Annotated in this window: 62 protein-coding genes and 1 tRNA gene (2 of these 63 only partly in view); 27 read left to right on the top strand and 36 right to left on the bottom strand. The window is 67.2% G+C overall.

What is annotated here, in order from left to right:
* Positions 1-243, top strand: the 3' end of a protein-coding gene (locus QMX81_RS00610; RefSeq protein ID WP_282257377.1) for a glutathione S-transferase. It extends 378 nt beyond the left edge of the window; only the last 243 of its 621 coding nucleotides appear in the window; the start codon falls outside the window, past its left edge; the stop codon is at positions 241-243.
* A 35-nt stretch (positions 244-278) separates the two neighbouring features.
* Here the strand turns inward: QMX81_RS00610 and QMX81_RS00605 are convergent, their stop codons facing one another.
* The gene (locus QMX81_RS00605) at positions 279-2,459 is read right to left on the bottom strand and encodes a primosomal protein N' (RefSeq protein ID WP_282257425.1); all 2,181 of its coding nucleotides are present in this window, start codon (positions 2,457-2,459) and stop codon (positions 279-281) included.
* 437 nt (positions 2,460-2,896) lie between these two features.
* On the opposite strand from QMX81_RS00605, the gene QMX81_RS00600 reads away from it, so the two are divergent.
* From QMX81_RS00600 to sppA, 4 genes are all read left to right on the top strand, one after another.
* Entirely contained in the window at positions 2,897-3,901 is a 1,005-nt protein-coding gene (locus QMX81_RS00600) for a hypothetical protein (RefSeq protein ID WP_282257375.1), read from the top strand.
* Complete coding sequence (locus tag QMX81_RS00595) at positions 3,894-4,457, top strand: DUF3106 domain-containing protein (RefSeq protein WP_282257373.1); 564 nt, start codon at positions 3,894-3,896, stop codon at positions 4,455-4,457. Before QMX81_RS00600 ends, QMX81_RS00595 begins: the two co-directional genes overlap by 8 nt.
* 119 nt (positions 4,458-4,576) lie before the next feature.
* Entirely contained in the window at positions 4,577-5,941 is a 1,365-nt protein-coding gene (locus tag QMX81_RS00590) for an MATE family efflux transporter (RefSeq protein ID WP_282257371.1), read from the top strand.
* Between the two features lie 75 nt (positions 5,942-6,016).
* Positions 6,017-7,924, top strand: a complete 1,908-nt coding sequence (gene sppA / locus QMX81_RS00585) for a signal peptide peptidase SppA (RefSeq protein WP_282257370.1) — start codon at positions 6,017-6,019, stop codon at positions 7,922-7,924.
* 73 nt (positions 7,925-7,997) lie between these two features.
* Here sppA and QMX81_RS00580 read toward each other — a convergent pair whose 3' ends face one another.
* The gene (locus QMX81_RS00580; RefSeq protein WP_282257368.1) at positions 7,998-8,234 is read right to left on the bottom strand and encodes a hypothetical protein; all 237 of its coding nucleotides are present in this window, start codon (positions 8,232-8,234) and stop codon (positions 7,998-8,000) included.
* Positions 8,235-8,388: 154 nt separating this feature from the next.
* On the opposite strand from QMX81_RS00580, the gene QMX81_RS00575 reads away from it, so the two are divergent.
* Positions 8,389-9,165, top strand: coding sequence for an SDR family oxidoreductase (locus QMX81_RS00575; RefSeq protein ID WP_152151022.1), 777 nt, complete (start codon positions 8,389-8,391; stop codon positions 9,163-9,165).
* A gap of 91 nt (positions 9,166-9,256) precedes the next feature.
* Here QMX81_RS00575 and QMX81_RS00570 read toward each other — a convergent pair whose 3' ends face one another.
* The 9 genes from QMX81_RS00570 to QMX81_RS00530 all read right to left on the bottom strand — a co-directional run bounded on the left by QMX81_RS00570 (position 9,257) and on the right by QMX81_RS00530 (position 18,689).
* Complete coding sequence (locus tag QMX81_RS00570; protein ID WP_152151024.1) at positions 9,257-9,907, bottom strand: DUF4124 domain-containing protein; 651 nt, start codon at positions 9,905-9,907, stop codon at positions 9,257-9,259.
* Positions 9,904-10,707 (bottom strand): DUF4124 domain-containing protein, encoded by an 804-nt coding sequence (locus QMX81_RS00565; RefSeq protein WP_282257364.1) that lies wholly within the window; start codon positions 10,705-10,707, stop codon positions 9,904-9,906. Before QMX81_RS00565 ends, QMX81_RS00570 begins: the two co-directional genes overlap by 4 nt.
* 43 nt (positions 10,708-10,750) lie before the next feature.
* Complete coding sequence (locus QMX81_RS00560; protein ID WP_282257361.1) at positions 10,751-11,311, bottom strand: Sua5/YciO/YrdC/YwlC family protein; 561 nt, start codon at positions 11,309-11,311, stop codon at positions 10,751-10,753.
* Between the two features lie 64 nt (positions 11,312-11,375).
* Positions 11,376-13,883: a DNA topoisomerase I gene (locus QMX81_RS00555; protein ID WP_152151030.1), complete on the bottom strand. Its 2,508-nt coding sequence runs from the start codon at positions 13,881-13,883 to the stop codon at positions 11,376-11,378.
* 194 nt (positions 13,884-14,077) lie between these two features.
* Positions 14,078-14,986, bottom strand: a complete 909-nt coding sequence (locus tag QMX81_RS00550; protein WP_282257357.1) for an RDD family protein — start codon at positions 14,984-14,986, stop codon at positions 14,078-14,080.
* A 45-nt stretch (positions 14,987-15,031) separates the two neighbouring features.
* The gene (locus QMX81_RS00545) at positions 15,032-15,790 is read right to left on the bottom strand and encodes a pilin (RefSeq protein WP_152151034.1); all 759 of its coding nucleotides are present in this window, start codon (positions 15,788-15,790) and stop codon (positions 15,032-15,034) included.
* A 38-nt stretch (positions 15,791-15,828) separates the two neighbouring features.
* Positions 15,829-16,302, bottom strand: coding sequence for a DUF494 family protein (locus QMX81_RS00540; protein ID WP_088433666.1), 474 nt, complete (start codon positions 16,300-16,302; stop codon positions 15,829-15,831).
* 42 nt (positions 16,303-16,344) lie between these two features.
* Positions 16,345-17,484 (bottom strand): DNA-processing protein DprA, encoded by a 1,140-nt coding sequence (dprA, locus tag QMX81_RS00535; protein ID WP_282257351.1) that lies wholly within the window; start codon positions 17,482-17,484, stop codon positions 16,345-16,347.
* A gap of 74 nt (positions 17,485-17,558) precedes the next feature.
* Entirely contained in the window at positions 17,559-18,689 is a 1,131-nt protein-coding gene (locus tag QMX81_RS00530; protein ID WP_152151038.1) for a LysM peptidoglycan-binding domain-containing protein, read from the bottom strand.
* Positions 18,690-18,815: 126 nt separating this feature from the next.
* On the opposite strand from QMX81_RS00530, the gene def reads away from it, so the two are divergent.
* The 5 genes from def to QMX81_RS00505 all read left to right on the top strand — a co-directional run bounded on the left by def (position 18,816) and on the right by QMX81_RS00505 (position 24,857).
* The gene (def, locus tag QMX81_RS00525; RefSeq protein WP_121040274.1) at positions 18,816-19,328 is read left to right on the top strand and encodes a peptide deformylase; all 513 of its coding nucleotides are present in this window, start codon (positions 18,816-18,818) and stop codon (positions 19,326-19,328) included.
* A gap of 99 nt (positions 19,329-19,427) precedes the next feature.
* Positions 19,428-20,351 (top strand): methionyl-tRNA formyltransferase, encoded by a 924-nt coding sequence (gene fmt / locus QMX81_RS00520; RefSeq protein WP_121040272.1) that lies wholly within the window; start codon positions 19,428-19,430, stop codon positions 20,349-20,351.
* A gap of 1 nt (position 20,352) precedes the next feature.
* A complete protein-coding gene (gene rsmB / locus QMX81_RS00515) occupies positions 20,353-21,696 on the top strand; it encodes a 16S rRNA (cytosine(967)-C(5))-methyltransferase RsmB (RefSeq protein ID WP_121041282.1) in 1,344 nt (447 codons plus the stop codon).
* A 26-nt stretch (positions 21,697-21,722) separates the two neighbouring features.
* Entirely contained in the window at positions 21,723-23,444 is a 1,722-nt protein-coding gene (locus tag QMX81_RS00510; RefSeq protein WP_121040270.1) for a glycosyltransferase family 39 protein, read from the top strand.
* 111 nt (positions 23,445-23,555) lie between these two features.
* Positions 23,556-24,857 (top strand): O-antigen ligase, encoded by a 1,302-nt coding sequence (locus QMX81_RS00505; RefSeq protein ID WP_121040268.1) that lies wholly within the window; start codon positions 23,556-23,558, stop codon positions 24,855-24,857.
* On the opposite strand, the gene QMX81_RS00500 is transcribed toward QMX81_RS00505, so the two are convergent.
* Complete coding sequence (locus tag QMX81_RS00500; protein WP_121040266.1) at positions 24,842-25,660, bottom strand: glycosyltransferase family 2 protein; 819 nt, start codon at positions 25,658-25,660, stop codon at positions 24,842-24,844. The two genes, QMX81_RS00505 and QMX81_RS00500, sit on opposite strands and share 16 nt — an antisense overlap.
* Here QMX81_RS00500 and QMX81_RS00495 point away from each other — a divergent pair.
* Complete coding sequence (locus tag QMX81_RS00495) at positions 25,659-26,717, top strand: CDP-glycerol glycerophosphotransferase family protein (RefSeq protein WP_121040264.1); 1,059 nt, start codon at positions 25,659-25,661, stop codon at positions 26,715-26,717. The genes QMX81_RS00500 and QMX81_RS00495 overlap by 2 nt on opposite strands.
* Positions 26,718-26,801: 84 nt before the next feature.
* Here the strand turns inward: QMX81_RS00495 and QMX81_RS00490 are convergent, their stop codons facing one another.
* The 4 genes from QMX81_RS00490 to QMX81_RS00475 form a co-directional block, all read right to left on the bottom strand.
* Positions 26,802-28,319, bottom strand: coding sequence for a PH domain-containing protein (locus QMX81_RS00490; RefSeq protein WP_282257336.1), 1,518 nt, complete (start codon positions 28,317-28,319; stop codon positions 26,802-26,804).
* On the bottom strand, positions 28,316-28,768 hold the full coding sequence (locus QMX81_RS00485; protein WP_121040260.1) for a PH domain-containing protein: 453 nt from the start codon (positions 28,766-28,768) through the stop codon (positions 28,316-28,318). The genes QMX81_RS00490 and QMX81_RS00485 overlap by 4 nt, the downstream gene beginning before the upstream one ends.
* Positions 28,769-28,926: 158 nt before the next feature.
* Complete coding sequence (gene ribA / locus QMX81_RS00480) at positions 28,927-30,060, bottom strand: GTP cyclohydrolase II RibA (RefSeq protein ID WP_183073711.1); 1,134 nt, start codon at positions 30,058-30,060, stop codon at positions 28,927-28,929.
* Between the two features lie 68 nt (positions 30,061-30,128).
* The gene (locus QMX81_RS00475; RefSeq protein ID WP_121040256.1) at positions 30,129-31,046 is read right to left on the bottom strand and encodes a lauroyl acyltransferase; all 918 of its coding nucleotides are present in this window, start codon (positions 31,044-31,046) and stop codon (positions 30,129-30,131) included.
* A gap of 86 nt (positions 31,047-31,132) precedes the next feature.
* Here QMX81_RS00475 and dtd point away from each other — a divergent pair, with 86 nt between their 5' ends.
* From dtd to QMX81_RS00455, 4 genes are all read left to right on the top strand, one after another.
* The gene (gene dtd, locus QMX81_RS00470) at positions 31,133-31,573 is read left to right on the top strand and encodes a D-aminoacyl-tRNA deacylase (RefSeq protein ID WP_121040254.1); all 441 of its coding nucleotides are present in this window, start codon (positions 31,133-31,135) and stop codon (positions 31,571-31,573) included.
* An 89-nt stretch (positions 31,574-31,662) separates the two neighbouring features.
* The gene (rpoD, locus tag QMX81_RS00465) at positions 31,663-33,510 is read left to right on the top strand and encodes an RNA polymerase sigma factor RpoD (RefSeq protein WP_121040252.1); all 1,848 of its coding nucleotides are present in this window, start codon (positions 31,663-31,665) and stop codon (positions 33,508-33,510) included.
* Between the two features lie 314 nt (positions 33,511-33,824).
* Positions 33,825-35,225, top strand: coding sequence for a type II toxin-antitoxin system HipA family toxin YjjJ (gene yjjJ, locus QMX81_RS00460; RefSeq protein ID WP_121040250.1), 1,401 nt, complete (start codon positions 33,825-33,827; stop codon positions 35,223-35,225).
* Between the two features lie 57 nt (positions 35,226-35,282).
* Positions 35,283-35,358, top strand: a tRNA-Ile gene (locus tag QMX81_RS00455).
* A gap of 77 nt (positions 35,359-35,435) precedes the next feature.
* Here QMX81_RS00455 and QMX81_RS00450 read toward each other — a convergent pair.
* The 19 genes from QMX81_RS00450 to QMX81_RS00360 all read right to left on the bottom strand — a co-directional run bounded on the left by QMX81_RS00450 (position 35,436) and on the right by QMX81_RS00360 (position 45,631).
* Positions 35,436-35,690 carry an AlpA family phage regulatory protein gene (locus QMX81_RS00450; protein ID WP_282257331.1) on the bottom strand — a complete coding sequence of 85 codons (255 nt, stop codon included), beginning with the start codon at positions 35,688-35,690 and terminating at the stop codon, positions 35,436-35,438.
* On the bottom strand, positions 35,677-36,081 hold the full coding sequence (locus QMX81_RS00445; RefSeq protein ID WP_282257330.1) for a hypothetical protein: 405 nt from the start codon (positions 36,079-36,081) through the stop codon (positions 35,677-35,679). Before QMX81_RS00445 ends, QMX81_RS00450 begins: the two co-directional genes overlap by 14 nt.
* 55 nt (positions 36,082-36,136) lie before the next feature.
* Positions 36,137-36,460 carry a hypothetical protein gene (locus QMX81_RS00440; protein ID WP_282257328.1) on the bottom strand — a complete coding sequence of 108 codons (324 nt, stop codon included), beginning with the start codon at positions 36,458-36,460 and terminating at the stop codon, positions 36,137-36,139.
* Positions 36,457-37,647, bottom strand: coding sequence for a site-specific DNA-methyltransferase (locus QMX81_RS00435; RefSeq protein ID WP_345782429.1), 1,191 nt, complete (start codon positions 37,645-37,647; stop codon positions 36,457-36,459). The genes QMX81_RS00440 and QMX81_RS00435 overlap by 4 nt, the downstream gene beginning before the upstream one ends.
* The gene (locus QMX81_RS00430) at positions 37,644-39,740 is read right to left on the bottom strand and encodes a DNA cytosine methyltransferase (RefSeq protein ID WP_282257325.1); all 2,097 of its coding nucleotides are present in this window, start codon (positions 39,738-39,740) and stop codon (positions 37,644-37,646) included. The genes QMX81_RS00435 and QMX81_RS00430 overlap by 4 nt, the downstream gene beginning before the upstream one ends.
* Positions 39,733-40,188 (bottom strand): hypothetical protein, encoded by a 456-nt coding sequence (locus QMX81_RS00425; RefSeq protein WP_282257323.1) that lies wholly within the window; start codon positions 40,186-40,188, stop codon positions 39,733-39,735. Before QMX81_RS00425 ends, QMX81_RS00430 begins: the two co-directional genes overlap by 8 nt.
* Positions 40,181-40,399, bottom strand: coding sequence for a hypothetical protein (locus QMX81_RS00420; RefSeq protein WP_282257320.1), 219 nt, complete (start codon positions 40,397-40,399; stop codon positions 40,181-40,183). Before QMX81_RS00420 ends, QMX81_RS00425 begins: the two co-directional genes overlap by 8 nt.
* Complete coding sequence (locus QMX81_RS00415; protein WP_282257318.1) at positions 40,392-40,913, bottom strand: hypothetical protein; 522 nt, start codon at positions 40,911-40,913, stop codon at positions 40,392-40,394. Before QMX81_RS00415 ends, QMX81_RS00420 begins: the two co-directional genes overlap by 8 nt.
* Positions 40,910-41,449: a hypothetical protein gene (locus tag QMX81_RS00410; RefSeq protein ID WP_282257316.1), complete on the bottom strand. Its 540-nt coding sequence runs from the start codon at positions 41,447-41,449 to the stop codon at positions 40,910-40,912. The genes QMX81_RS00415 and QMX81_RS00410 overlap by 4 nt, the downstream gene beginning before the upstream one ends.
* 2 nt (positions 41,450-41,451) lie before the next feature.
* On the bottom strand, positions 41,452-42,360 hold the full coding sequence (locus QMX81_RS00405; RefSeq protein ID WP_282257315.1) for a recombination-associated protein RdgC: 909 nt from the start codon (positions 42,358-42,360) through the stop codon (positions 41,452-41,454).
* Positions 42,361-42,404: 44 nt separating this feature from the next.
* Complete coding sequence (locus QMX81_RS00400; RefSeq protein WP_282257312.1) at positions 42,405-42,665, bottom strand: hypothetical protein; 261 nt, start codon at positions 42,663-42,665, stop codon at positions 42,405-42,407.
* A complete protein-coding gene (locus QMX81_RS00395; protein WP_121040229.1) occupies positions 42,665-42,850 on the bottom strand; it encodes a hypothetical protein in 186 nt (61 codons plus the stop codon). Before QMX81_RS00395 ends, QMX81_RS00400 begins: the two co-directional genes overlap by 1 nt.
* Positions 42,847-43,026, bottom strand: coding sequence for a hypothetical protein (locus tag QMX81_RS00390; protein ID WP_282257310.1), 180 nt, complete (start codon positions 43,024-43,026; stop codon positions 42,847-42,849). Before QMX81_RS00390 ends, QMX81_RS00395 begins: the two co-directional genes overlap by 4 nt.
* Complete coding sequence (locus tag QMX81_RS00385; RefSeq protein WP_282257308.1) at positions 43,023-43,358, bottom strand: hypothetical protein; 336 nt, start codon at positions 43,356-43,358, stop codon at positions 43,023-43,025. The genes QMX81_RS00390 and QMX81_RS00385 overlap by 4 nt, the downstream gene beginning before the upstream one ends.
* Complete coding sequence (locus tag QMX81_RS00380; RefSeq protein WP_121040227.1) at positions 43,355-43,579, bottom strand: hypothetical protein; 225 nt, start codon at positions 43,577-43,579, stop codon at positions 43,355-43,357. Before QMX81_RS00380 ends, QMX81_RS00385 begins: the two co-directional genes overlap by 4 nt.
* Complete coding sequence (locus tag QMX81_RS00375) at positions 43,576-43,860, bottom strand: winged helix-turn-helix domain-containing protein (RefSeq protein ID WP_282257304.1); 285 nt, start codon at positions 43,858-43,860, stop codon at positions 43,576-43,578. Before QMX81_RS00375 ends, QMX81_RS00380 begins: the two co-directional genes overlap by 4 nt.
* The gene (locus QMX81_RS00370) at positions 43,857-44,375 is read right to left on the bottom strand and encodes a hypothetical protein (RefSeq protein WP_282257302.1); all 519 of its coding nucleotides are present in this window, start codon (positions 44,373-44,375) and stop codon (positions 43,857-43,859) included. The genes QMX81_RS00375 and QMX81_RS00370 overlap by 4 nt, the downstream gene beginning before the upstream one ends.
* A 90-nt stretch (positions 44,376-44,465) precedes the next feature.
* Positions 44,466-44,681, bottom strand: coding sequence for a hypothetical protein (locus QMX81_RS00365; RefSeq protein WP_220668898.1), 216 nt, complete (start codon positions 44,679-44,681; stop codon positions 44,466-44,468).
* 200 nt (positions 44,682-44,881) lie between these two features.
* Complete coding sequence (locus QMX81_RS00360) at positions 44,882-45,631, bottom strand: S24 family peptidase (protein ID WP_282257294.1); 750 nt, start codon at positions 45,629-45,631, stop codon at positions 44,882-44,884.
* 30 nt (positions 45,632-45,661) lie between these two features.
* Between QMX81_RS00360 and QMX81_RS00355 the strand changes: the two genes are divergently transcribed.
* Complete coding sequence (locus QMX81_RS00355; RefSeq protein WP_121041265.1) at positions 45,662-45,925, top strand: hypothetical protein; 264 nt, start codon at positions 45,662-45,664, stop codon at positions 45,923-45,925.
* A 252-nt stretch (positions 45,926-46,177) separates the two neighbouring features.
* On the opposite strand, the gene QMX81_RS00350 is transcribed toward QMX81_RS00355, so the two are convergent.
* Entirely contained in the window at positions 46,178-46,411 is a 234-nt protein-coding gene (locus tag QMX81_RS00350) for a hypothetical protein (protein ID WP_102788552.1), read from the bottom strand.
* A 126-nt stretch (positions 46,412-46,537) separates the two neighbouring features.
* Between QMX81_RS00350 and QMX81_RS00345 the strand changes: the two genes are divergently transcribed.
* The 10 genes in view from QMX81_RS00345 to QMX81_RS00300 are tightly spaced (at most 56 nt apart) and all read left to right on the top strand, a layout consistent with a single transcriptional unit that may run on beyond the window.
* Positions 46,538-47,140: a hypothetical protein gene (locus QMX81_RS00345; RefSeq protein WP_259462132.1), complete on the top strand. Its 603-nt coding sequence runs from the start codon at positions 46,538-46,540 to the stop codon at positions 47,138-47,140.
* Positions 47,137-47,463 (top strand): hypothetical protein, encoded by a 327-nt coding sequence (locus QMX81_RS00340; protein ID WP_282257279.1) that lies wholly within the window; start codon positions 47,137-47,139, stop codon positions 47,461-47,463. Before QMX81_RS00345 ends, QMX81_RS00340 begins: the two co-directional genes overlap by 4 nt.
* A complete protein-coding gene (locus QMX81_RS00335) occupies positions 47,460-48,464 on the top strand; it encodes a YdaU family protein (protein ID WP_282257277.1) in 1,005 nt (334 codons plus the stop codon). Before QMX81_RS00340 ends, QMX81_RS00335 begins: the two co-directional genes overlap by 4 nt.
* Positions 48,465-48,510: 46 nt before the next feature.
* Entirely contained in the window at positions 48,511-49,041 is a 531-nt protein-coding gene (locus tag QMX81_RS00330; RefSeq protein WP_282257275.1) for a hypothetical protein, read from the top strand.
* Positions 49,028-49,558 (top strand): hypothetical protein, encoded by a 531-nt coding sequence (locus QMX81_RS00325; RefSeq protein ID WP_282257273.1) that lies wholly within the window; start codon positions 49,028-49,030, stop codon positions 49,556-49,558. Before QMX81_RS00330 ends, QMX81_RS00325 begins: the two co-directional genes overlap by 14 nt.
* Complete coding sequence (locus QMX81_RS00320) at positions 49,558-50,070, top strand: hypothetical protein (protein ID WP_282257271.1); 513 nt, start codon at positions 49,558-49,560, stop codon at positions 50,068-50,070. Before QMX81_RS00325 ends, QMX81_RS00320 begins: the two co-directional genes overlap by 1 nt.
* Before the next feature lie 5 nt (positions 50,071-50,075).
* The gene (locus QMX81_RS00315; RefSeq protein ID WP_282257422.1) at positions 50,076-50,858 is read left to right on the top strand and encodes a phage antirepressor KilAC domain-containing protein; all 783 of its coding nucleotides are present in this window, start codon (positions 50,076-50,078) and stop codon (positions 50,856-50,858) included.
* Positions 50,858-51,286 (top strand): phosphohydrolase, encoded by a 429-nt coding sequence (locus QMX81_RS00310; protein ID WP_282257269.1) that lies wholly within the window; start codon positions 50,858-50,860, stop codon positions 51,284-51,286. The genes QMX81_RS00315 and QMX81_RS00310 overlap by 1 nt, the downstream gene beginning before the upstream one ends.
* Before the next feature lie 56 nt (positions 51,287-51,342).
* The gene (locus QMX81_RS00305; RefSeq protein WP_282257267.1) at positions 51,343-51,717 is read left to right on the top strand and encodes a hypothetical protein; all 375 of its coding nucleotides are present in this window, start codon (positions 51,343-51,345) and stop codon (positions 51,715-51,717) included.
* Positions 51,717-53,181 carry the 5' portion of a DEAD/DEAH box helicase gene (locus QMX81_RS00300; RefSeq protein WP_282257265.1) on the top strand. Its footprint extends 284 nt past the window's final position, so the window shows 1,465 of its 1,749 coding nt (coding positions 1-1,465); the start codon lies at positions 51,717-51,719; the stop codon falls past the right edge of the window. The genes QMX81_RS00305 and QMX81_RS00300 overlap by 1 nt, the downstream gene beginning before the upstream one ends.

Raw genomic sequence — 53,181 nt, 5'->3', positions numbered from 1 at the left:
CGCATCGCAGCGGCACTGGTGCGCTCCGGCGAGTTGCTGGCGATGGCCGATGAGGCTTTGTCGCGGCAGCCGTATCTGTCCGGTGAGCAGTTCGCGATGGGCGATATCCCGCTGGGTGCCTTCATCTATGCCTGGTTCGAGATGCCGATCCAGCGCCCGGACCTGCCGCATCTGGCCGCGTGGTACGAGCGGTTGAAACAGCGGCCGGCGTATCAGCGTGGGGTCATGACCGCGTTGACTTGAGCGGCCGTGCCGACCCACGGTCGGCACCTGCCGGCCTAATACAGATCCATCGGATCCACATCCAGCGACCAGCGCACCTTGCGTGCCTGCGGCAGCGCGGCGATCTGCGGCGTCACCTGATCCAGCACGCCGTGCAGCGGGCGTCGCGCGGGTGAGGACAGCAGCAGCTGGGTGCGCTGGTAGCCGGCGCGGCGGGGCATCGGTGCTGGCATCGGGCCATAGCGTTCCACTGCCGCGTCGTCGGGAATCAGCGCACGCACGGCACTGAGCATCGCGTTGGCATGCTCCACCTGCTGCGCTTCGGCACGCAGCAGCGCCAGATGCGCGAAGGGCGGAAAACCGGCCGCCTCGCGCTGCTGCAGTTCCGCATCGGCAAAGGCGTGGTAGCCGCCGTTGACCAGCGTCTCCAGCAGGGGATGCCCCGGGTGGTGGGTCTGCAACCAGACCTCGCCGGCATCCACCGCACGCCCGGCGCGGCCGGCGACCTGGATCAGCTGCTGCGCGAGTTTTTCACTGGCGCGGAAGTCGGCCGAGAACAGGCCTTCATCAATGCCGACCACCACCACCAGGGTCAGCTTCGGCAGGTCGTGACCTTTGGCGAGGATCTGCGTGCCGACCAGAATCCCCGCGCGATCGCCGAGCGAGGCCAACTGGGTTTCCAACGCATCCCGCTTGCCGGTGGTGCCGCGGTCGATGCGGATCACCGGGAACTCCGGGAAGGCCTCGACCAGGTGTTCTTCCAGCCGCTCGGTCCCGATGCCCTGCGGCTGCAGCGCCAGGCTGCCGCAGTCCGGGCACGCCAGCGGCGCGGACTGGCGTGCGCCACAGTGGTGGCACTGCAGGCGCCGGCCGCCGGCATGCACGGTCATCGGCGCATCGCAGCGCTGGCACGGCGCGGTCCAGCCGCAGTCATGGCAGAGCAGCACGGGCGCATAGCCGCGGCGGTTCTTGAACACCAGCACCTGGTGCCCGGCCTGCAGATGCTGGGTGATGCCGGCCAGTACTTCCGGCGAGAGCCCATCGCGCAGCGGGCGTTTACGCACATCAAGCACGCGCACCACCGGCGGACGCGCGGCGCCCGCGCGCTGCTTCAGGCGCAGGTGGGTGTAACGGCCGGCATGCGCGTTGTGCAGCGATTCCAGCGACGGCGTGGCGCTGCCGAGCACCACCGCCACGTCCAGTGCCTTGGCGCGTACCAGCGCGAAATCGCGTGCGTGATAGCGGATGCCGTCCTGCTGTTTGTAACTGCCGTCGTGCTCTTCGTCGATCACGATCAGGCCCGCATTCGGCAGCGGCGTGAACACCGCCGAGCGCGTGCCGACGATGACCTGTGCTTCGCCTCGCGCGGCGGCGGCCCACACGCGGGCGCGCTCGTTGTCGTTCAAGCCGGAGTGCAGCACATGCACCGGAATGCCCAGGCGGTTGCGGAAGCGCGACAGCGTCTGCGGGGTCAGCCCGATCTCCGGCACCAGCACCAGCGCCTGTTTGCCGCGCGCAAGGCACGCCACGATCGCCTGCAGGTAGACCTCGGTCTTGCCACTGCCGGTCACGCCATCGAGCAGATAGGCGGCAAACCCGTCGGCGGCGGTGATCGCGGCGATCGCCTCGGCCTGTTCGGCATTGGGCGCGGGGCCGCTGCCCGGCGAGGCGATGGCCGGTGCATGCGCCAGCGCGATCCGTTCGACCAGCTCGCGCTTGGCCAGCGACCGGGCAGCGCTGCGCCAGTCGTCCATCAAGGTATCCAGGCGGTCTTCGTTCACCACGCCCTCGGCCAGGCACGCTGCCAGGCGTTGCGGGCGGGTACCGCTGCGCAGTTTGGGCTGCGGGTCGTGGCCGGCCGGCGTCAGCTGCCAGCCCCACTGATGGGTGTCCGGCACGGCCTCACCCCGCCGCAGCGGACCGGGCAGGGCCGTACTGATCACTTCGCCCAGCGGGGCATGGGTGTAGCGCGCCAGCCACTGCAGCGAGCGCCACAGCTCACCGGTCACCAGGGGCGTGGTGTCGATCCACTCGATCGCGGCGCGCAGGCTGCCGGGGTCTTCGACCTGGCCTATCCCGGCCACCACGCCGACCAGCTCCCGGGAGCCGAACGGCACCCGGACCCGCTGCCCGGTCATCGCCGGGTCCGGGGCCGGCCCGTGCGGCGGGGCGTAGTCGAACAGTTGCGGCAGCGGCACCGGCAGGGCGACGCGCAGGGTCGAAGACGAGGAGGTCATCGGGGCAGTGTAGCGGGCAGGGGCGGAGCGGATCACGCCCATTCACCGTCTCAGCCGGGTACGCGCCGAATCATAAATCCCACCTAAATATCCGACTTGATTGGAGATTCAGGCTTATCCACATCTTCTGTGGATAAGTCTGTGTGCCACTGCGTATGTGACCGCCTTGCGTCAGGAACTTCCGACGTTCTGCTCAGGTTGGTCAAAAAATAGCCAAGCAACAATAAGCAATAAAAACAACAAGATAGCTGTGAAACAAAGTTGAAACAGACTTGACGCGGGGCTCACGGGTGGTTCCACCCCGGTTTTACGTGGTGCTGTGCACAACCTTTTGCGCCGGAAGGCTTTGCGCACCGTGGCCGCTCACAGGAAATGAACATCCGCGCGCCGCTGGAGTGACGCAATCGCTATCATTTCCACACAATGATGGAGTTGCTATGACGGCTGCGCCCGCCCCCGTTTCTTCTACCGCAGCCGGCGCGCTGTCGGCGTTTCTTCGTGGCGTTGAACGCCGCGCCCTGGTCGTGGCCGAGCTGCAGTGCGGTGATCCAACCGTCGCCGAACAGGCGCTGGTCGCCGTCATGCGTGCCTTCGCCGGAATCGCCAGCGATCTGCCCATGGCCCAGTGGCCGGAGCGGTTCTGGTCGCTGCTGGTCCACCGCGCGCCGTTGCGCGAGCCGGCCGCAGGCCGTTGGCCTGCCCCGTTGGAGCACCTGGCCGGGCTGACCCCGCCGGCGCGGCTGGCGTTTGTGCTGCGGATCGGTGGCGGGCTGGATGAAGCCGCGGCCGCGCAGATCCTGGATCTGCCCATGGCCGACTACCAGCACGCACTGGCCGATGCCTGCCCGCGCGATGCCCATGGCAACCCCGATGCCGCTGGCTGGCGCGCGCTGGCCGAACAGGTCCAACTGCGCATCCGTGATCTGCCCGCCAGCCGGCTGCAGCGCCTGCAGCAACCGGTGGCCGCCCCGGCCAGCCAGCAACCCGATGCCGCCTCCTGGCGCACGCCGGTCAAGTCCGATGCCCCCGCCCAGCGCCGTCCGGTCAAGCGCCCGCGCGGCCGTCGTTTCCCGTGGAAGGGCGTGCTGATCGTGGCCGTCACTGCCGGCGTGCTGCTCGGCGGCGCGGCGTGGTGGAAACATGCCCGTCAGGGTGGCGAGCCCCTGGCCGATACCCCCGAAGGTGCCGTCGCCGATGCCGGCCCGGTCAAGGTCGAAGCGTTGCCGGCGGCTGACCTGCCGACCGTGGCGCCGACCGCCTCGCCCTACGCGGCCACGGACGCGGCGATGCTGGCCGATCCGGATCTGCCGACCGCCCGCGATGCCGATCTGTACGCCTGGTTTGCTGCTGGCGGTCCGGTACCGGTGGACGAATCGCAGGCCCAGCCGAGCCGCCCTGAACCCGCTACCGCCGGCCTGGAGACGGCTGCCGCCGATGAGTAAACCTGCCTTCCTGCTGATCGCCCTCGGGCTCTCCAGTGCGGCCAGCGCCGCCCCCAACCGGGTGGAGGTGCCGCTGGCGGTGCCGGCCCCGCCCAGCGCCACGGCGCCGGCGATCCCGACCACCCCCGCAGCGCTGGATCCGGCCCAGCTGCGCGCGCTACGCAGCCGCTACGCGGCCTGGCAGGCCATGAGCGAAAGCGAGCGTGCCCGTGTCCGTGCCGCGGCGGCGCGCGTGGCGGCGCTGCCGCCGGCGCAGCAGCAGGCGCTTCGCCAGCGCTTCGCCGAACAGGACCAGCGCTTCCGCGACGGCTGGCTGCTTGGCCCGCAGCTCGGCCACGAGTTCACCAAGCTGCAGGGCCTGTTCGGCTATCTGCCCGCCGAGCAGCGCCCGACCGCGCTGGCGGTGCTGCGCCAGCTCACGCCCTCCCAGCTCACCCAGCTGACCCTGGTTGCCCAGCGCACCCCACCGCAGGACCGCGACCGCGTGCGCGCCGAATTCCTGGGCGTGGCGCCGGCCGCACGGGACAGTTGGCTGCGCGAGAACGTGGGCCACTGACGGCTTCCGCCCGTTTACCTGAAAGCGCGGCTTTTCCCCGGCCGCGCGCGTAAGATGGCGGGCCGCAACCCGGTGCCTGTGCCCTCCGCGCGCGACCGTAGTTGACGTCTGTGACTCCCATGTCTACCGCTTCCTCCACGCCGCGCCTCTCCCGGGAAGTGCGCGCCACCGGTCTGCTCGCGCTGCCGTTGGTTCTGGGCCATGTCTCCACCGGCCTGATCTCCTTCGTCGACAACGTGATTGCCGGTCACCACGGTACCGACACCCTGGCGGCCGTCACCATCGGCACGGCACTGCTGTGGCTGCCGATGCTGATCCCGATCGGCACCCTGATCTCGCTGACCGCCTCGGTTTCGCAGCTGCACGGCGCTGGCCGCGAGCGCGAGATCGGTCCGCTGTTCCGCCAGGCGCTGTGGCTGGCGCTGGGGCTGGGGCTGATCATGTTCACCTTCCTCACGGTGGTGCCGCCGCTGCTGCCGGCGTTCGGCATCGCGCCGGATATCGTGCCCGGCGCGACCGCGTTCCTGCATGCGGTGCGCTGGGGTGGCCCGGCACTGACCCTGTACTTCTGCATGCGCTACCTCAGCGAGGGGATGCACTGGACGCTGCCGACCATGCTGCTCGGCTTTGGCGGCCTGTTGGTGCTGGCGCCGCTGGGCTACGTGCTCTGCTACGGCAAGCTCGGCTTCCCCGAGCTGGGCGCCGAAGGCCTGGGCATGGCCTCGGCGATCATGATGTGGCTGCAGGCGCTGTGCTTTGCCGGTTACCTGTGGAAGACCAAGCGCTTCGCCCACCTGCAGTTGTTCTCGCACTTCGAAGCGCCGCGCTGGAGCGCGATCTGGGAGCTGCTGCGGACCGGCCTGCCGATCGGCATCACCGTGCTGATGGAAGGCGGCTTGTTCATCGTTACCGCGCTGCTGATCGGCCGCCTCGGCGCCACCGAAGCGGCCTCGCACCAGATCGCGATCAATGTGGCCCAGCTGTGCTTCATGATCCCGATGGGCGTGGCCGAAGCCACCACGGTGCGGGTCGGCCATGCGGTCGGCAGCGGCAACGGGCTGGGCGTGCGCCGCGCGGCGATCGCCGGGCTGCTGATCATCCTGGGCACCCAGACGCTGTCGGCGCTGGTGCTGCTGCTTGGCCATGACGCCATCGTCGGGGTCTACACGAACGATCTGGGCGTGGCTGCCCTGGCCTCGACCCTGCTGTTGTATGCGGCCGCGTTCCAGTTCCCGGATGGCGTTCAGGTGCTCTCGGCCGGCGCGCTGCGCGGGCTGAAAGACACCCGCGTGCCGATGTTCATCGCCATGTTCTCGTACTGGGGCCTGGGCATGCCGCTCGGCGCCGGGCTGGGACTGGGGTTGGGCATGGGCCCGCAGGGCATGTGGCTGGGCCTGATCCTGGGTCTGACCGCCGCCGCGATCCTCATGGCCTGGCGCCTGCGTGTGAGCAGCGGCCGCGCCGGCCTCCCATCGACACCCTGACTTGTGTCCGATGCCGGCGCGCCCGGCACCGGCTATTCTGGCACCACGGCAAGAAGCCACTCTGGAGTTACCCCCATGAACCAACCCGCGCGTCGCAATCCCGTCGCCAGCTTCTTCATCGGGCTGTGGGATGTGATGAACTTTACCCGCCGGCTCATCCTCAACCTGGTGTTCTTCGGCCTGCTGTTCCTGATCCTGATCCTGTTCATCGTCGCGATGGGCAAGAGCGCGACCTCGAAGGCGTCGCTGCAGGACCGCACCACCCTGGTCATCGCACCGGAAGGTCGGCTGGTCGAGCAGTTCAGCGCTGATCCGGTCAGCCGCGCGCTTGGCAAGGCCGTCGGTGACAAGGGCGCCGAAGAAATCCAGCTGCGTGATCTGATCCGCGCGCTGGAGGCGGCCAAGACCGACAAGAAGATCGAGCGTGTGGTGCTGGAGCTGGACAAGCTGCAGCCGAGCGGCTTCGCCTCGATGCGCGAAGTGACCGTTGCGCTGCAGGAACTGCGGGCCGCCGGCAAGCAGGTCGTGGCCTTCAGCGAGAACATGAGCCAGTCGCAGTACCTGCTCGCTTCGCAGGCCAACGAGGTCTATCTCGACCCGATGGGCGGCGTGGTGCTCGAGGGCCTGGGCCGCTATCGCCAGTACTTCCGCACCGGCCTGCAGGACAAGCTGGGCGTGGACGTGCACCTGTTCAAGGTGGGTGAGTACAAGTCGGCCGCCGAGCCGTATGTGCTCGATGCCGCTTCGCCGCAGGCCAAGGAGGCCGATCTGTTCTGGATGAACGATGTGTGGCAGCGCTACCTGGCCGATATCGCCAAGGCGCGCAAGCTCGACCCGGCACAGCTGGCCGCCGGCATCGACACCATGCCCGAAGGCATCGCCGCCGCCGGTGGCGACCTGGCCAAGTTCGCCCTGCAGCAGAAGCTGGTGGACGGCCTGAAGACGCGCGAGGAAGTGGACACCCTGCTGACCGAGCGCGGCATCGCCGACGACGACGCTGACGGTGGCTACCGCAACGTCAATCTGGATGCCTACCTGAGCGTGCTCGATGGCCGCCGTTCGCCGGTGGATTCGCGTCCGCAGGTGGCGGTGATCGTGGCATCCGGTGAAATCTCCGGTGGCGATCTGCCGGCCGGCCGCATCGGTGGCGAGTCGACCTCGGCCCTGCTGCGCGAAGCGCGCGACGACAAGGACGTGAAGGCCGTGGTGCTGCGCGTGAGCTCGCCGGGCGGTGAAGTGTTCGCCTCCGAGCAGATCCGCCGTGAAGTGGTCGCGCTGAAGGAAGCCGGCAAGCCGGTGGTGGTCTCGATGGGCGATCTGGCCGCCTCGGGCGGTTACTGGATCAGCATGAATGCTGATCGCATCTATGCTGACCCCTCCACGATCACCGGTTCGATCGGCATCTTCGGGATGATCCCGAACGTGGCCCGCTCGCTGGACAAGATCGGCGTGCATACCGATGGCGTGGGCACCACCCGCTTCGCCGGTGCGTTCGACATCACCCGCCCGATGGACCCGGCCGTGGGCCAGGTCATCCAGTCGGTGATCAACAAGGGCTACGCCGATTTCACCGGCAAGGTCGCCGCCGCGCGCAACAAGCCGGTGGAAGCGGTCGATGAAGTCGCCCGCGGCCGGGTGTGGAGCGGTGCGCAGGCCAAGGAACGTGGGCTGGTCGATGACTTCGGTGGCCTGAAGGCTGCGGTGGCTGACGCCGCCAGCCGCGCCAAGCTTGGTGAGGCCGGCAAGTTCCGCGTGCGTTACATCGAGAAGGCGGCCACGCCGTTCGCACAGTTCCTCAGCGGCTTCGCCGGCAGCCATGCCGGTGCCTGGATGCTGGGCGAATCGGGCATGGCCCGTCTGATGCTGGCCCGTTCGATGCCGGAGCTGGACACCCAGCTGCGCTTCGTTGAAGACGCCGCACGCGACCCGCGCAACAACGCCGCGCCGGTCAAGACGCTGGTGTACTGCTTCTGCGGCCTGTAAGCGGCCTCAGCGGTACTGTGTGACACCCGAACGCCCGGCCTGTGCCGGGCGTTCTGCCATCCGGCCGATGGGGTCAGGGGCTGGGCGGTGGCGTGTCACCGCTGGCGCGGTCGGCTTCGGCGGCGCGGGCATCGGCGGACTGCTGCAGGGTATCGCTGACCGCCTTGGCGCGGTCGATCGGTGTCTGGATCGCATCGCGCAGTTCAGTGGCCTGCGGTTCCGGTGGTGTGTCCGGTGCCGGGGGCACTGGCCGGTTGCAGGCGCTCAGCGCGATCATCGCGAGCAGCGGCAGGGCAGTACGGATCGTCATGGCAACCTCCCTCGGTGAGCCGGTAGCGGAACATCAGTGTCCCACCGCTCCGCGCATCGCGCGTGATGGCGTCCGGTAGGCCGGCCGTCACGCGTTATCCTATCCGCGCCGCACCGTGGGTGCTGCATCCCATGGATCCCCGCAGGAGACGCACGTGAGCGCGCAACGTTGGCGACTGGATGGACAGACCGCATTGATCACCGGTGCGAGCGCCGGCATCGGCTTGGCGATCGCGCGCGAACTGCTGGGCTTCGGTGCGGACCTGCTGATCGTCGGCCGCGATGCCGATGCGCTGGAGATGGCGCGCGATGAACTGGCCGATGCCTTCCCGGATCGTGAGATCCATGGCCTGGCGGCCGACGTCGCCGATGACGAGGACCGCCGCGAAATCCTGGACTGGGTGGAAGACCACAGCGATGGGCTGCACATCCTGGTCAACAACGCCGGTGGCAACATCAGCAAGCCGGCCACCGAATACACCGAAGACGAGTGGCGCGGGATCTTCGAGACCAACCTGTTCTCGGCGTTCGAGCTGTCGCGGTATGCGCACCCGCTACTGGCGCGGCACGCGGCCTCGGCGATCGTCAACGTCGGCAGCGTGTCCGGCCTGACCCACGTGCGCAGCGGCGCGGTGTACGGCATGACCAAGGCCGCGATGCACCAGATGACCCGCAACCTGGCGGTGGAGTGGGCAGAGGACGGCATCCGCGTCAACGCCGTGGCGCCGTGGTACATCCGCACCCGGCGCACGTCTGGCCCGTTGTCTGATCCGGACTACTACGAGCAGGTGATCGACCGCACGCCGATGCGCCGCATCGGCGAGCCGGAAGAAGTCGCTGCCGCCGTGGGCTTCCTGTGTCTGCCGGCCTCCAGCTATGTCACCGGCGAGTGCATCGCGGTGGACGGTGGGTTCCTGCGCTACGGGTTCTGAGCTGGCCAGCGGCCGGCACGACCGATCAGGGCACGCGTCACACGCGGTAATGGCGCTCGGTAACTCCAGTCGCGATCAGGGGAAAACCGGGTCACGGCACCGGGCAATCGCTGTCGGCCAACACCGCTTCCAAGCGCGCGCGCTCGGCGGTCGCCGCAGCCTGGTTCTCCGGCGCAGCGAAGCGCTCACGGCCGCGCGCATCGCGCAAGCGCTGCTGCCAACTGCTGCAGCGCTGTGCCTCCGCTACCGGCTCGCAGGCATCGCGCACCACTTCGCAGCTGGCCGCGTTGCTCGGCGCATGGCTGCCCCCCAGGCCGGTAAGGGCCAGCGATTCGCAGCGTGACGGGGCCGGCTCGCGCTCATGCAGGTAGCGACCGCCATCGGCAGAAACGCACTGGTAGATCTCCGGCAGCGGCGGTTTGGGTGGGCTGGCGTCGTCGGGCTCCTGCGCCGGGGCTGCCGGGCGCAGCGCTGCGCTGTCGAGCAGGCCGCTGTCTTCGTCGCCGTCCTGCGGCAGCGGTGGCATGCGGTAGTCAGGGGCGGGCGCAGCCGGCGCATTCTCCACGGCTGCCGGGGCACGCACCGGCGCGCTGATCCGCTGGATGCGCTGCTCGCTGCCAGCGGGACAGGCCACGCTCTGGATGGTCAGGCTGCCGCCGGCATCGGTGCAGCGGAAGAACACCGCTTCGTCCGCCGCAGCGGGCAGGGTCACAAGCAACAGGAGCAGCAGGAACCGTTTCATGCCCCGCCGCAGTCCTGGTCCAGGCGCGCGTCGATCCCGCGTTGCTCGCGGGTCAGCGCATCGCGCTCGCCCTGCAGCGCACTGTTGTAGCGGCGGATCAGGTCCCAGCGCCGGTCTTTCAGCCGCGAGCAGACTTCCTGCGCGGGCAGCGCATGGCATTCATCGCGCACCAGCACGTTGCCGGCCGGCACCACCACGCTGTTGCCCAGCCCGGGGTGCGGATACCCACCGCCCTGCCAGTGCGAGCTGCCGCCGCCGATGCTGATGCTGCCGCCCACCCGCGCGCCGCTGCCGGTCACCGAGACCGCACCGCCACGGCTGCTCACCGAACCGCTGCCCATCGGTGCGATCGGTGGCAGCGGACGCGACGGCCGATAGCCACCCGACGGCGGCCTCGGGCCTGGTGGATACGGCAGATAGGCTTCGGTCCAGATCGGCACCCAGCGTGGATTGCCTTCGTTGCTGTCGCTGACGTAGGTATCGCCGTCGCTGGTCGTGCACTCGTACATCGGCTGCGGCGGCTGCACGTGCACGTAGCGCACCTCGCGCTCGGGAGCGCGCGGGGCAGGCATCGGCTCCGGCGTGCGGTCGCTGCGCACCACCTGCGGGGCCGGGTCGCGCGGGCGCTGCAGGTCGCGGATTTCCTGCCGGCCTTCGCGGCATGGCGCGTCCTGCAGCGACACGGCGCCGTTGCTGCCCACGCAGCGGTAGACACGCACGTTGTCGCTCTGCGCGGCGGCGGGCACGGCAGGGCTCAGCAACGTGAGCAGGGACAACCACAGAGCAGGGCGCAGGGTCATGCGGCCAGTGTGCGGGTTTGCCCGCCTGCGCGCAAAAGGCGGCTCAGCTGCGCAATACCTGGCCGCTGAGCGCATCGCGGATCGGCGTGGGCTGTGCCAGGCCACCGGTCTGGCCATCGATCAGGCCATCGAGCAACGCCAGCAGGCGCGGGTCCAGGTCGGCGCGTGTGCGTGCCGGCGGCTCGCCGGCGAGGTTGGCACTGGTGGAGACCAGCGGGCCGCCCCAGGCGCTGCACAGCGCGGCGACCAGGGGGTGCGCGCTGATGCGCACCGCGATGCCGCTGTGTTCGCCGGTGATCCAGCGCGGCGCACGTTCGCCGGCGGGCAGGATCCAGGTGTTGGCACCGGGCCAGCTGGCCAGGACCTCGCCTTGGCGATCCAGCGGCAGGGCATCCATCCGCACCCAGCCCTCCAGCTGGGCTGGGTCGGCGGCGACCAGGATCATGCCCTTCTCAACCGGGCGCTGCTTGAGCTGCAGCAGCTTCATCACCGCGGCCTCGTGCGCGGGGTCGCAGCCCAACCCCCAGACCGCTTCGGTGGGATAGGCGATCACCCCGCCGGCGCGCAGCGCAGGCAGGGCAGTGTCCACAGTGAGTTCGTTCATGACAGGCGACCCGGGTGCATGGCCCGCATTATCCTCCCGCCGTGGCGGGAGGGGTCAACCAGGCTCAGCTGGCAGCGACCTTCTTGACGGCCTTCTTCACGGCTTTCTTGGCCACCTTCTTGGTGGCCTTCTTCGCCGTGGCTTTCTTGGCGACCTTCTTCACCGCCGCCTTCTTGGTGGCGGTCTTCTTGGTCGCTTCACCGGCAGCGGCTTTCTTGGCCGGTGCCTTCTTGGCCACGACCTTCTTGGCGGCCTTCTTGCCGAAGCCCTTGCGCACCGGCTTGCCGGTTTCTTCCATCAGCGTCTGGACTTCGGCCAGGGTCAACGAGGCGGGCTCGCGATCCTTCGGGATCTTGCCGTTCATCTTGCCGTCGCTGATGTACGGGCCGAAGCGACCGTTCAGCACCTGGATCTCGCTGCCCTCGAATTCCTTGATGATCCGGTTGCGCGCGATCTCTTCCTTCTCTTCGATCAGGAACACGGCGCGGGCCAGGTCGATGGTGTACGGGTCGTCTTCCTTCTTCAGCGAGGCATAGGTGCTGCCACGCTTGGCGAACGGACCGAAGCGACCGATGCCCACGCTGACGTCCTCCTCCTTGTCCTGGCCGAGCGCACGCGGCATCAGGAACAGCTCCAGCGCGTCTTCCAGGGAGATGGTGTGCATCGACTGGCCGGGGCGCAGCGAGGCGAACTTGGGCTTGTCCTCGGCGTCTTCGGCGGTGCTGCCGATCGCCGCGTAGGGCCCGAAGCGCCCCAGGCGCACGCTGACCGGCTTGCCGGTCTTGGGGTCGGTGCCGAGTTCGCGCGCGCCACTGGCTTCGGCGCGGTCGACCGATTCGTTCTTTTCGCCGACCAGCTTGTGGAACGGTTCCCAGAACCGCGCCATCAGCGGGATCCAGTCTTCCTCACCCCGCGACACCGCATCGAGCTCGTCTTCGAGCTTGGCGGTGAAGTCGTAATCCACGTACTGGGTGAAGTGGCTGGACAGGAACTTGGACACCGCGCGGCCGACATCGGACGGGCGGAAGCTGCGGCCTTCCATCTCCACGTACTTGCGGAACAGCAGGGTCTGGATGATCGAGGCATAGGTCGAGGGGCGGCCGATGCCGTACTCCTCGAGCGCCTTGACCAGCGCCGCTTCGGTGAAGCGCGGCGGCGGCTGGGTGAAGTGCTGTTCGGCCAGGATGCGCTCGAGCGGCACGCGCTCGCCGGGCTTCATCGCCGGCAGCTTGCGGCCTTCATCGTCGTCGTCAGCACTCTTGTTGTCCTTGCCTTCCTCGTACACGGCCAGGAAGCCGGGCACGACCACGGTGGTGCCGCTGGCGCGGAACACATGCTCGCTGCCGGCCGACAGGTCCACGCTGACGGTGTTGAGCGTGGCCGGGATCATCTGGCAGGCGACGGCGCGCTTCCAGATCAGCTCGTACAGCTTGCGCTCGTCATCGGTGAGGAAGCGCGCCACCTGGGCAGGCGTGCGCAGCGCCGAGGTCGGGCGCACGGCTTCGTGCGCTTCCTGGGCGTTCTTGGATTTGGTCTGGTAGGTGTTCGGCTGGTCCGGCAGCGAGCCGATGCCGTAATCGCGCGCGATCACGTCGCGGATCTCGGCCAGCGCGTCCTGCGAGAGGTTCACCGAGTCGGTACGCATGTACGAGATCAGGCCGACGGTGCCTTCCTCCTCACCGATCGCCATGCCTTCATACAGCTTCTGCGCGACCTGCATGGTCTTGCGCGTGGTGAAACCGAGCTTGCGCGAGGCTTCCTGCTGCAGCGTGGAGGTGGTGAACGGCGGCGCCGGGCGGCGCTTGCGCTCCTTGCTGACCACGTCGGTGACGTGCAGGGCGCCCTGGGCGGCCTGCTGGATGCGCATGCGCGCGGCCTCGGCAGTATCGCCGTCGGTCACGGTGAACTGTTCGAACTTCTGCCCGTCCAGCTTGATCAGGCGCGCATTGAAGTGCTGCGAGGGATGCGCGCACAGCGCATCGATGCTCCAGTACTCGCGGGCGATGAAGGCTTCGATCTCTTCTTCGCGTTCGACGATCATGCGCAGCGCCGGGCTCTGCACGCGGCCGGCGGACAGGCCGCGCTGGACCTTGCGCCACAGCACCGGGGACAGGTTGAAACCGACCAGGTAATCCAGCGCACGGCGTGCCTGCTGCGCATCGACCAGATCGGCAGCGATCTCACGCGGGTGGCCCATCGCTTCCTTGATGGCGCGCGGAGTGATCTCGGTGAAGACCACGCGCTGCATGGGTTTGTCCTTGACCAGCCCACGTTCCTTCAGGATCTCGGCGATGTGCCAGCTGATCGCTTCCCCCTCGCGATCCGGATCGGTCGCCAGGAAGATGTCGTCGGCGCCCTTGGCGGCCTTGACGATGGCATCGACGTGCTTTTCGTTCTTCTCGATGAGGTCGTAACGCATCGCGAAGTTGTTGTCGGGATCAACCGCGCCTTCCTTGGGCACCAGGTCACGCACATGCCCATACGAGGCCAGGACAGTGAAGTCCTTGCCGAGGTATTTGTTGATCGTCTTGGCCTTGGCGGGCGATTCGACGATGAGCAGGTGCTTGGGCATGGCGTCAGGATTCTATGGGCAGGGCCCCGGGGAGGGCCGCTAGGGTGGAGCAAATGGCCGCATTAGTGAAGCGGCGCGGGCGATATACATAAACCGAACGCCCGGGTGTGGGCCGGGCGTTCAGCTTTCTGCCTATTAGTGGAATCACGCCGGGGCCGCTTGTGTCAAGCGGCCCGGTGTGAGGATTGCTCAGATCAGGACATCGAGGCGATCACGCCGATCATCGCGATCATCACGCCGAACAGGGCCACCACGGCCAGTGCGGCGATCACCAGGATCACGATGGTGACCGTGCCCAGGCCGCGCTGCTGCAGTTCGGGGTGCTCGGTGAAGGCCCACTTGTCCACCACCAGGGTGTCGCACATCATGTCGTGCAATGCCTGCTTGCGCTCGGTGAAGGCGGCCATGATGAAGCCGATCATCAGGATCAGGCTGCTGACGATGGTCGCCAGGTAGCGGCAGAAGGCGCGCAGGAAGCTGATCCGCTCGCCATTGCCGCGCACGACCTTGATCCCGACGGCCATCTTGCCCAGCGTGGCGCCACCGCGCGAGGCGTGGAAGCCGGCATAGTAGCCGATGCTGATCACCATGCTGAGCAGCATCACCACCAGCGTCAGCGCGACCTGCACGCCTTCGTTGCCCGCGCTGGCGCCCATCACGTTGATGATCATGCTCAGCGGCAGGGTGACCACGGTGAGCAGGATGTAGTCGATGAAGTAGGCGGCGTAGCGCTTCCAGAAACCGGCATAGACCACGTCCTGGCCATGGACCACGGCCGTGTTGGCGTAGCCGGTGGCCGCGGCGGGCGCGGTGTACGGCGAGTAGGTGCCGCCACCGGTGCCCGGCAGTGGCGCGGTGCCATTGTCGATGGCGGTGTAATCCCCGCGCAGGTCGATGCCGCTGCCGAGGTTGCTGGCGGCCGCGGCGAGATTCTGCAGCTGCAGCTCATCGACGGCCTCGGACAGTGGCGCCCACTGCGCGAACCCTTCGCGCCACACCAGCGTGGCCAGGGTGATGTCACCGCGCTGGAAGCGCTGGCGCATCTCCTCTGCGCTCAGCGGCCCCTGACGTTCCTGGCCATCGGCGAAATACCACTCAGTCATTGCTTCAATCCCCTGTTGGATGCATCCATGGACATGTGTCCGTTATCAGCCGCGGCAGTGCTGCGGCAGGTACTTGTCTTCCGGTTCGCCACTGCATTCCCAGTGCTGCTGCTCACCGTCGTAATCCAGCCACAGCAGCTTGCCGTCCAGCGAGGTGCTGCCGGGCACGGTCAGTTCGGCTTCCACGCCGCAGTGGCCATTGTCGAAACGACCGATCCGCACGGCGCCGACCGCACCGTCAGCGTAGCTTTCGGCCGGCTGGAAGCCCTCGTCATCGTTGACCGGGCAGCGGCCATGTTCGCTGGCGAATTCGGCCACGGCCGCCTTGATCGGTTCCAGTGCGGCAATCGCCTCGGTGGCTTTGGCGCGGGCGACATAATCGCGGTAGGCCGGCACGGCCAGCACCGCCAGTGCGCCGCCGATGATCAGCACCAGCACCGCGACCACGGCCGCGACGATACCCACGACCGCGCAGCCACTCAGACCCTGGCGGGGCGGTGGGGCGGCGGTGGGCGTGATGGGCGGGGCGGGATCGGCAGGCGCGGCCGACGCCGCAGGCGCAGCCGGGAGTGCGGGTGGCAGGGTCGGGCCGGGCGCGATCACTTCCACCGCTTCGGCAGCGGGAGCGATGTCCAGGCCGATCTCGGCGGCCACGGTTTCCAGCGGCTGCCACTGGGCCATGCCGTCGCGCCAGACCAGCGTATCCAGTGCGATGCGGCTGGAATGGTAGAGCGCGATCAGCTCGTCAGCAGGCAGCGGACCGCGCTGCTGACTGTTTCCTTCTGCAAAGAACCACTGGTCCACCGGCCCACTCCTGAATGCGCAAGGCGCTCAGTGTAAGGTCAGTGAAGCGGTTCCGGCTCGTCCACGAACATCTGGGTTTCCATCCAGGCGTACGCGGCCTCGGCCCCGGGCTGGTTGAACAGCACCATCAGCACGACCCACTTGAGGTCGTCCAGGTCTAGTTCGTCCTGGTCCAGCGCCATCGCACGGTCGAGCACCAGCTCACGCTGGCTGGCATCGAGGATGCCGTGCTGCTCCAGGAACATCAAAAAGCCACGGCCTTCCACGTCGAGCTTGTCCAGCTCGGGCCCATGGAAAATGCGCACCGGGCCATTGACGCGGCCCAGCACCACGGCCGGGCGCTGCTCGGCGAGCGCGTCCAGCCAGTCGAAGGCTTTGTTGATCTCGGTGGGGCTGAAGCCGGCCTGGATCAGGCCGTTCTGGAGGGAGTCGCGGTCGCGGATGAGGTCCGCGTCTTCGCTGAAATAGTGTTCGAACAGGTACAGCAGGACATCCAGAATGCTCTCTTTCATTGCCCCTCGGCCTGCGTCAACGACGCTGTGGAGGTGAAGAAACTAGGGTTTTCGACAGTAGCGACCATAGGCGGCCATTACCTTTCCATCCAGTTCCATGACCAGCAGCATGGCCGACAGCTGGGCCGCCGTCAATCCGCTGCGCTGGATCAATGAATCCATACCCGTTGGGTCGTGATCCAGGGCTTTCCACAAGCACTGGTAGTCCGGGTCGGTGTAGGAAGGGGCGCGCTCGGGCGCCGGTCGTGCCTGTTCAGTGGGGGCGTCCAAGCGGGTTCGCAAGGCCCCGGCCAGGGTCTGGGCGAGCGTGGCCAACCCGGCGGTCACCTCGGCCGGCGCCTCCACCAGCGCTGCGCCCTGCCGGATCAGCCGATGGCAGCCGCGGGCGCGGGGATTGCGGATCGAGCCGGGCAGGGCGAACACCTCGCGGCCCGCCTCGGCCGCGCAGCGCGCGGTGATCAGGGCGCCGGAGCGCTCGGCGGCCTCGATCACCACGGTGCCCAGGCTGAGCCCGGCGATGATCCGGTTGCGTGCGGGGAAGTGCGCCTGGGTTGCCGGCATGCCCGGGGCGTACTCGCTGACCACCGCGCCGGTGCCGGCAATCCGTTCATGCAGCGCGGCATGCCGGGGCGGATAGGTCTGGTCCAGGCCGGTGGCGACCACGGCTACGGTCATGCCACCGGTGACCTGCAATGCGCCGTCATGGGCGTGGGCATCGACGCCGGCCGCCAGCCCGCTGATGACCGACCAGCCCTCGCCGGCCAGCGCGGTGGCGAAGGCATGCGCATGCTCGCGGCCGCCGGCCGTGGGCGAGCGGCTGCCGACCACCGCCACCGCCGGGTGCCAGAGCCGCGCCGGGTCTCCGTCCACGAACAACGCCACCGGGGGTTCCTCGATCTGGGTGAGCAGTGCCGGATAGTCCGGATCGGTTACGCCGAGCAGGTGATGGTGCTCCTCGGCCAGCCATGCCAGGGCATGTGCCAGGTAGCGTTCGTCCGGCAACGCCAGCCGGGCGCGTTGCGCCTGCGTACAGCCGGCAGCCCGCCAGGCGGTCGGGCCGGCCCGCAGGGCGGCCGCCGCATCGGAAAACTGGCGCAGCAGGCGCAGGCGAGGCGGCAGCGCGCCCCCGGCCAGGACCAGGGTGAGCAGGGCGGTGGATGAGGCAAGGCAGGGAATGGGCATCCCGATACCCTGGCCCGGAAATGACGACGGCGCCCTAGGGCGCCGTCGCATGGCAGGGTAGGACTCCGCCGCGTCTACTGCTTATCGGGATGCAGTGCCGAATAGCCGACCCTGACCGGCTTCACGCCTTCCATCACCAGCGCGTAGCTGACGTTCTCGAACGTGCGGAAGACCATCGCATGGGCGGCGTACTCGTCCGGCAGGGTGACCCGGCCGGCGCCGCTGGTCAGCGAATCGTCCATCCGCGACGAGTTCGGGTAATCCATGCGGTGGGCCACATGGCGGCCCTGGCGCCACAGCGAGAACACCGTGCCGTTGTCGACCCCGTTGGCACTACCGGCGGAGATCGCGATCACATCGCGCGGGCCGCCGGAGGTGAAGGTGTCGGCGATGGCCAGCACGCGCACGTCCAGATCGACGGCCTGCGGCGCGGGCACATGCGGCACGAACTGCAGGTCGTACGGGCGGGCCTCGACCGGAACCAGGCGGTCACCGGCGCGGACTTCACGGCCGTCCACCTGGCCCTGCAGCACCAGCGAGGTCACCTCGACACTGCCGCTCTGCACACGGCTCACCGTACCGACGTTGATCTGGGCCAGTTCGTAGCCCAGCGTCTGGTGCCGCTTGCTCGGCACGATGAACGTCTTCCAGAGGTTGCCGCTGCCGGGCGTGGTATCGCCGCGGGCATTGAGGTCTTCGGTCGGCTTGGGCAGGGCGTACTGCACCGTCGGGCGGACCACCGCGTAGCGCTGGCCGACCTGGGCATTCTCCAGGCCGCGCACATAGGCCGTCTGGCCGGTGGTCGCGCGCAGGCGGTTTTCTTCCAGATTGACCACGTAGGGCAGCGACTTGACCTCGTCCACCACGCTCAGCTGCTTCAGGAAGGGCTCCACCTGCTCCAGCGGGACGCCGTTGATCGGGGCCTCCTGGCGCGGGCCGGGCTGGGCCACGACGCGGTCCAGATAGGCCAGGCTGAGCACGTCACCCGGGTAGATCAGGTGCGGATTCTTGACCTGCGGGTTGGCCTGCCAGATCTCCGGCCACAGCCAGGGCTTCTGCAGGAAACGCGCCGAGATGTCCCACAGCGTGTCCCCTTTGCGCACGACATAGGTATCCGGGTGCCCGCCATTCATTTCCACGGCGGTAGCATAGGTAGCGACGGTCAGCATCGCTACGGCGACGACCGTACGAGTTCGTTCAAACATAGATGTGGTGCCTGATTCCCCAACAGGTTCGCGCACTATAGTCCAGAAACCGGGGCGCGGGGCAAGCGTTGGCGATAGAATCGCCCTGTACGCCGCTTCGACCGGCGCCCCCTACCGGTATTTGCCATGGCCCTCCTGCCCATTCTCGAATTTCCCGATCCGCGCCTGCGTACCAAGGCTGCGTTGATCGATGCTGCCGACGTGACCACGCCGGCGTTCCAGACCCTGATCGATGACATGTTCCACACCATGTACGACGCCCCGGGCATCGGCCTGGCCGCCAGCCAGGTGGACGTGCACAAGCGCTTCATGGTGATCGACGTCAGTGAAGAGAAGGACACCCCGATGGTGTTCATCAATCCTGAGATCGTCGCCAACGAAGGCGGCCAGGTCTATCAGGAAGGCTGCCTGTCGGTGCCGGGCATCTTTGCCGACGTCACCCGCGCCAACCAGATCACCGTGCGTTACCTGGATCGCCACGGCGTGGCCCAGGAACTGACCACCGACGGCGTGCTCGCTGTCTGCGTGCAGCACGAGATGGACCACCTGGACGGCAAGCTGTTCATTGATTACCTCTCGCCGCTCAAGCGCGAGATGGTGCGCAAGAAGCTGGCCAAGCAGCGCAAGCACGTTGCCTGAGGTGATTGCAGCGACCGCCGCGCGGGATGACCGCGCGACGTGTCCTGTCGCGCGGCGCCGCACATCGGCGCCGTTTTACGTTCTGTTAGTGGGGTCACCATGAAGATTGTCTTTGCCGGTACGCCGGCGTTCGCCGTGTCCTCGCTGCGTGCCGCAGCCCGTCACCATGAAGTGGTCGCGGTGTACACGCAGCCCGATCGTCCCGCTGGCCGTGGCCGTGGCCTGGCCCCCTCGCCGGTCAAGCTGGACGCGATCGCACGTGGCATCCCGGTGTTCCAGCCGGAGAGCCTCAAGACCCCCGAAGCCCAGCAGCAGCTGCGCGACCTGGCGCCGGACCTGATGGTGGTGGTGGCCTATGGGCTGATCCTGCCCAAGGCGGTGCTGACCATCCCGACCCATGGCTGCTGGAACGTGCACGCCTCGCTGCTGCCGCGGTGGCGCGGTGCCGCGCCGATCCAGCGTGCGATCCAGGCCGGCGATACCGAAACCGGTGTGTGCCTGATGCAGATGGACGCCGGGCTGGATACCGGCCCGGTGCTGCTCAAGCAGCACATCGCGATCGGCCCCAACGATACCGGCGGTCAGCTGCACGATCGTTTGGCCGCCCTGGGTGAGCAGGTGCTGTCCGATGGCCTGGGCCTGCTGCGGGCCGGCATCAAGCCGATCGCGCAGCCGCAGCCGGAGGCCGGCGTGACCTATGCGCACAAGCTGGACAAGGCCGAAGCCCGTCTGGACTGGGCGCAGGACGCCCACGTGCTGGCACGCACCGTACGCGCGTTCAATCCGTGGCCGATCGCCGAGGCGATGCTGGCCGGCGAACGCGTCCGCATCCATGGCGCGATCGCGCTGGAGGACAACCAGGGCAAGGCCCCGGGCACGCTGCTGGGCGCCTCGCGTGACGGCATCGACATCGCCTGCGGGCAGGGTGCGCTGCGCCTGCGCGTGCTGCAGCGTGAGGGCGGCAAGGCGATCACCGCCGCCGACTACCTCAATGCCCGTCGCGATCTCGGCGTGGGTGCCTGAGATGACCACCGCGCGTTCCGGCAAGCCTGCAGGCCCCTACACCGCCCATACCGCCCCCGGCGTGCCCACCCGCGTGCTGGCCGCGCGCGTGCTGGCCCAGGTGATCGGCCGCGGCCGTTCGCTCAAGGCCGAACTGGCCACCGCCTTGCCGACCCTGGACGACAGCCGCGACCGCGCGCTGCTGGAGGCGCTGTGCTTTGCCGTGCTGCGTCGCCGTGCCGCGTATGACGCTGCACTGGCGCAATGGATGCCGCGGCCGCTGAGCGTGCGCGAAGACGAACTGCGCGCGCTGCTGCTGGTCGGCTTCGCCCAGTTGGACGCACTGGAGCTGCCGGCGCACGCCGCGCTCTCGGCCACGGTCGACGCCGCGCGTGCGATGGGCCGTGATCGCCAGGCCGGCATGGTCAATGCACTGCTGCGCCGCGCCCAGCGCGAAGGCATTCCGCCGCTGCCTGCGCGCGATGCCTTCCCGCTGTGGATGGCCGAGAAGATCGAACAGGATTGGCCGGACGAGGCCGACGCGGTGTTCACCGCGAGCCTGCAGGCCGCGCCGCTGTGGCTGCGGGTCAACCGCCAGCACAGCAGTCGTGAGGCGATGCTGCAGCAGTTGGCGGCCGCCGGTATCGAGGCGGAGGCATCGAGCGTGGGTGCCGATGCGATCCGCCTGCCGGTGCCGGTCGCGGTCTCCGCGCTGCCCGGGTTCGCCGATGGCGCGCTGTCGGTGCAGGATCTGTCTGCCCAGCAGGTGGCCGATGCGCTGGCGCCGCGCCCGGGTTCGCGGGTGCTTGATGCCTGCGCCGCACCGGGCGGCAAGGCCGCCCATCTGCTGGAGCGCGATCCGACCCTGCAGCTGCTGGCGTTGGACATCGATGCGCGCCGGCTCAAGCGCATCAGCGAAACGTTCGCACGCACCGGCGTGGGCCAGAACGCGCAGGTGCTGGCGGGCGATGCGACCGATCCGGCCAGCTGGTGGGACGGGCAGCTGTTCGACACCATCCTGCTCGACGCCCCCTGTTCGGCCACCGGCATCATCCGCCGCCAGCCGGATGTGTTGGCGCATCGCCGCGCGACCGACATCGATGCACTCATCGCCCTGCAGGCGCGCCTGCTGGATGCGTGCTGGTCGATGCTCACCCCGGGCGGAACCCTGCTGTATGCGACATGCTCGATCCTGCGCGATGAAAACCAGTTCCAGGTCGAATCCTTCCTGCAGCGCACCCGGGATGCGGGCTTCCTGCCGCTGGGCGAGGCGTATGGCCACGACTCCTGGGCCGGGCGCCAGCGCCTGCCCGGTGAGGAAGGTGCTGACGGCTTCTTCTATGCGCGTCTGCTAAAGAAGGGTTGATCCGAACCCGGCTAGAATTCCGCCCCATGCTAAAAAACCGCGCATCCCGAGAGTTCTGGCTGCTTGCCCTGATGGCCCTGCTCGTTCTGGGGGCCGGCCTGGGCATGCGTGATCCGTGGCCGTCCGACGAGCCACGCTTTGCGCTGGTCGCCAAGCAGATGGTGGAGAGCGGCGACTGGCTGTTCCCGCATCGGGGCACCGAGCTGTATTCGGACAAGCCGCCGCTGCTGATGTGGTCGCAGGCCGCGCTGTACTCGCTGATCGGCGACTGGCGGGTGGCCTTCCTGCTGCCCTCGCTGCTGGCCGCGCTGGGCACCCTGGCCTGCGTCTATGACCTGGGCCGCCGCCTGTGGACACGGCGGGTCGGGCTGTACGCCGCCTGGGCGCTGCTGTTCGCGCTGCACTTCACTTTCCAGTCCAAGAAAGCCCAGATCGATCCGCTGGTGGTGTTCTTCATCACCCTGGCCAACTACGGCCTGCTGCGGCATCTGCTCAGTGGCCCTGCGTGGCGCTGGTGGTGGCTGGGCTGGTTCGCTGCCGGGCTGGGGGTGATCACCAAGGGCGTAGGCGTGATCGCGCTGCTGATGATCGTGCCGGCCGCCGTGGCCTCTGTGCTGGGCTGGCCGCGGGTCAAGCTGCATGTCCGCGACTGGCGGTTCTGGGCCGGGCCGCTGGCGTTCGCGCTGGCGATCGCCCTGTGGCTGGTGCCGATGGTGCTGACTGCGCTGGGCAGTGGGTCGGCCGAATATCGCGCCTACCTGGACGACATCCTGTTCCGGCAGACCGCCAAGCGCTACGCGCAATCCTGGGATCATCATCAGCCATGGTGGTATTTCCTGGGCACGATGCCGTCGATGTGGATCCCGGCCTTCCTGGCGATTCCCTGGGCGATCCCGGCCTGGCGCCGTCGCCTGCAGCGGCGTGATGCGCGCTACCTGCTGCCGCTGGTGTGGTGGTTGTTGATCGTGCTGTTCTTCTCGATCCCCAACGGCAAGCGTGACGTCTACATCCTGCCGGCGCTGCCGATGTTCTGCCTGGCGCTGGCACCGCTGCTGCCGGGGCTGCTGCGCAAGCGCGCCTTCCAGTGGCTGCTGGGCGGCTTCGTGGCGCTGCTGGCCGCCGGCCTGCTCGGCATCGGTATCTCGATGCTGGTCGGGCAGCCGGGGTTCGAGCGCAAACTGATCCTCGACCGCGGCATCGATACCGCCGTCACCTCCGGCCTGGGCTGGGTCGCGGTCGCGCTGGGCTGCTGGGCCGTGCTGACCCTGTGCATCGCCGGCGTACGCCGCTTCCATCTGGCGGTGGTGGCGACGCTGACCATGGCCTGGGTGGCGTTCGGGCTGATCGGCTACCCGCTGTTCAACGACTCCAGCTCGGCACGTGGCCTGATGCAGCAGGTCGGCCAGCGCATCGGCCCGAAGGCGGAACTCGGCTTGGTCGCGTGGAAGGAGCAGAACCTGCTGATGGCTGACCGTGAGGCCGCCACGTTCGGGTTCAACCGGCGCTGGGACCGGCAGCTCGCCGACGGGGTCGCCTGGCAGGCCGCCCAGCCCCAGCAGCGCTGGTTGCTGGTGCAGGAAGACGCGCTGCTGGCGTGCGTGGACCGCACCACTGCAGAGCTGGCCGGGGTCGCCAACCGCCGCCGTTGGTGGTTGGTAAGGCCCGGCGATATCCACGGTGCCTGCGTGGCCAGCGCCGAAGAACAAAAACGCGAACGCGCGCTGCACCGGATCGACGGCGATGAGTGAATTCTGCAATGCTGGCGGCCTGGTCGGGCAGGTGCGGCAGCTCCGTGGGCGCCGGTGGCGTCCAGTGCAATCACGGGCGTGCATGCCTGCGTGTGGCAATCGAGGTTGGCAATGACGTTCTCCGCTGCATCCGAGCCGACCACGCCCGTTTCCCTGCCGCCGCTGCAGGGGCGTGCCGGTGTGGCCCATTGGATCGCCACCGTGGGCCTGTTCTGCATGCCCGCGCTGGTGCTGACCCTGCCCCAGAACCTGCTGCCCTACGGCATCCTGTTGCTGCTGAGCACGCTGCTGGCGCCGGATTACCTGTGGCGCGCGCGGGGCCTGGCCGGGCGGCCGGTGAAGGCCCTCACCTGGCTGGTGGTGGCCGCGATTGCCTTTGCACTGCTCTCGATTTATCTGTTCGAGCAGGGCCTGCGCGACATCGACAACCGCTCACGGTTCGTGGTGATCCCCTGGATCGCCCTGTGGGTCTGTGCACTGCGGCCGGACATCCGCTGGCTGTGGGGCGGGGCGCTGGCCGGCCTGCTCGGTACCATGGTGCTGGCGATCCTGCAGGTGGCCGGCGGCGCGCCACGCGCTGATCTGAGCACCAACGCGATCGTACTGGCCGACATCGTGCTGGTGCTGATGGTGCTGCTGGTGTTCTGCCGGCCACACAAACGTTGGACCTGGGTGATCGTGGGCATGGTCGCCGGTTGCGTGACCATCGTGCTCAGCGGCAGCCGTGGCGTCTGGCTGGCGCTGCTGGCACTGCTGGTGGTGATGGCGATGAGCCTGCGCTGGCGTACCGGGCCTGCGCGGCTGGGTGTGCTGCTGGCCCTGGTGGCGATCGCCGGTACCTTGATCCTGACCATCCCGAGCCTGCGCGAGCAGGTCCGCCTGACCGAACTCAAGCACGACGTGGTGCGGATGGAGCGCGGAGACAGCGACTCCTCGGCCGGCGCGCGCGTGGAGCGATTGCAGGTGGCCTATGAGACCTTCCTCGATCATCCGCTGACCGGCGTGGGCATCGGCCATTTCGACAGCGCCATGCAGCGCCTGCCGGTGTGCCGGGATGATCCGGCCGAACAGCGCTGCCATCTGGGCCACGCGCACAATGACCTGGCCGAGTGGGCGGCGACGCAGGGCGTGCCGGGCCTGCTGTTGCTGCTGGCCATCTATGGTGTGCCGCTGTGGGTATTTACCGGCCTGCACCGGCGCAGCGGCGAACAGGCCTTCCGTGGCCCGGCCGCTGCCGGGATCATGGTGGTAGTGACCTATGTGCTGTGCGGGATCACCCAGTCGATGTTCGCGCACCAGATCACGGCCAGCTTCTACGTCACCATCGTCGGCCTGCTGGCCGGGCTGTCGATCGTCCAGGGCCATACCCGCCGGGTGGCGTTGGCACAGGCCAAAGCTCAGGCGCCTGGCTGATCCCGCGGCGGATCGGTCACCGGCTGCCCGTTCTGCAGCATCCACAACATGATGGTCTTCTGGCGCACGTAGTTGGCGCGCACATAGGCATAGACCAGGCCGTGCCAGCCATCGCGGAAGCCGCCGCGCAGCAGCAGCCCACGCCAGAACCGCCACGTCGGGGCCAGGATCAGCTTGGGCAGGGTGGCGCGCTTGCCCCGCGCGAACTCGTGCTCGGCCATCATCCGCGCGTAGCGCTGGGTCTTGAGCAGCTGCTGCTCCAGCGAACGGTAGGGGTAATGGATCAGGTCGCCGCGCAGGGTGCCCACCGCGCCATCGACGCTGGCCGCCTCATGGATCTCACGCTTGCCGCGCCAGCCGCCATGGCGGCGGTCGAACAGGCGCAGGACCCGGTCCGGGTAGGCGTTGCCATGCTTGAGGAACTTGCCGAAGTACTCGGAAAGCCGTGCGAACCGGTAGCCGTGGTGGCCGGCGAAACCGTTGGCCTGGGCGGACAGGATCGCCTCGCGCAGGGTCCCGCTGATGCGCTCGTCGGCGTCCAGGCACAGCACCCAGTCATGCGCGGCCTGCTCGACGCAGAACGCCTTCTGGCTGCGGAAGCCATCGAACGGGCGTTGCAGCACCCGCGCCCCGGCGGCTGTCGCGATCGCCACGGTGGCATCGGTGGACTGCGAGTCCACCACGACGATTTCGTCGCAGAAGGCCAGCGAGGCCAGACAGTCGCCGATGCGGTCGGCTTCATTGAACGCGATAATGCAGGCCGAAATGCGAGGCCGTTCAGTGGGAGCGGTCGAGGAGGACATGATGGCCGAGTACCTGCTGTTTGCGACGGAGCGTTATGCGCTGCCCATTCTCGCCCCTCTGGCGCAGGCGTTGCACGCATCCGGTCAATCGGTGTCGGCCTGGTTCGCCGATGGCGCCGCTGGCGCGTCGCTGCCCGGCGTGCCCAATGCAGGCCTGAAAGACGCGCTGGCACTACGTCCGCGCGCGGTGTTCAGCGCCGCCAACTGGGTGCCGCCGTTCATTGCCGGGGCCAAGGTGCAGGTCTTCCACGGCTTCAACGTGCAGAAGCGCGACAGTGCCCGCGGCCACTTCCGGGTGCGCGGCCTGTTCGATCTGTATTGCACCCAGGGCCCGGCCACGACTACTCCGTTCCGCGAGCTGGCCGCGCGCGAGGGCCACTTCGCCGTGGCCGAGACCGGCTGGCCCAAGCTCGATCCGCTGTTCCGCGATGACGGCGGCCTGAGCGCGGGATTGCGCGTGCCGGCACAGGGCCGCCCGGTGATCCTGTTCGGCTCGACCTTCACCGAGCGGCTGAGCGCCGCGCCGCATCTGTACGAGCAGATCGCGGCCGATATCGCCCGCGGCGAGCACTACTGGCTGCTGACCCTGCATCCCAAGTGCGCGCCGGCGCTGTTCGAGCGCTACCGCGCGCTGGCCGGCCCGCATGCGCGCTTCATCGAACCGGAACAGGTGATGGCCGCGCAGCGCGCGGCCGATGTGCTGGTCTCGGATACCTCCTCGATCGTCTCCGAGTTCATCGTGCAGCACAAACCGGTGGTGACCTTCCGCAACCGGGTTCCGCAGCCGCACATGATCGATTTCGACGATGCCACCCAACTGCCGGCGATGCTGGCCCAGGCGTTGGATCCCACCCCGGCGTTGATGGCCGAAATCCGTCGCTACGCCGATGCCATCCATCCGTTCCGCGATGGGTATTCCTCTGAGCGGGTGATCGCGGCGACCGAGGATTTCCTGTCCGGTGAGCTCGGCACGCTCAAGCGCAAACCGTTCGGTGCGTGGACGCGGGGCCTGCAGATCCGCAAGGAGCTCGGCTATTGGGGGCCGGCGAAGCGATAAGCCAGCGTTTGCGCCATCAGGTAGATCCACGCCATGCGTGGACGCATTTCACCAGGTAGATCCACGCCAGGCGTGGTTGCGCCCCTACCAGCGCAGGCGACGCTTCGCCAACGCACGGCCCAACCGCTCGTACACCGCACGCGCCTCCGCTTCCGGCAGGTACTGCAGCACCAGCGGCGTGCCCATGCCTGCGCCGGCGGTATCCAGCCACACGCTGGCCGTGCCCAGCCGGCGGTCCAGCGGCGAACGGGTCAGGCGCAGTGCCTGCAGCTTGTCCAGCTCGGCAAAGCGCCACCAGCGCTGCCACCAGCCGCCACGCACCGCGATGTAGTCGTCATCCAGGTGATAGCCGATGCGGGCCATCTGCCGGTGCGCGCGGAACGCCGACCACGGCAGCCATAGCAACACCAGCGCCCCCCACGGCCCGCCGTACCAGATCGCCGCCGCCGTCAGCAGCGGAACGAGGCACAGTGCGCCCAGGCACAGCCGCCACCAGCCCCGCATCTGCACCGGCTGCCAGCGCGCCGGCGGCCACTGCAGGTGCGGCAGCAGATGCTGGACCAGCCCATCGCAGACGGCCGGCGTCGCCAGCGGCGCCAGCTCACGCAGGTCGCGGCGCTCGCCTTCGCCGGGGTTGCCGGCAGCAATATCGATACGCAGTTGCCGGCGCTGGAACCAGCGCTGCAGCGCGCTCTCGCGCAGCGTCCACGCCTGGATCCGGCGCCGCGCCACGCTGGTGCGCATGCGGGTCAGAAGCCCACTGGCCACGGTCAGCCGGCGCTCGTGCTCGCTGAGCCGGAAGCCGTAATAACGCAGCAGCGCGAGCACCACCGACAATACCCGCGGCATGACCCAGAAGCCCGCCACGGCGAGCGCCGCGGCAATCGCCCACAGCCACATCCCGGGGTGCAGGTGGCTGGCATAACCAAAGGCCTGGCGGCCGCCGGCTTCGATGACATCGGAGACGCTGCCACGCGGGAACAACTGCACCATCGCGCCCAGCACTGCCAACACCACCACCCAGCCGCGGTTGGAGAGCAGGCCGATACGGACCACCTCGCCCGGGCTCAGGGCGAGCAGCACATCCTCGGTTGGTTCGGCCGCAGCGGCGTCGCCCTCGGCCGTGGCCGGCACTGCCTGGCCACGCTGGCGTACCAGACGCTCCAGTGCGAGCGCCTGGTCGAGTTTGAGCACCCGCATTTCCGCTTCGGGGCGATGGCCACCGGCCGATTCCAGCTTCAGTTCGGCGACGCCGAACAGGCGGTGCAGCGGGTTCTGGTGGACCACCACGTTGTGGATGCGGGCGAAGGGAATCTCGCGGCGATTACGCGCGAAAACACCACTGCGCACCGTGATCGCGCTCGTGCCGATCTGGTAGCGATAGGTGAGGTACTGCAGCACCGAATACGCGACCAGCACGACCACGGCGATCACCGGGCCGAGTGACAGCCACAGCTCATCGCGGTCGCCGCGCTGGCCGAACACCACCAGTGCGATCAGCGGTACCAAACCCTGGCGCAACTGCATCAGCAGCACGAACAGCCACGACCAGGGATGCAGCCGCTGCTCCGGCGCGGCATCAAGCGGCGGCGGGGTACTCACAGCGCGTCGTCGTCCTGGTCCAGCTGGTGCGCCAGGGTGTCGCGCAGGCGCTCGGCATCGGCGCTGTCCAGCCCACTGAGCGTGACCGCACTGAAGCGGCTGCCGGCGGTATGCACGACCAGCGTGCTCAACCCGGCGCTCCGTTCGATCGGCCCACGGCGCAGATCCAGGTGCTGCACGCGCGAGGTGGGGACACGGGTTTCGTTCTGCCAGAGCAGGTCGCGGCGCAAGCCCAGGCCTTGGGCATCCAGCCGCCAATAGGTGCGGCGCTGGCGGCGGAACGCGAGAGCCGCACCGATCAGCGCGCCGAGCGCGACCATGCCGGCCGCGCCCCACCAGCGGCCCGGCAGATCAAAGACCACCCAGAGCGTGCCGAACACGCCGCCGATCATCAGTGCGCCAGCGACCGCACCACCGAACGCGGCCAGCGAGGCCGAACGCAGCGGCATCGCCTGCCAGTCGGGGGCAGGCGGCAACGGCGGCAGGGGCGGCGGCACGGGAGTGTCGAGAAGATCGGACAAGGCAGGGCGCTCGGCTGGGGAACGGGCCGGGCGCATGCGTACAGGTGCAACCGCCCGTGGCGCAGACGGTAGCAGGTTGCCGTGGGCTATTGCGCGGCCTGGATCAGTGCGTCGACATCGAGCAGATGGCCGGCGCGTTCGGCCTTGGTGCGCAGGTACTGTTCGTTCTCGGCGGTGATGTCGCCGGTGACCGGTATGCAGTCCACCACGTCGATGCCGGCATTGCGCAGGCGCTGGGCCTTGGTGGGATTGTTGCTGAGCAGCTGCACGCGGCTCACGCCCAGGCCCTGCAGCATCGCCACGGCACTGCCGTAGCGGCGCTCATCGGCACCGAAGCCGAGCTGGGCATCGGCGTCGATCGTGTCCAGGCCATCGTGCTGGTAGCCGTAGGCGCGCATCTTCGCGGCGATGCCGGTGCCGCGGCCTTCCTGGTCCAGGTACAGCAGCACGCCGCCGCCGAGCTCTTTGAGCTTGCGCAGGCCGCGCCGCAGCTGGTCGCCGCAGTCGCACTTGAGTGAACCGAACAGATCGCCGGTCAGGCAGGAGGAATGCACGCGAACCGGCACCACGGCGGACAGATCCGGGGTGCCCACGATGATCGCGACCTGGTCACGCTGGGCCACGCCACCGCGGAACACCGCGAATTCGGTCATGCCGACCTCGCGCAGCGGCACCGGCGAGCGGGCCACCAGCTCATACGCATGCGCGGCCTGTTCGGCGCCCTGGCTGAGATCGCACAGCGAGACCTGCGCGCAGTCGTCGAAGCGGCGGTCATCGGCGGCCAACAGCACGCCGACCATCGCCGGCAACAGCAGGCCGAGGCGGGCGATTTCCACCGCGCCGTCGTCCAGCGCTTCGCCACCGGTCCAGCCCGGGGGCATCGCACCGGGGTCGCGCAGGTAGCTGAGCGAGGGCAGGGCATCGAAATCGATGCCGGCCAGCGGCACGCGCGCGCCACGGTCGGCACTCACCCCGAGCACGCGGGCGCGGGTGGCGGTGAGGAACAGGTAGTGCCGGTCTTCCGCGGCCGCGGCAAAGGCGCTGAAGCTCGTGCGGGTGCTGCTGTCCAGCGCGATGAAGGCTAGGCGCTGGCCGTGGCCATCGTCGATCACCACCGGGCGGCCGGCACGCAGTTCGGCCACCGCGCGCTCGCAGCGGATCGCGGCCGGATCGCCGAACAGGGAAGAAGCAGGGGACATGTCAGGGGCCGTGGGGGACATCGTGGTTTCCACAGTGGGGACGGATCGCGGCGATTCAATCGCACCAAGGGCGCGACGCTGCGTCGCAGTCAGTGCGGATGGTCCTCGGTGGCATAGGGGTCGTCCTCGCCGCTCTGCGGTGGGCGCAGCGTATAGCGCTTGTAGGTCCACTGATACTGCGCCGGATCGCGCCGGGCGATGCGTTCGATGCCGGCATTGAGGGCGGTGGCCGCGGTGCGCGGGTCCGGATCGGCCACGGCCGGCGGGGTGGCCTCGATGTGCAGGGCGAACGCCATGCCCGGGCCGATCCGCTCGCACCAGCCGTACAGCACGGTCGCGCCGGTGCGCTCGGCCAGTCGGTTGACCAGGGTCATGGTCAGCGCCTCCACCCCGAAGAATGGCGCGAACACCCCGTCGCCGGCCTTGGGCTGCTGGTCGGGCAGGATGCCGGTGGCACCGCCGTCCTTGAGTACCTTGAACAACTGGCGCACGGCCGGGCCTTCGGCGCGGACCTGCTGGACGTTGTCGCCGCCGCGGACCAGCTGCAGGAAGGCATCGCCCACTGCTTCATCCGGGGCCTTGTAGACGATCGCGATCGGCCCGCGCGAGGCCAGCCACTGGTTGAGCAGCTCCCAGTTGCCGTAATGCGGGGCCGCCACGATCACGCCCTTGCCGGCGGCCAGGGCTGCGTCGTACAGCGCCTCGCCGTGGCGCTCGGTCAACCGCGCAAGATTGCGATCGCGTGGCTGGGTCCACAGGCGCAGGGTCTCGATGGCCTGCAGCGCGGTCGAGCGCAGCACCTCGCGGTGGAGCACGGTGCGCTCGGCCTCGTCCATTTCGGGGTAGGCCAGTTCGAGGTTGCGGCGGGTGACGCGGCTCTCACGGGCATTGAGACGGATCCACAGCCAGGCCAGGCCGCTGGCGAAGGCACGCAACCAGGGCCAGGGCAGGCGGGTGAACAGGGCAGCGGCGCGGTAGGCCAGGCGGGCGGTGGTGTGCGGTTTCATCACCGCAAAGTCTAGCCGCTGGCGACCAGCCTGTCGGCGCGCGGGCACGTTAAGGTAGTCCGCCTTCAGCTAGCGGAGCCTTGTCCATGCTTGTTCTGATCCAGCGCGTCAGCGAAGCCAGCGTCCGTGTCGATGAGGCCGTTGTCGGTCAGATCGGCCCCGGCCTGCTGGCCCTGGTGGGCATGGAGCCAGGTGACACCGAGGCCCAGATCGCCCGGATGGCCGATCGCCTGCTTGGTTATCGTGTCTTTGCCGATGAGACCGGAAAAATGAACCGGTCGCTGCGTGATACCGGCGGCGGAGTGCTGCTGGTCAGCCAATTCACCCTGGCGGCCGACACATCCAGCGGGATGCGGCCGGGCTTCAGTACCGCCGCGCCGCCGGCGGAGGCTGAACGCGGATTCAACCGACTGGTCGAGATCTGCAGGCAAAAACACGCCCCGGGGGTGGAAACCGGCCAGTTTGGTGCCCATATGGTTGTCAGCCTGGTCAACGATGGTCCCGTGACCTTCCTGCTCAGACCCTAGCCCCGGGACCACCGCCCGGGAACGCGGGGCGCCGGGCTGGTATAATGCTAGGTTCTATTCCCTCTCCCAGCCGGTGGCGCGAGCACTACATGGCCAACGAACGTCCTGCCCAGCAAAACGACATCAAGCTTCTGATCAGCAAGGGCCTGGAACAGGGCTACCTGACCTACGCCGAAGTCAATGACCATCTGCCCGACGACATCGTCGACCCGGAGCAGATCGAAGATATCATCGGCATGATCAACGGCATGGGCATTGATGTCCATGAAGTTGCGCCCGATGCAGAAACCCTGTTGCTCAACGATGGCAACACCGGCAACCGCGAAGTCGATGACACCGCGGCCGAAGAAGCCGCTGCCGCGCTGAGCGCGCTCGACACCGAAGGTGGCCGCACCACCGACCCGGTGCGCATGTACATGCGCGAAATGGGTACCGTCGAGCTGCTGACCCGCGAAGGCGAAATCGCCATCGCCAAGCGCATCGAAGAAGGTCTGGGCCAGGTCCAGGCCGCACTCGGTACCTTCCCGGTATCGGTGGAATCGCTGCTGGCCGACTACGACGCGCACAAGGAAGGCAAGAAGCGCCTGGCCGAAGTGATCGTCGGCTTCAACGACCTGGTCGAAGAAGTCCCGGCCCCGGCCGTGGCCGAAGACACCAGCGACGACGCTGACGATGACGCCGATGAAGAAGATGACGGTGACGACGTCGAGGAAGAGGCCGGCCCGACCGGTCCGGATCCGGAAGAAGTCGCACGCCGCATGCAGGCCCTGAGCGATGCGTATACCGCGTTCAAGAAGGCCGCTGCCAAGGGCGACCGCAAGCCGCTGGCCAAGCTGCGCGACGACATGGCCGCCGTCTTCGTGACCCTGAAGCTGCCGTTGCCGCTGACCGATGTGCTGGTCAAGCAGCTGCGCGACGTCATGGCCTCGATCAAGTCCCACGAACGCCGCGTGCTGAACCTGGCGACCGTGACCGCGCGCATGCCGCGCAAGGACTTCATCCGCTCGTGGGAAGGCAACCAGACCAACCTGGAGTGGGTGGAAGACGCACTGAAGCGCAAGCAGAAGTGGTCCTCGGCCCTGCGTGACGTGAAGGATCAGATCATCGCCGAACAGCAGGCGACGATCGACATCGAGAAGACCACCTGGCTGGAACTGGACGAGCTGAAGGAAATCAGCCGCGCCATGGCCTACGGCGAAGCGCGTGCACGCAAGGCCAAGAAGGAAATGGTCGAAGCCAACCTGCGCCTGGTCATCTCGATCGCCAAGAAGTACACCAACCGCGGCCTGCAGTTCCTCGACCTCATCCAGGAAGGCAACATCGGCCTGATGAAGGCCGTGGACAAGTTCGAATACCGCCGTGGTTACAAGTTCTCCACGTATGCGACCTGGTGGATCCGCCAGGCCATCACCCGTTCGATCGCCGATCAGGCGCGCACCATCCGTATCCCGGTGCACATGATCGAAACGATCAACAAGTTGAACCGCATTTCCCGTCAGATGCTCCAGCAGTATGGCCGCGAGGCTACGCCGGAGGAGCTGGCCAAGGAAATGGACATGCCGGAAGACAAGATCCGCAAGGTGATGAAGATCGCCAAGGAGCCGATCTCGATGGAAACCCCGATCGGCGACGACGAGGATTCCCATCTGGGCGACTTCATCGAGGACACCAACGTGGAGTCCCCGATCGAGAACACCACCAACATCAACTTGTCTGAAACCGTGCGCGACGTGCTGGCCGGCCTCACCCCGAGGGAAGCCAAGGTGCTGCGCATGCGCTTCGGCATCGACATGAACACCGACCACACCCTCGAGGAAGTGGGCAAGCAGTTCGACGTCACCCGCGAGCGTATCCGCCAGATCGAAGCGAAGGCGCTGCGCAAGCTGCGTCACCCGAGCCGGTCCGAGCAGCTGCGCAGCTTCCTGGATATCGATTGATCGATACCGGCGCATCGCGTTGAAACCCGACAGACCCCGCGCAAGCGGGGTTTGTTTTTTTGGGGCAGGTGGCGCCGCGTGGTGTACTCGAACTGGGCGGCGGCACAGCGAATGGAGCGGCTGTTCGGCGGGGTTGGGATCGCTAGGCTGATTTGGTGATTTCGTTGCGTGTTTCGTAACTTAATTGCGGATTTTTTCTCGGTGTTCTCCGGGGTGATGTTATTTCAATCAATGGCTTATAAGTTCAATGGGGTTGCGGTTCGCCGAAGATTGGCGTATAGATTCGTAACTTAACTCGTCCCGAAACTCAGGCCATGGCCCGTCCCCGTACCGTCCAGCTCCAGACGCTGTTCGACAACCTGCCTGCTGGCGAGGTCGTCTCAGCTGCCGATCTCGTCGATCGCCTGGGGGTTACCCGGACAACGTTGAGTCGTCTTGTCGCCGAGGCCGGGGACCGCCTGGTGCGACTTGGCCGCACCCGCGCCACGGCCTATGCCGTCCGCCAGCAGACCGCCGCGGGCAGCGAGTGGCCGCTGTTCCGGCTGGGGCCGGACGCCACCCTTGAAGAACTGGGCACGGTCGTGGCACTCACGGGCGAGACCTTCCACGTGGCGACCACCGCCGCACGCCCCAATCTGACCCGTTCGCCAGACGAGACCGTCGATGGCCACTTCCCGGGGCTGCCGTGGTACCTGGACGACCTGCGGCCACAGGGTTTTCTCGGGCGTACGTTCGCGCATCGTCGCGGGCGTGACCTGGGCGTCCCCGACGACCTCAATCGATGGCAATTGGGTGACACCCTCCAGGCGCTGGTACGTGCAGGCGGCACCGAGATCGGTGACCTCCTGCTGGGCGGCGATGCCGTGCAGATGGCGTTGCGCGCGCTTGATGCGCCTGGCGATCACGTCCTGGCGGGGCAGCGCGCACGTCGTTATCCCGAGCGCGCCGCAGCGGCACTGGAAGGCGAAGACGTCGGATCGTCGCCGGGTGGCGAGCAACCGAAGTTCACTGCCACGGTGGAGCATGAGGGAGGGCGCTATGCGGCGCTGGTGAAGTTCGCGCAGCCCACCGCAGGCGAGGCCGCCGAACGCTGGGCAGACCTGCTGGTCTGCGAGCACCTCGCCCTGCAGTGCCTGCGCGACGGGGGCGTGCCCGCAGCGGTGTCCGAGATACTCCAGACCGACACGCATACGTTCCTGGAGGTGCAGCGCTTCGACCGCACCGTCGACGTGCTGGGCCGGCGCGGCTTCGTCTCGCTGCTGGCGCTGTCCTCGGCCTTCGTCGGTGACGTGACCGTGGACTGGGGGACCGCCGCCGCCGCGCTGCTGACGCAGGGCTGGGTCGATCGCGACACGCAGGCCGCGATGGGAAGGCTGCACGCGTTCGGCCGGCTGATCGGCAACAGCGACATGCATCAGGGCAATCTGGGTTTCCACCTGGTCGATCGCGGCCCGCTGCCGTTGGCGCCCGCGTATGACATGTTGCCGATGTCACTGGCACCCTCGCGCACAGGGGTGCTGCGTGCGGCTACGCCGCTCGCCTCCATCGCGCCGGAGCGCAGCGGCCAGCTCGCGCACCTGCACTGGGCAGCGCCGCTGGCGGTGGACTACTGGCAGCGAGTGGCGGGTTCGGCGCTGCTGCGCTCGGGCGGGCTGCGTGAGCTGGCGGCGGAGAATGCGCGTCGGGTGCAGGCGATGGGGCGGCGTTTCGGCTGATGTGACACCCTGCAGTGGAAAGCGCCTGCGGGCCTCCACTACACTGTGCGGCCGCAAGGGCCTATAGCTCAACGGTTAGAGCAGAGGACTCATAATCCTTTGGTTGAAGGTTCGAATCCTTCTGGGCCCACCATCGAATCAGGCACTTAGGATCAACCGCAGTGCCCTCGGCGTCAAGCCAGCGCCGTCCGGTGACCGCTCGGTGACCGTTTAGGCTCTGCTGCCATCACAGTTGGCCGCCAGCTGCACCGCGTGCTCTGGGGTCCATAGAGGAGCGCGACGGCGTGCGTGGATCCACCGCTGAACATCGCTCTGATACCAGCGCGTACCGCCACCGACCTTGTGCTTGGGTGGGAACGTCCCCTTTTCCATCTCGCGGTAGATGTAGCTCTTCTTCATCCCGGTTTGGGCTTCAACCTGCTCAAGCTTCAGCAGGACTTCGGGAATCGTTTCAGCTGCGCTCATGACGAGTCTCCGTTTCTTCAGATGCGAATTTCGGCAGCAGCACGGCTTGGGACGCCGCGCGTGCGATGGTCACCTGGTTTGCGATCTGAATCAGGTCCAGGGTTGGGTCATTGAATAGGACCAGGCCGATCTGGGCCGTCAGCCTCTGGCTCGCTGTCTCCGCCAGCGGAGCCGGCGTGTCAATCGTGGCGATGGCGTAAGCGCGCCAAGCATCGCGAGCGGCCTGCAGCTGCGGTTCTCCCACGAACGTGAAAGTCAGCGACCATCCGCCGCCGGCGGACTGCTCCGCACTGGTGAGGGCGGTTTCAAGTGCTGCTGCAACCGCGATCGCAGTGCGCTGCTGGTTGGCCAGTGGAGATCGGCTCTCCGCGGCGATGTGCTCAATGTTCAAGGCAATTTCTCCTTCCTATGCATTTCGGTGGATCTGCGCGTGCTGCTGCGACTGCTCAAGCATCCCCATGCAGCAGCATCGATGGGTTGATATTCCAGCCGGCCTCGCGCGCAGCGCGCAGGCGCAGATCGTTGGCGTCGAGTTCATCCAGCTGCAGCAGGGTAATCACCCCCTCGACCTGTCGTGGAAGCAGAGGCCGGCTGCGGCCGAAAACGCGCCATACGTTGAGTACCTTGCAGTCCCATGCAGGCGCGAGGCAGGCCAACTGCTTTCCGTGCTCGCGGCAGTACCGGCGGATCATGTCGCGCACTGTGACGTGCGCGGGGGCGGCGCCGCGCAAGGCGGCGCGTACAGATGCAGCTTTGGGGCCTGGACTCATGCGATTTCTCCAAGTGCCAGGCCGGGCTGCACCGAGCGAATGCGAGCCTCGGCGATCGCGGCGTATGCGGGATCAAGCTCAATGCCGATGAACTGGAAGCCGTCCATGAGCGCGGCCCGGCCGGTACTTCCGCTGCCGGCGAAGGGATCCAGCACCAGCCCGCCGCGCGGGGTGACTAGGCGGCACAGGTAGCGCATGAGCTCAGTCGGTTTCACGGTGGGGTGGTGGTTGCCGTTGCGGGCCGGCCAGTTGGCCTGCTCGCAATCGCGCATCGTGGCGCCAGGGGCTACCGCCGGCGCCGGACCTGACTCCACCCCGTCGTTACGATCCTCACGGGTGGCCTTGGCGCAGTAGAAGAACCGCGCAGCGCTGCCGGCATCTGCCCGCCGGGCACCTGGCCGCATCTTGAATCCAACGCTCCCGTGGTTGGCGCTCGATGCGCTGGCCTCGCCATTACGCAAGAGCGGCCCGCCTTCGTAGACCCGGGAAATGCGCGGGCTCGCTTCGTCTTCGCTCAGATCTGCCTTCTGTCCCGGTGCTGCAGGGAAGGCCGCGAGTACTTCCGCGCTTCCGTCGTGGATCAGGTTGGCCGGCCAGCGGCCCAAAGCCTCGGCCTTCGCCACATTGGCATTGCACCGCTCCGCGTGCGCGGCCTTAGCCTGCTCGTCCTGCATCCACGGTCGATGCCAGCCATCGGGCCCGACTTTCGGTGCACCCTTCTGGTCGCCGCCACCCAGCCCATCCTCGGTCGCGATCCGGCAACAGTCGATGTTGAGCCAAGCCGTACCGTATTCCTGCCAGTTCGCGGCAACAGTGCCGGCCAACGGCTTGCGCGCAACCGTGATGGGCTCGAGGGCCGGTTTGAGTGCAGTCCCGCCCCACGGGCCGTTGTGGGACTTCGGGAAGCCGGACCCGTAGACCCACGCGATCATGTCGCGGATCTCGAAGCCAGCGTCCTCGATACGGACGGCCATTCGGTGCTGGGTGCGGGTGCCGGCAAAAGCGAGAAGGTGGCCGCCGGGTTTCAGCACACGCAAGCACTCGGCCCAGATGTCAGTGGTGGGCACGTCGTAGTCCCAGCGCTTTCCCATGAAGGAGAGGCCGTAGGGTGGATCCGTCACGATCGCATCGACCGAGCCGGGGGCCATGCCGCGCATCACTTCCAGGCAGTCTCCGACGTGGATCATGCGGCCACCGCCATGTCGGCCGGGACGCGGTCCAGGTTGGCCTCGGCCAGTGCGCGCAGCGGCGGCGGGCTTACGCTGTTGCCGACCATGCGCACGGCCGCGCTGGTGGTGAGCGGGGTGCCGTTGGCCGTGCGATCGATGATGTACCCCACCGGGAAACCCTGCGCGCGGTAGAGCTCGTGAGGCTTCAGCATGCGCAGGCCGATATCGACGATGACGTAGGGGGTGCCCTTGATCACCACCGTGACCAGCGCCAGCCGGTCCTTCGTGGTGATGGTGTCGGCCGGGTCGGTCAGGCTCGGCACGTTGGCGCCGGTGCCGTAGTACTTCACCAGGAAGGCGGCCACGCGCAGTGCGCCTTCCTGATGCTCCGGCGACAGCTGGGCAAGGTCTGCGGTTACCAGCTGCTGCTGACTGCTGGTGGCGGTGATCGTGCTGACCGGGTTGCGTGCATCGCGCCCGCCGCCCTCGAAGAAACCACCGTTGGCCTGCTCGAGGAAGGCGGTAGCCACGCAGTGGTGTTCGGCCTGCGCGGCAACTGTGGAAAGCGGAGCGCGCGCGTCTGCGCCGACCATGTTCCTGCGCAGGGTGACCAGGCTGGCGGCAGCGATGCCCAGCGCGTGCGCCGCGCCTGCAGGCCGGACCGCGCCAGCACCCGATGTGATCGTGGGCACCGGATCGGTGACCGGCGTGCCGATGCTGTCACCCCGGAACTTCACGAGGTGCGGCGCCGCGATCGCGTGCTTGATGCCACCGGCCACAACCGTGCCCAGCGGCTGCTGCAGGTCCAATGCACGCGGCGCCTGGCCGGCGCGCTCGCCGTAGCCAGTCTGCACCAGCACCGGCGCCACCAGCGCGGTGTCCGCCTTCGCGGTCATGGTGTACAGGGGATCAGCGCCAGAGCGGGGCTCCGACTGGCCGGCCCGGCCGCCAACGCCGGCGAGGATCGGGGTGACCACAGAGAAGTGGCCGCCTTTCACCCCGGCGCAGACCGTGCGCAGCGGCTCCCCCGCATCCATGGTCCGCTGGGTACTGGCGTTGGCATGCTCGGTTATGAAAGGTGCCAGTTCCGGCATCGCCAGCATCAGTTCGCCGCGGTTGGCGGCGGTGATGGTACGCAGCGGCTCGTGCACGCCATGGACGCGGTCGGCGCCCTGGTGGGTCACCGGCACAATGAACGGGTCCGCTGACTGGATGACGTGGCGCATGGTGCCCTTGGCGATGCGGCGCATGGTGGCGTCGGCCAGCGGCCGCTTGCGCCCGAAGATGGACGGGCAGGGGATGCTGAAGTCCAGGCAGTCGGCGGCGGATACGCGCGGCTTCTGGCCCGGCGCGGTGCCGTGGCTTGCCGCCGGCCACACGATCGGCTCGCCGTCGCGGCGGCCGAGCAGGAACAGGCGTTCCCGGCTGGTGCCGGCGCCGTAGTCGCTCGCGACCAGCTTTCGCCATTCGACCGCGTAGCCCAGCGCACGCAGCGCGGCGACGAACTGCCGCCAGGTCCGGCCGGTGCGGCTCTTGTCCGGCACCAGCTGCTGATGCTCGACCGGCACGCGCTCGCCGCGCGCTGCAACGGTGCCGTCCATCTTCAGGACGCGCCCGGTGGACTTGCAGCGCTTCGCGATCAGCGGGCCCCAGGTCAGGATCTGCCACACGTTCTCCATGGAGAAGATGCGCGGGGCGGTGTTGGTGCCGTTGACCAAGTCGGCACGCAGTAGCATGCCGATCCACTTCAGCACCACCCACGACAGGGCGCGCGTCTTCCGGCTACGCGGCTGGCCGCCCTTGGCCTGGCTGAAGTGCGTGCAGTCCGGGGAGGCGTGGAACCAGCCGATGGGCCGGCCGGCCACGTCAACGCGTGGGTCCGCATGCCAGATGTCCTCGCGGTGGTGGCTGGTGAGCGGGTGGTTCGCCGCGTGCATGCCGATCGCCAGCGCGTCGTGGTTGTAGGCGAGCGCCGGGTCTTGGCCCAGCGCCTGCTTCAGCGCTTCGCTGGCGCCGCCGCCGCCGGCAAAGAGGTCGACCACAATCTCACCGGGCCGCAGGCGGGAGCGCTGCGGCAGGGGGAAGTTGAAGGAGCGGGAGCCATCAGCCATGGGAGCAGTCCTTGTGTTCGGTATCGGGGCGCAGCCTGGTGCGCAGGTCACGCGGCGGCTTGACGGTGGCCAGGGTGGTGACCTTCGGGCAGTAGGGAGAACGCAGCCAGTCGATGAAAGACAGGTTGCTGTCGGTGCGCAGGTACTCCCTGTAGCGACGCTCGGCCGGTGTGAGCTTGGGCGGCGTGCCCACGGCGGCAATGCGGCCGGCGTCGGTCGCTCGGAACACATCACTGCCGCCCGAAAGCGCGTTGCCGCTGTGCCTGGTCATCAATCCAGCGGCGACGAGCGCCATGCAGAGCGCGTGGTCGCGGCCGCCCTCCCCAGTGACGAAGTGGTTGCGGTAGCTGGGGCTGCACCCGTCCTCGCCGACGCCCAGGGCGTGGCGCAGGATGCTCAGCTGGTCCGCCGGCACGCCGGCGGCAAGGCTCTGGTCGATATCAGCCATTGGTCGGCTCCCTTGCCTGGTCGAGTTCGCTGGCACCCATCCGCAGCAGCTTGTGGGCGATGGCGTAGGTCTCCGGCTCCAGGTCGTCTGCGTGCTCCGTCGCCTCGAAGAACATGACGGCGAATGCAGCGATCACGCGCGCGTCCGGGGAGGAATCGGCGCTGTTGAGGATGCGCATGGACTTCTCGCGGTTGAGTTCGATCTCAGGCATTCGCCACCCCCGGCGCTGCATCGCGCTGGCTGTCGATCAAATCGAAATCAACGCTGCTGCCATCCGACTTAACCCGGATCCAGAAGTTCGGGAGACTCACGGCCGCCTGAATTTCGATCTCTTCGCCGTCCTGCAGGTCGTCAATCAACTCTTCGACCGAGACGCCGAATCGCTCACCGTCAACGGCGAGCCAGAACATATCCGCCTGCCCCAGGTCGATGCCCTGCGCGGGCTGGATATACCTCCAGCGAATCGGCTTTGCGGCCATGTCGAAGGCGCAGCCATTCCAGAAGTACCAACCGCCAGCAATGGGCGGATGGTCTTCAATGCAGTGCCCGCCCGCCATGTAGTGACCCGCCAGGCACTTGCCGCGCACGCCGGCTCGCAACTCAACTTCAATCAGGACTTCAGTTCCGTCCTTGGGTGCGGTATCCATCGCGGCCCACCCCCCCTGCTGCTTGGCCAGCTCTGCGGGCTGCAGGTCCGGTGCCGCGTTGTTCTTGTCGGTCGTCATGGCTGGCTTCCCTTCTCGTGGTCTCTGATGCGGTCGATGAGGTAGGTGGTTTCGTTGCGCCACTTGGCGCGTTCGAGCGGGCTGAGGAACTTGGTCAGGTACTGGAGCTTTTCGAGCGGCTCGATCAGCCAGGTGATGCGGAAGGGCATAGATGAGCGGTGGTCGCGGAGCGGGGCGTGCGGCCGGCAGTCGGGCCCTGCGAGCCACTCGGCTTCGTCGCAGTCCAGGCACCTGCCGTCACCGTTGCTTCCGGGCGGCCACCGGTGCTCCTGCCTTCCGACCGGCGGGTGCAGGTAGAGCGCGCGAATGATCAGATTGCGGCGCCGCGGGTTGGCCACGTCCTCGAGCTCGGCCTCTTCCCAGGGCTCTCTGCTGCCGCGCCGCCGGCATTCGTAGCGGACCGGCCTCTGCGAGCCATACAGCTGCTCCATGAAGACCCTTGCCCATGCAGCGGCGATCTCAGCCGGCACCGGCTCGCCGGCGGCGCCAGCGCGGCGCATGGCGCGCACCGTAGAGGCGACGGTCGGCGTCTGCATGCTCAGGCACCCGCGCTGCTGATGCGGAAGGAAGCAGCTAGCACGTCGAAAAGCTGGCCCAGCTCGCCGGTCTGCAGGGCAAAGCGCGCATCCAGTTCCGCGCGCCGGCCGTCCTCGTCGGTATCGGCCAGCTTGTCCAGCGCGCCGTCCAGGAACTTCAGCTTCCGCAAAATCAGGTCATCGCCCAGCACGAAAGACAGGTTGTCCTGCAGGACCAAGGCAAGCTTGGTGACCTGCTTGCCCGCGTCCAGGTGACGGCCGATCTCATCGCTCAGCAGCTCCTGTTTCTGCAGGCGGGCTACGCTTCCTCCTTCGACGGGATCGCGCAGTTCGGCCTCTTCGCCCAGGCTCAGGCCTTCCGGCAGGGGCTCGCCAGCGATCCAGCCGGTCAGCACCGATCGTGGGGCGACTTCAGCGTTCAGTGGCATGGCAGGGAAGGAGCCCAGCAGAGCGCGGATATCGGAGATAACGCTCTCGCCGTTACCGCGGCTGCTGCTATCCACGAACGCGACCCCGCGTTTCATGTCCAAGAACACGTCGGTGCGGCCAGAGGAAACCAGGGCGCGAGGCATCAGCTCGTGCAGGAGGTCGTCTTTCATGCGCTTCCGCTCACGGCCGGCCGGCTTGCGCCCCTCGGTCTGCTCGAGTTTCTCGATCTTGGCCGCGAACAGGTTGTTGACCGCCGAGGCAGGCAGAATCTTCTTCTCGGTGCCGACGGTGAGCCACAGCCAGTCACCTATGCGGTGGGACAGGACGGCGGTTTCCTCCCGGCCGAACGGTGAAATGAACCCGCGTGAGGCCATTTCCAGTGGGCCAACCGGCTTCAGCTGCATCTGCGGCAGCAGCGCATCCACTTCGGAGAAATCGGTGGCGGTCGGAAAGCGGAACAGGATCAGGTTGCGAAGGAACATGTGATCTCCAGATCAGGTCTTGTCGGCGGCGCGGTGGTGCCAGGTCAGTGCTGCGGCGGTGAGTGGCGCGCAGAGCGCGGCCAGAGGGCAGGCATACGCTTCTGCCATCCGGCGTAATTGATCCGGTGACCGGCCTTGAGCGCGCGCTGGTGCATCTCGCCGAACTGCACGCGCAATCCATGGAAGCGATCAGGGTGAGCGACCAGTGCAGCCCGGTACCGCTCCAGGCGCTGCTCTGCAGTCGGTCGGACGGTGCGGGCGAACACGGCGTCATGACCGCCGCCCAAGAGATGCAGGCCGTCCATCAGCGCACCAGCCTGTGCATGCCCGGCGCGATGCGCTCAAGTCGCTCCGCTGCATCGCGCAGAGCCTGGCCGCTGGCTTGGTGGATGCGGTACGGGTGCCGGCGCGGCCTCTTGGCACGATCCAATGCCGCGCGCTGGTCCTGGTTCAGGGCCGGGGCCGGCAGCTTGATTGCAGGCGCTCTCATTCGACGTGGTCCTCACTCCTGGCGTGCTGACGCAGCGCGTGGTCGACGGCCTCGCAGTCGTCGCAGACATGGTTGTTGGTCGGGTCGCATTCGCAGCGGTGGGCTGCAGGTGCGATCGGGCGCGCGAGGGGCGGGATGCCGATGCGCATGTGTTCAATGAAGTCGTGCTCGGTCACGAGTCACCACCTTCGACGCGAATGCTCGGCATACCGGCGACTTCGACAGATGGGTAGAAAACGCGGTACTTGCCGGTTTTCAGGTTCTTCGTTCGTACACTTACCGATGCCCAAGGCTTGCCGTTGCAGGTCATGTGCAAGTCGACGGTGGTGCCAACGATCAGTGCTTCCCGTTCGACAGGGGCATGGCCATAGCGTTGCGATCGAACGACGCAGAGCGCACCCGGCGGATATGCGTCCCAGCCGGCGTTAAAGGCGCCCATTGCTGCGTCTTCCAGCACCGAGAGACTGGTATCCAGCGCTAGGCGATTGTCGCGGTACTGGCGGCTCATGCGGCACCGCCTTGGGCGCGCAGCATTCGGCGCAGATTCTTTCGCACGTCGGCGATGGCCCGGCCGGCGCTGGCTCGGCGATCCAGCACGGCCAAGGCGGCAACGTCTGCGGCAGCTGCTGCCTGATTGGGAGAGAAGCCCATGCTGGCGGCGGCGGTGGCTACGGCCTTCGCTGCTCCAGCCGCGCGCTCGGCGAGCGGGTAGGTAATGGCGGCGATCATGCGGCACCGTCCTGGCTGATCGTGTAGCCGCGGTTGCGGGTGGCGTTGATGCGGTAGCCGTGCTGGCCCAGCTTCTGGCGCAGGCGGCAGATGGTCACTTCCACCGTGTTCGACTTGCGGGTGTTGGCGCCGTACAACTTCTCTTCCAGCGAGGCGCGGCTGATGGGAGCTTCGCCCGTATCGATGATCAGTTGCAGCACCTTCGACTCGGTAGGACTGAGTGGCAGGCGGGCGCCGCCGACCATTGCGGCGCGCGGCTCAGTGCGAAGGCCGGTGATCACGGCGCCACCTCGATGAAAGCCAGGTCGTGCATCACGCACTGCGCCCGGGTTAGCACGGCGGGCGTGCTCGGCAAATTGCCGTCTGCGGTCGACAGGGGGAAAACCGCATTGGCCCGGACGCATGCCGCGGGGGAAACCTGGTAAGAGCCGCTCAGCACGGCATCGGCCGCGTCGAGGGCTAGCTGCCAGCGTGCAGGCTGGAAGTTCTGGGTGAGGGCTTTGGTGATGCCGGGCGCGCAGTCGGGCACACGACTCGCGTCGCGGAAAGCGTTGAGGCTGGTGTTGGCCACCGTGGCACGCAGGGCCCAATCGTCGGCGGCGGCCAATTCGTACACAGCCAAGGCTGCGCAGATTCGCGGGCTGGTGATCACCAGCCTGTCGGGGGCGTCCTCAGCGGCATCCGCTGCCGGCGCTTCGCCGGGAACGGCCCAGGCCGCAACGGCCAAGACGATGAAGCAGGCGAGGGTTGGCAAGCCCAGGCGTACGGCCAAGCGGTGGCGCTTTGAGATCTGCATAGCTGCATCCGGCGTAAGAGACGGATGCAGATTACCAAATGGTAAATTTTAAGCAATACCAAAAGGTAAAAAATTTCTACTGGGCTGATCTCAGGCCAGTGGTGTGCCCTTACTATCGCGTCTAACTGTGAAGGCTTGCAAGATCGAGAGAAGAGCTAGCAGGCAAAAGAGCGCAGCAAAAACAATAGGTTCCATCACAAGAGAGACGCCTAGAGCGGCGATCTTGGCCGTGCCGAGGCCGAACTTTCCAATGTAGAAATCGTTGAAGCCCACTGTGCCGAAAAGAAGGGAGAGGACGATGTACATCGCTCGGCTGCTTGCAGGAAGCTGCGAAGATGGCGGGCTTTTGGTGGCCGGCACATCTTGCATAGCTTGTGGTCGAGCTCCCGGGGGAGGTACGTGGGGTGGGACTCGCTGAGGTGCGCCGCAGCCCGGGCAGGCCGCAGCCTTGTCGCTAATTTCTCTGCCGCATTCCTGGCAGCCGACCAACGCCATATCTCGTTCCTTCAGTTGAACCGTTCAATGCGATTTCGGAGGTACACCTTTCCGCCGATTGTGGCGCCAGAAGGCATTGGAAACGCTGGATACAAAGCCGAATTCGCGCTTACCACGTACACGGCGGTGCCTCTGTCCTGCAGGCCTTTAACCTGCTGGCCATTGCCTGTATTGATCAGGTAGATGCCATCGCCATCGAAGACTTGAACGCCGGAGTCCACGAGAAGCGTTTCGCCCGGTTGAATGATAGGGAGCATCGAATCCCCGCGGCCGGTCACGAGAACCAGACGTCCAGGCTGTGGGACAAATCCTACGATCGAACGAATGTAGCTCGCCGTAAAGTCCATAGAGCGAATCACTTCCGGGAAATCGTCGTTGATCCTTCCTTCTCCCATCCCCGCTTCCCCGTCCAATTGTTGGACGCGAACATATTCGTTACTTGTCGCAACCTCTGAGACCTGACGGGTTGGCTGCTTGTGGTCCATCTGGTTCAAGGGAAAAGTCAGGTAACCCTCAGGCATCCCGGCAGCTTTTTGCAGCGAAGATGCGCGCTTCTCGCCGAACGACTTTCGCTTCAGCAGTCCAGATAGCTCACCTTGATTGATGCCGGTGGCGGCAGCAAAGGAAGCTTGGCTGCCGCCGTGGTGCTCGGCGATCCACTGCTGGAGGCGCTCGCGGCGGGCGGCGACGGTAGGGGAGTCATCAGTACTCATTGGGCAAGTTTCGGTTACCTGCTGGTAATTGACCAAATGGTGTTGCATTGTCTTTACCTTCTGGTAAAGTCGTCGCCTATGGACACACTTCGCGCTTACCTCGGCACCTTGGCACCAGATGATCAGGCAGCGTTTGCCGTCAAGGCTGGAACGACGATTGGCTATCTACGAAAGGCCTTGAGCAAGCGGACGCGCTTTGATGGCGCGCTGGCTCGAAGGCTTGATGAGCAGAGCGGCGGGCAAGTCTCTCGAAGTGAGCTTCGCCCGGACATCTTTGATGCGCCTGGCGTAGCCATTGTTGACCCAGACGCAGATCGCATCGTCCCGGTAGAGGGGGCCTGAGCGATGCGCACTGAAGCTCCCCGCCACTCGTCGCAACCCAGTGATCTCGCTTCTGCCTTAGCTGACGGAATGACCCCCCGGCAGCTCAGCGAGGTTGTTCTTTCCTCGGGCCTTCCACCGCAAGCCGGGTCCTCTCGCTCACCACCGAAAGCCCCCGCTGCAAGGAGGACTCGAGCTGGCTCGCATGTGGCCGTTTCGATGCCCCCTGGTTGGACCTTGGAAGAGGCACCAGAGGGCAACTACACCATTCGCTCAGCTGACGGACGTGGGCCCGGAGAGCGTGGGCCTGACATGCATGTCGATCTCGCCCACGTCGCCCTGAGTAATGAACGAAAAAGATCCGTTCGCCAGCAGAAGAAAAGTAACCGACGAGCCTGAGTGGAAGTGAACCGTAACGTCCACGTCCCGTCCGTTGGGGTTGTTGATGGTGGTTGTTTTTCCGGGCTGAGGTTCCAGCGGAATCTTGAAAACCTGATCGTTTTCCATGGCGCACTCCCTGCGTGGTGTGTTGTTGGCACAACAAGCTTAACGCCGGGAGTGCGCTACCCCAACTCAATTTGTGGGTCGTCCTGTCCATGGCGACCACTTTGCATCGCCTCCCGAGGTGCGTAAATGAAGCCTGATCCTCAGTACCAAGAACCGCGGTCGGCGGTGGTGTTCCGCCACACGACCGACGCTATCCGCAACAGCGGCCACACCGATACGAGTCTGGCTCAGGCAATCGCCGAGCAATACCAGGCAGACGTGGCCCCCAGCGAGCGCAACGTTCAGTTCCACTCGGGCGATGACGCCGACAGCATCGAGCGCGCGCTGAAGGCGAACGCCCAGCTGGTTGGCCGGATCCGCAATGGCACGGTCAAGATGCCAGTGGATCTGGAAGAGTCCTGGGTGCGCGCGCTGCCGCCGCAGTGGCGCGACGCCTGCTCACGCGAGTTGGCCCAGCGCTATGGCTTCCTGGGCGCGCGGATCCCGATGATGGAACCGCATGCTGGCGTGCTGGCTGTGGCCCGTTTGTCGGTCGAGTTTGGCCACACTCTGGAAGCGCTGACCAACATCCTGGCCGACGGCCGCATCTGCCCGAAGGACATCCCCGAACTGCGCCGCGCGCTGGACGAGATGGGGCAGCTGGAAGCCGAGCTGATCACCGCGAAGCGCTACGTCACCGGCCACCTGCTGGATCTGGCACCGCGCGCGGTCGGTGGTGGGCGCCAATGACTACGGCAGTCATGGTGAGCTGGGCGATCGCCGTGGTCGGCGAGTTCGATGCCGCCGGCCGCCGCATCCCTGAAAACGTGGTGCAGCTGCTGCCCATGGTGGACGTGGTGCTGTGGGCTAAAGAGCAGCCGCTGCCACTTCAGGTGGATGCGCTACAGGCGCAGTTCGGCCTCTCCCGCGCTACCGCCTACCGGTGGCTGACCGCGCTTCAGGACGTGCACGATCCTGCTGCTGCTCGCAGCAGGTTGCCAGACGCCCGTGCGCCCTTCGCCGGTCGCCCCAAGGAGGCGCAGTTGCAGCGCGGCGCGGGGGATCGGGTGTGATCTATTTCGAGATGTACCCCGGCGACTACCTCAAGGACACAACGCGGCTGTCCCTGATCGAGCACGGCGCCTACTTCAAGCTGATGCTCGCCTACTACGCAGAAGAGCAGGCGCTACCGGACAGCTTGGCAGAGCTGTACATCATCGCCGGTGCCATTACGTCGGGCGACAAGGCCGCAGTAAAGAAGGTGGCCGAGCGTTACTTCCCGGTGGCTGAAGATGGCCTGCGCCACAGCAAGCGCTGCGACGAACAGATCGCCACCGCTCAGGCCCGAATCGCGGAGGGGCAGGGGCGCCGGGAAGACAGGAAGAACAGCGAGGCTGAGCGGCAGGCTCGCACACGCGCCAGGCGCACGATGCTGTTCGAAGACCTCCGCAATGTGGGCGTCGTGCCGGACGGTATGGCCACCATGACGGAACTGAAGGCGTTGCACGTCACGCATGTGACTGGGGACGAACACGTGACTTCCGACCTCATGTCACGCGTGACGAGTCACGCTCAGTCACGCGTGACAGGGGGTGTGATCGCAGGTGTGAACACGGGTAACCAGACCCCAGACCCCATATCTACTACTCCAGATACATCACATCACGCTCAAAGATCTCTGAGCGGTGTGACCGATGCGGGGCGTGCGTGTCTGCTGATGCGCCAGGCCGGTTGCCACACGACCAACCCCAGCCACCCCGACCTGCTCGCTGCGCTGGCGGAGGGTGTGACACCCGAAACCTTGGCCGACACGGTCGCCGAGGGACTGATCAGGTCACCGCCCATCACCAAGCCCTTCCCATGGGCAATCCAGACCGCTCGAAACCGACACGCCGCCGGCGCAACGCCGACGAACACCACCAAAACCGGAGGCCCCAATGCAAACTCTCAACTCGGTTCTGCCGAACACGTCGCAGAGCAGCGGCGACTCCACGAACTACGCGAGGCAGCTGGCGGCCTTGGTGGATCAGGCGGCGACGTCATCGACGGTGAATTCCAGTTCGTCCAGCACTGACCCGGACCAGCGCGCGGTGAGTGCCCTGTGGACGGTTTGGGAGCGCATGGCTGGCATGTTCCCCGGGAAGTGGGTGCGCGAGAACGGCTCTTCCCCGGTGAACAACGCCGGCGGCCTGACCACCGCAGGAGAATTGTGGTTCCAGGTGCTGACAGGCATCACCCCGCGCCAGGTGGCAGACGGCTTGGCCAACTGCCTGCGCAGCGCCCTGCAGTGGCCGCCGAATCCCGGGCAGTTCCGTGCGATGTGCCTCGGCGTCCCGGCCCTTGCTGAAGTTGATGGCCAGATGCGGCCCGGCCAGGCCCACAGCGGATTCACCGTGCTGGTGCGGTCGAAAATGGACCTGCACGCCTACGCCACAGCCGAGAGCGGCGCGGTGCAGCAGCGCATGCTGGCCAACGGCTACGAGCGGGCGGTGAAGCACGTCATGGACGGCGGCGCCGTGCCCGCGCCGGTGGCCGCACTGCCCGCGCCGAAGCCCGAGCCGCAGGTTGTGCGCGATCGTGGTGCGGCGCGCAGCGCCATGGCACAGGCCGCCGCTGAGCTGGGATTCGGAGGCACGCATGGAGCCGACTGACATCCGCGCCTACCAGCGGCAGCTGGTGCTGTTCTGCCTGGGCATCCATGGCGACAGCACCGCAGCTGAGGCACTGGAACTGATGGGCAACGCGGCACTGGAGGCAGGCGCGCCGCGAGAGGCCATGCTACTTACCACCGCTGCCGCGGCCGGGCTGTTGCGTGAGCTGGACCGCGAGGGGCTTGTTCGTCGTTGCGAGAACCGCGCCAGTGGCCGCGATGGTCGGCCTGTGGCCACCTGGGCAGTTACCGATACAGGCCGCGTGGACAACATGCCGCTTCCGCCCTCGGGCCAGCAGCAGCTGGCCATGCCGCAGCTGGCACTGGCATCGACGCATCGCACTCGCGGTGGACTGACCATGCAGCAGCTGATGGGCCTGCTCAACGTCGAGTTCGACTGCATGCTCGAGCAGATGGATCGCGAGCACCAAGCCACACAGCAGCGTGCGCGCCAAGAATTCGAGGCCTTCCGCCAGCGCGCGATGCGCGTGTGGGCTGCTTCAGAGGCGTCTGCCTGATGCCTCCGAAGACGACGTCCCGCCGCTCGTTGCGCTACGCCACCACCCAGGAGATGCCAGAGGGGATGCGCCGATTGGTCGAAGCCAGTACGGCAGCTGCAGTGCCGCAACCGACCACGGCACGTGCCTACCGGCCCCCAGCCGCCGCGCAGCCCTTGGCGAGCGGCAACGCCGCCGGCAAGGTCGCGCGCGGCAGGCCGCGCCATGTGCCCGGCGAGATGAACAAGACTGAAGAGGCCTACGCCGCACACCTGAAGCTGCAGCTGGCCGCTGGCGCGATCGTGTGGTTCCGCTTCGAGTCCGTGAAGCTGAAGTTGGCCGAGAAGACGCACCTGACCATCGACTTCTTCGTGATGACGGCCGCCGGAGATCTGGAGGCACATGAGGTGAAGGGTTTCTGGGAGGAAGACGCACGCGTGAAGGTGAAGGTGGCCGCCGCGATGTACCCGTTCCGATTCTTGGCAGTCCAGCGCGCCCCCGGCGGCGGCTGGAAAACGGAGGTGTTCTCTTGAACGCGATGATGATTGGCGGCGCAAGTGTGCGCCGCGACGACGTGGGCAGGTTTTGCCTTAACGATCTGCACCAGGCCGCCGGCGGCGCCAAACGGCATCAGCCCAGCGACTGGCAGCGCCTGAAGCAGACTGAGGAACTGGTGGCCGAGCTGGCCAATTCCGGGGATTCCCGGGTTTACCCGGTGCACTCGGTGGCCGGCCGCTACGGCGGCAGCTACGTGGTGCGCGAGCTGGTCTACGCCTACGCCATGTGGATCAGCCCGAGCTTCAGCCTGCAGGTGATCCGTGCGTACGACGCGCTGGTGGCAGGCACGCCCGCACCTGACCCAATGCAGGCGCTGACCGATCCGGCGACGCTGCGCGCGCTGCTGCTGTCCTACAGCGAGAAGGCCGAGATCCTCGAAGCGCGCGTGCAGTACCAGGAACCGCAGGTGCGCGCGCTGCTGCGGCTGAGCCAAGCCGATGGCGCCTTCAACATCAGCACCGCGGCCAAGATGCTGCAGGTGCGGCCGCGCCAACTGTTCGCCTGGCTGGCTGAGCACAGCTGGATCTACCGCCGCGCCGGCAGCAAGAACTGGCTGGCCTACCAGACCCGCCTGCAGCAGGGCGTGCTGGCGCACAAGGCCAGTGTGCAGCGGCGCGAAGGGGAGCCGGATCGCGTTCATGAGCAGGTGCTGGTTACAGCCAAGGGCCTGTCGCGGCTGGCCGAGAGCATCGACCGGGGACAGATGGCCTGGGCGCAGGCCGACGCGGCGACCGGGCTGCAGTTGGCTGACGAGGTGGCCTGATGGAAAACCCATTGGTGAATCAGGCTCGTTGGCTGGCGGAAGAGGCACATGCCACCCAAACCGACAAGGCCGGTCGGCCATACATCGAGCATGTGACTCGGGTCGCAGCGGCGGTCGCCGGCGATGACGCCGCCGAAATGGTGGCATGGCTCCACGACGTACTGGAGGATCAGCCGGCCTTCGCGACCAGCGTCATCCTGTTCCCGCAGGACGTGGTGGAGGCTGTGTTCGATCTGACACGCGGCGTGAACAAGAGCGAGGCGTTCTACTACTGGAACATTCGGCAGAACCCGCTGTCGCTCAAGGTGAAGCTGGCGGATATCGCTGACAACAGCGACGAATCGCGACTGGTCCTGCTGGATCTGGAGACGGCGGCTCGCCTACGGGCGAAGTACGCCAAGGCGCGCGCTGCGCTGGGGGTGAAGTGATGGGCGGTCCGATCATCACGCAGCGGGAGGTGGCACCGATGAAGCCAGGCACTGCCATGGAAGAGCAGTTGCAGCTAAAGGGCATTGGCCGACTGCTGGCCGGCTTCGGGTATCGCTACGGGTCTGAGATCCAGCTGCACGAGGTTCTGGCCACAGTCCTGGACAGAGCGGGCCACGCGCACGTGCGCGAGTACCGGCTGGACGCCAGCAACCGCGCTGACTTCTGGCTGGATGGTCTGGTGATCGAGGTGAAGGTGGCCGGCTCGCTCGCCGATGCCCTGCGGCAGGTCGGGCGGTACATCAACCTGCCGCAGGTGCGCGGGGTGCTGCTGGTCACCACCGAGCGTTGGGGCGAACGCCCGCTCGTGGCCCGGCCGGCCTGGCACGGCAAGCCCTTCAACATCATCCGCCTGAAGAGGCAGGCACTGTGATGCAAACGACCTACGGAACCCTCCTGTACAGCGCCGCCGGCAGCACTTGGCGGGTGATCTGCGAGCCGCAGGTGCGTGCGCGCATGAAGCGCGTGTTTCCCCGCGTGCGCCAGCACGCCGCTGAGCACATCGACCTGTCGGCCACGCCCGAGAACAGCCGGGAGCTGCAGTGGTTCACGCAGCGCTACCCGCTCTCGATGGATGCCGACACCGAGCGTGCGCTGCAGCTGCTGGCCGCCGAGCATGTGGATATGGAGCGCAGCTTGAGCGAACTGCTGGCCGGCCGCGTGCAGATCCCGGAGTTCACCCTGGCCAAGCCGCCGCGCGAGTACCAGCGTGTGGCGGGGGCGCAGCTGTCCATCCGTGGCGGACTGCTGCTAGCTGACGATCTTGGCCTCGGCAAGACGGTCACCGGCATCTGCCCCATGGCCGCGCCGGGCAACCTGCCGGCGGTGGTGGTGTACCCGGCGGCGCTGCCGAACCACTGGCCGGAGAAGCTGACCGAGTTCGCGCCGCAGCTGCGCGTGCACCACATCAGGAAGGGCGCGCCGTACCCGCTCGTGCGTCAGCCGAAGCAGCGGATCAAGGATCTGTGGGACACGCTGCCGGACGTGATCCTGGTCAGCTACCACAAGCTCCGGGGCTGGGCTGAGACGCTGGGCGAGATCGCGCAGTACGTGGTGTTCGAGGAATGCCAGCAGCTGCGCAGCCCGGACAGTGGCATCCACAGCGCCTGCCGCCACTTGGCCAGCCGGGCACGGCTGCGCATGGGCCTGACCGCCACCCCGATCTACAACTATGGGTGCGAGTTCTTCCACGTGGTCGACCCGTTGCTGCCGGGCTGCCTGGGCACCTATGAAGAGTTCCTCCGGGAATGGTGCATCTCCGCGCCCGGGGAGAAGGCCAAGCTGCAGGACGCAGAGCAGTTTGGCCAGTACCTGCGACGCCAGGGGATCATGCTGCGCCGCACGCGCAAGGACGTTGGGCGCGAGCTGCCGGCGCTGTCAAAGATCCCGCACGAGGTGGAGGCCGACACCAAGGCGCTGGACGCCATCACCGGCGATGCAGCGGCCCTGGCGCGGATCATCCTTCGGGCCAACGAGCAGTACCGCGGCGAGAAGATGCAGGCCGCCGGCGAGTTCGACCGGCTGCTGCGGCAGGCGACCGGTGTGGCCAAGGCGCCCTATGTGGCCGAGTTCGTAAGGCTGCTGCTGGAGAGCGGCCAGAAGGTGCTGCTGTTCGGATGGCACCGTGAGGTCTACAGCATCTGGCAGGAGAAGCTGGCTGCGTACAACCCGGTCATGTACACCGGAAGCGAGTCGCCGAACCAGAAGCAGGCGGCGAAGGAGGCATTCATCGCCGGGGACAGTCAGGTGATGCTGATCAGCCTCCGATCTGGTGCTGGCATCGACGGCCTGCAGCACGTTTGCAGCACCGCGGTATTCGGCGAGCTGGACTGGTCGC

The sequence above is a fragment of the Stenotrophomonas sp. PS02301 genome (genome assembly GCF_029959485.1).
In the GTDB taxonomy this organism is placed as follows: domain Bacteria; phylum Pseudomonadota; class Gammaproteobacteria; order Xanthomonadales; family Xanthomonadaceae; genus Stenotrophomonas; species Stenotrophomonas maltophilia_Z.
Note: the sequence above shows the minus strand (reverse complement) of the source record. Positions and strands in the feature narration are given on the sequence as shown.

Bases quoted from the DNA above. Each gene is read 5' to 3' on its own strand.
- QMX81_RS00435 (WP_345782429.1), bottom strand. From the start codon at position 37,647: ATGATCCACGTCGGAGACTGCCTGGAAGTGATGCGCGGCATGGCCCCC.
- QMX81_RS00310 (WP_282257269.1), top strand. From the start codon at position 50,858: ATGGAAAACCCATTGGTGAATCAGGCTCGTTGGCTGGCGGAAGAGGCA.
- rsmB (WP_121041282.1), top strand. From the start codon at position 20,353: ATGACCACCGCGCGTTCCGGCAAGCCTGCAGGCCCCTACACCGCCCAT.
- QMX81_RS00500 (WP_121040266.1), bottom strand. From the start codon at position 25,660: ATGTCCTCCTCGACCGCTCCCACTGAACGGCCTCGCATTTCGGCCTGC.
- dprA (WP_282257351.1), bottom strand. From the start codon at position 17,484: ATGCCCATTCCCTGCCTTGCCTCATCCACCGCCCTGCTCACCCTGGTC.
- QMX81_RS00325 (WP_282257273.1), top strand. From the start codon at position 49,028: ATGGAGCCGACTGACATCCGCGCCTACCAGCGGCAGCTGGTGCTGTTC.
- QMX81_RS00595 (WP_282257373.1), top strand. From the start codon at position 3,894: ATGAGTAAACCTGCCTTCCTGCTGATCGCCCTCGGGCTCTCCAGTGCG.
- dtd (WP_121040254.1), top strand. From the start codon at position 31,133: ATGCTTGTTCTGATCCAGCGCGTCAGCGAAGCCAGCGTCCGTGTCGAT.
- fmt (WP_121040272.1), top strand. From the start codon at position 19,428: ATGAAGATTGTCTTTGCCGGTACGCCGGCGTTCGCCGTGTCCTCGCTG.
- QMX81_RS00510 (WP_121040270.1), top strand. From the start codon at position 21,723: ATGCTAAAAAACCGCGCATCCCGAGAGTTCTGGCTGCTTGCCCTGATG.
- QMX81_RS00495 (WP_121040264.1), top strand. From the start codon at position 25,659: ATGATGGCCGAGTACCTGCTGTTTGCGACGGAGCGTTATGCGCTGCCC.
- QMX81_RS00565 (WP_282257364.1), bottom strand. From the start codon at position 10,707: ATGACCCTGCGCCCTGCTCTGTGGTTGTCCCTGCTCACGTTGCTGAGC.
- QMX81_RS00550 (WP_282257357.1), bottom strand. From the start codon at position 14,986: ATGACTGAGTGGTATTTCGCCGATGGCCAGGAACGTCAGGGGCCGCTG.
- QMX81_RS00440 (WP_282257328.1), bottom strand. From the start codon at position 36,460: ATGAGTCCAGGCCCCAAAGCTGCATCTGTACGCGCCGCCTTGCGCGGC.
- QMX81_RS00475 (WP_121040256.1), bottom strand. From the start codon at position 31,046: ATGAAACCGCACACCACCGCCCGCCTGGCCTACCGCGCCGCTGCCCTG.
- QMX81_RS00400 (WP_282257312.1), bottom strand. From the start codon at position 42,665: ATGGACGGCCTGCATCTCTTGGGCGGCGGTCATGACGCCGTGTTCGCC.
- QMX81_RS00600 (WP_282257375.1), top strand. From the start codon at position 2,897: ATGACGGCTGCGCCCGCCCCCGTTTCTTCTACCGCAGCCGGCGCGCTG.
- QMX81_RS00305 (WP_282257267.1), top strand. From the start codon at position 51,343: ATGGAAGAGCAGTTGCAGCTAAAGGGCATTGGCCGACTGCTGGCCGGC.
- QMX81_RS00410 (WP_282257316.1), bottom strand. From the start codon at position 41,449: ATGCAGACGCCGACCGTCGCCTCTACGGTGCGCGCCATGCGCCGCGCT.
- yjjJ (WP_121040250.1), top strand. From the start codon at position 33,825: ATGGCCCGTCCCCGTACCGTCCAGCTCCAGACGCTGTTCGACAACCTG.
- QMX81_RS00320 (WP_282257271.1), top strand. From the start codon at position 49,558: ATGCCTCCGAAGACGACGTCCCGCCGCTCGTTGCGCTACGCCACCACC.
- QMX81_RS00540 (WP_088433666.1), bottom strand. From the start codon at position 16,302: ATGAAAGAGAGCATTCTGGATGTCCTGCTGTACCTGTTCGAACACTAT.
- QMX81_RS00415 (WP_282257318.1), bottom strand. From the start codon at position 40,913: ATGACGACCGACAAGAACAACGCGGCACCGGACCTGCAGCCCGCAGAG.
- QMX81_RS00605 (WP_282257425.1), bottom strand. From the start codon at position 2,459: ATGACCTCCTCGTCTTCGACCCTGCGCGTCGCCCTGCCGGTGCCGCTG.
- sppA (WP_282257370.1), top strand. From the start codon at position 6,017: ATGAACCAACCCGCGCGTCGCAATCCCGTCGCCAGCTTCTTCATCGGG.
- QMX81_RS00450 (WP_282257331.1), bottom strand. From the start codon at position 35,690: ATGAGCGCAGCTGAAACGATTCCCGAAGTCCTGCTGAAGCTTGAGCAG.
- def (WP_121040274.1), top strand. From the start codon at position 18,816: ATGGCCCTCCTGCCCATTCTCGAATTTCCCGATCCGCGCCTGCGTACC.
- QMX81_RS00590 (WP_282257371.1), top strand. From the start codon at position 4,577: ATGTCTACCGCTTCCTCCACGCCGCGCCTCTCCCGGGAAGTGCGCGCC.
- QMX81_RS00420 (WP_282257320.1), bottom strand. From the start codon at position 40,399: ATGCCTGAGATCGAACTCAACCGCGAGAAGTCCATGCGCATCCTCAAC.
- QMX81_RS00505 (WP_121040268.1), top strand. From the start codon at position 23,556: ATGACGTTCTCCGCTGCATCCGAGCCGACCACGCCCGTTTCCCTGCCG.
- QMX81_RS00345 (WP_259462132.1), top strand. From the start codon at position 46,538: ATGAAGCCTGATCCTCAGTACCAAGAACCGCGGTCGGCGGTGGTGTTC.
- QMX81_RS00530 (WP_152151038.1), bottom strand. From the start codon at position 18,689: ATGTTTGAACGAACTCGTACGGTCGTCGCCGTAGCGATGCTGACCGTC.
- QMX81_RS00570 (WP_152151024.1), bottom strand. From the start codon at position 9,907: ATGAAACGGTTCCTGCTGCTCCTGTTGCTTGTGACCCTGCCCGCTGCG.
- QMX81_RS00555 (WP_152151030.1), bottom strand. From the start codon at position 13,883: ATGCCCAAGCACCTGCTCATCGTCGAATCGCCCGCCAAGGCCAAGACG.
- QMX81_RS00360 (WP_282257294.1), bottom strand. From the start codon at position 45,631: ATGCAACACCATTTGGTCAATTACCAGCAGGTAACCGAAACTTGCCCA.
- QMX81_RS00430 (WP_282257325.1), bottom strand. From the start codon at position 39,740: ATGGCTGATGGCTCCCGCTCCTTCAACTTCCCCCTGCCGCAGCGCTCC.
- QMX81_RS00330 (WP_282257275.1), top strand. From the start codon at position 48,511: ATGGCTGGCATGTTCCCCGGGAAGTGGGTGCGCGAGAACGGCTCTTCC.
- QMX81_RS00350 (WP_102788552.1), bottom strand. From the start codon at position 46,411: ATGGAAAACGATCAGGTTTTCAAGATTCCGCTGGAACCTCAGCCCGGA.
- QMX81_RS00340 (WP_282257279.1), top strand. From the start codon at position 47,137: ATGACTACGGCAGTCATGGTGAGCTGGGCGATCGCCGTGGTCGGCGAG.
- QMX81_RS00425 (WP_282257323.1), bottom strand. From the start codon at position 40,188: ATGGCTGATATCGACCAGAGCCTTGCCGCCGGCGTGCCGGCGGACCAG.
- QMX81_RS00315 (WP_282257422.1), top strand. From the start codon at position 50,076: ATGATGATTGGCGGCGCAAGTGTGCGCCGCGACGACGTGGGCAGGTTT.
- QMX81_RS00355 (WP_121041265.1), top strand. From the start codon at position 45,662: ATGGACACACTTCGCGCTTACCTCGGCACCTTGGCACCAGATGATCAG.
- QMX81_RS00380 (WP_121040227.1), bottom strand. From the start codon at position 43,579: ATGATCGCCGCCATTACCTACCCGCTCGCCGAGCGCGCGGCTGGAGCA.
- QMX81_RS00405 (WP_282257315.1), bottom strand. From the start codon at position 42,360: ATGTTCCTTCGCAACCTGATCCTGTTCCGCTTTCCGACCGCCACCGAT.
- QMX81_RS00385 (WP_282257308.1), bottom strand. From the start codon at position 43,358: ATGAGCCGCCAGTACCGCGACAATCGCCTAGCGCTGGATACCAGTCTC.
- ribA (WP_183073711.1), bottom strand. From the start codon at position 30,060: ATGTCCCCCACGGCCCCTGACATGTCCCCTGCTTCTTCCCTGTTCGGC.
- QMX81_RS00560 (WP_282257361.1), bottom strand. From the start codon at position 11,311: ATGAACGAACTCACTGTGGACACTGCCCTGCCTGCGCTGCGCGCCGGC.
- QMX81_RS00365 (WP_220668898.1), bottom strand. From the start codon at position 44,681: ATGTACATCGTCCTCTCCCTTCTTTTCGGCACAGTGGGCTTCAACGAT.
- QMX81_RS00580 (WP_282257368.1), bottom strand. From the start codon at position 8,234: ATGACGATCCGTACTGCCCTGCCGCTGCTCGCGATGATCGCGCTGAGC.
- rpoD (WP_121040252.1), top strand. From the start codon at position 31,663: ATGGCCAACGAACGTCCTGCCCAGCAAAACGACATCAAGCTTCTGATC.
- QMX81_RS00485 (WP_121040260.1), bottom strand. From the start codon at position 28,768: ATGCCGCTGCGTTCGGCCTCGCTGGCCGCGTTCGGTGGTGCGGTCGCT.
- QMX81_RS00370 (WP_282257302.1), bottom strand. From the start codon at position 44,375: ATGCAGATCTCAAAGCGCCACCGCTTGGCCGTACGCCTGGGCTTGCCA.
- QMX81_RS00395 (WP_121040229.1), bottom strand. From the start codon at position 42,850: ATGAGAGCGCCTGCAATCAAGCTGCCGGCCCCGGCCCTGAACCAGGAC.